A 55,591-nucleotide genomic window follows, 5' to 3' on the forward strand; every position below is an offset into this window, starting at 1 on the left:
CCCGGCCATCGCCGGGGTGGTGGCCCAGGTCAAGCGGGTGGCGGGCACCAACACGCCGGTTCTGCTGCGCGGTGAAAGCGGCACGGGCAAGGAGCTTTTCGCGCGCGCGGTGCACACACAGTCCGACCGCAGCCGTGGTCCCTTTGTGCGCGTGAACTGCGCGGCGCTCTCCGAGACCCTGCTGGAATCGGAGCTCTTCGGTCACGAGAAGGGCGCCTTCACCGGCGCCAATGTGCTCAAGAAGGGGCGGTTCGAGCTTGCCGACGGCGGCACGCTCTTTCTCGACGAGATCGGCGAGATCAGCCCGACCTTTCAGACCAAGCTGCTGCGCGTGTTGCAGGAGGGCGAATTCGAGCGGGTCGGCGGCACGCGCACGATCCGTGTGGATGTGCGCATCGTGGCCGCGACGAACCGCGATCTGGAGGATGCTGTGGCGCGCGGCGAGTTTCGTGCCGATCTCTATTTCCGGATCTGCGTCGTGCCCATCGTGCTGCCGCCGCTGCGCGACCGAAAAAGCGATATCCGCCCGCTGGCGCAGCTCTTTCTCGATCAGTTCAACGACACCAACAGCACCAATGTGCGCTTTGCGCCGGACGCGTTCGAAACCATCTGCCAATGCAACTTCCCCGGCAATGTGCGCGAGCTGGAGAACTGCGTGAACCGCGCCGCGGCGCTCTCGGATGGCGAGATCGTGCTGGGCGATGAGCTGGCCTGCCAGCAGGGGGCGTGTCTGTCGGCAGAGCTTTGGCGCCTGCAAGAGGGGGCTTCGCCCATCGGCGGGCTGGCGGTGGGTCGCGTTGTCACACCCTCGATCCGCAGGCCGGCGGCCGAGCGCCCTGTGGAGCGCGATCTGCCCGAGCCCGCCGACAGCTTTCCGCGCCGCAAGACCGCCAACACCGCGCGCGAGGAGCTGATCGCGGCGATGGAAGAGGCGGGCTGGGTGCAGGCCAAGGCGGCGCGGCTCTTGGGTATGACCCCGCGCCAGGTGGCCTATGCGCTGCAAAAGCACGGCATCGAGGTGCGCAAGATTTGAGTAAAAATGGATTTTAGCCAATCAGTTTGTCCCTCCCAGCGCGCGGTTCCGGAAACGGGGCCGCGCGTCCGGTTCGAGGGAGATCGGTCGGACCGGGCCGCACGGTTTGTCGCGGCCTTTGTTCCTTACCCGACAATCCACCCTGGCTTTGGTCGCAAATCCCTGCGTGAAGCCTGGCACAAAGCTTGCTGTTCTGAATCGAAACAGACCGATCCCAACAGCGAGGATGCCCCATGTCCGCCAATGTCATCTCACTCGACGGCCTGTCGGTCGGATCGAAAGACGCCCTGACCAAAGCCATGGAGTCCGACGGCTGTTCGTCCTCGGCCTGCGGCTCTTCCGACGCGCCCGAGGATATGGACCCGGCGACCTGGGAGAAGGTGAAAGACCATCCCTGCTATTCCGAAGAGGCGCACCATTATTTCGCCCGCATGCATGTGGCCGTGGCGCCCGCCTGCAACATCCAGTGCAACTATTGTAACCGCAAATACGACTGCGCCAACGAAAGCCGCCCCGGCGTCGTCTCTGAGCGTCTGACCCCTGAACAGGCCGCGCGCAAGGTGATCGCGGTTGCCAACGAGATCCCGCAGCTTTCCGTTCTGGGCATCGCCGGGCCGGGCGACAGCGCCTACGACTGGCGCAAGACCCGCGAGACGTTTCGGCTGGTGCAGGAGCAGCTGCCCGATATCAAGCTCTGCCTCTCGACCAACGGCCTCGCGCTGCCCGAGCATGTCGACGATCTCATGGATATGAACATCGACCATGTGACGTTGACGATCAACATGATCGACCCCGAGGTGGGGACAAAGATCTATCCGTGGATCTTCTACCAGCACAAGCGCCGCACCGGCCTTGAAGCCAGTCAGATCCTGCACGAGCGGCAGATGCAATCGCTAGACATGCTGCACGAGCGCGGCATTCTGGTGAAAGTGAACTCGGTGATGATCCCCGGCATCAACGACGCGCACCTGCTGGAGGTCAACAAGGAGGTCAAACGGCGCGGCGCCTTCCTGCACAACATCATGCCGCTGATCTCGGCTGCCGAACATGGCACTGTCTTCGGCCTCGAAGGCCAGCGCGGCCCGACCGCCGCCGAGCTGAAGAAGCTTCAGGACGCCTGCGCGGGCGGTGCCAACCTGATGAAGCACTGCCGCCAGTGCCGCGCCGATGCGGTGGGCCTTCTGGGCGAGGATCGTGGGCAGGAATTCACCATGGATCTGGTGCCCGACGAGGTGACTTACGACCCCGAAAAGCGCGACACCTACCGCGAATGGGTCGCCAAGGAGCGCGAGGACCGCCGTGCCGCCGCCGCCGTCGCCAAAGCCGAGACGGAAACCGTCGTGGCGGAAGATGCGGGCGCCATGCTCATCGCCGTCGCCACCAAGGGCGGCGGGCGCATCAACCAGCATTTCGGCCATGCCACCGAGTTCCAGATCTTCGAGGTGGATGCCGAGGGCGTGCGCTTCGTCACTCACCGGCGCTGCGACAATTACTGTGTCGGCGGCTATGGCGAAGAGGACAAGCTGGAGCTGGTGATCAAGACGCTGGAGGGGATCGACACGATCCTCTGTGCCAAGATCGGCGACTGCCCGCGCGAAGACCTCGCTGCCGCCGGGATCGAGGCGATCCAGGACTATGCCTACGACTATATCGAGACGGCTGTCTCGGCGGTCTACCGAGCCAAGCGCGGGCTGCCCGCGCAAGCCAGGGAAACCGCCTGACGACGCCCCGTAGGGTGGGCAATGCTGCCCACCCTACACAAGTTTGCCGCCAATCCTTTTCACGGAGACAGCCATGGCCCTGCAAATCATCGAGTCGACCTGCACCGTCTGCGGTGCCTGCGAGTTCGAATGCCCCAATGCCGCGATCAGCTTTACCGGCGAAACCTATATCATCGACCCGGCGCTCTGCACCGAGTGCAAGGGCAGCTACGACCGCCCGCAATGCGCCGAGGTCTGCCCGGTGCCCGAAACCTGCGTTCCGGTCTGAGCGGGTGATGGACGGCCCGGCACCGGTCGACTGGCAGGGCGCGGCGCTCGACTGTGCCGCCTGCCGGTTCCGCGCAAGGCTGGATCTGGGCCAGTGCGGACAGGGCTGGGCCTGCGCGCATGACCGCTATGCCAAACGGATCGAACGGTTCTTTCTGCTCAACCCCGATCTTGCCGACCAGTGCCTGAGCCATCCCTATTTCGAGACCCGGATGAACGCCGCTCGCGTGGCATCTGTCTTCCGGCTTCCGAGACTGCTGAGCGATGCCGACGCGGGCGTGCGCGCCATGGCGGTGCTGCGCCTGCCGCCGCGCCAGGCTGCGCGCAAGATCAAGGATCCCGACCGCCGGGTGCGCATCGCCGTGGCGCACCGTTTGTCGCGTGCCGGGCTGTTGCCGATGGCTTCCGACCGCGACGGCTATGTCCGCTCCATCGTCGCGCGGCGGGCCGAGCCGGGCATGCTGCCGGTGATGATCGGCGACGCGGATCCCGAGATCCGCCGCATCGTCGCCCGCCGCATCGGCGAGGGCTGGCTCGACCGGTTCCGCACCGATCCCGACCCGCTGGTTAGGCGCGAGGCGGCGCTGCGCCGTCCCGGCCTTTTCTTGGGGGACGAGGATCTGCGCGTGCGCCACGCGGTGGCCGAAAACGGCGGTGCCGAGGATGTGGCGAAGCTCACCGACGACCCCGAAGAGATCATCCGCGAGACCGCCTGCGCGCGGCTCGCACAGCTGAGAGAGGGCGCCTGATGTCCACCGACGACCGCGAAATCGAGGTTTACCGCGACCCGGCCTTCATGCCCGGAGACAAGGTGATCTCGAAGAAAAACGTCAAGAACGACGGCACCATGGCCGGCAAGGAGATCGGCGAGACGGTCGTGAAGAAAGGCGATGTCGGCTATGTCCGCGATATCGGTGTCTTTCTCCAGCAGTTCTACATCTATGCGGTCGATTTCGTCGACCGCGCCAGCATCGTCGGCATGCGCGAGCGCGAGCTGACCCCGGCGGAAACGCAGGCACGGCGCCGGGACGACCCCGCCGCGCTGCAATCCCACATCGTCACGCGCAGCAGCATGGAGGCCGCCGAATGAAGGTCATGATCCGCGAAACCGCCAAGGGCATGGAGGCCTACGTGCCCAAGAAGGATCTCGAAGAGATGATCGTCGAGACCGAGAAACCGGGGCTCTGGGGCGGTTGGGCAAAGCTCGCCAATGGCTGGGTCTTTGCCATGCCCGATTTCGCCGAGGCGCCCGGCCTGCCGATCACCGTCGACGCCCGTCGTCTGGCCACCGGGGAGGAGTGAGAGATGAACGATTTCGACAAGCTGGAAGCCGCGATGAACGAGGTCGCCGCAGGCCTGCGCATCGCCTATCTCGGTCCCGAGGTCTCGGCCCTGTCGGGCGGTGCGGCGCCCACCTCGCCGCAGGCGCTCTGCGCGATGATCGAGGCACAGGTGCGCGCGCCGCGCCGGGCCAGCGGCAACCTGTGGTCCGTGGCGCAATATGTTGAGAGCCGTAAGTTCCGCGCCACGCTCGATACGCTGGTGCGCGAGGCCTTTGCCGCAGGGCCCGAACGCGCCAACCCCGTGTATGACTGGCTCGCCCGTGTGCGCCCGCCGATGGTGGTGGATACCTGGTACGATGACGGGCTGTTGCAGGCCTTCGAACAGGCCGGCACCGCGCAGAGCGACTGGGGGCTGGTGCAGGGCGTCAGCCGCAACGGCGAATGGATCGACATCTTCACTCGTGCCTATGACAGCGCCGGCGCCGAGATCGCGGAGGCCAGCCCGGACTGGGAGACGCTGATCTACAAGCCGCACGGGGTGGCAAGGCCGGGATCCTCCTATCTCATGTCCGACAGCGATTATGTCGAGGTGCTGACCGAGATCGACATCCAGCGCCCGATCCCCGAAGAGGTGCAGCGCCGCCGCAGCGGGCGGCCCTTCCTCTTTGTCGGCTGCCGCTTCGACGACCAGATGCTGCGCATCTTCGCCCGTCAGATCGCCAAGCGCTCCGCCGGGGGCCATATCGCTGTCATGACCGGGCCGCTGACCCGTATGGAGCGGAGATTCCTCGACGATTCCGGAATCGCCTGGCTCGATCTGCCGGCCTCGGCGCTGGCCGAGGCGCTGAGTGTGCCCGAAGGGTAACGGGGCAGGTGGCCGCTCGCCCGCGCTGGGTGAGCAGAGGGCAGGCATCCTGTTCCGGGCGGACCGGGTAGGGGCCTTTTTCGCGTGACCTCCCGGTGGGGCAGGCCTAACGTGGCGCGCGAAAGACCCGTGACGCGGGGCCTGCCCGCGCATGCCCAACAGGAAGACCCGAAGATGACCACCGAACAGCCGCTGCCCTTCACCTGCCGCAAATCATCCGCGCGGGGGGCGCGGGGGGTCGTGGTGACCAACCACCCGCTGGGCTCCGCCGCCGGCCATGAGATGATGGCCATGGGGGGCAATGCGGTGGATGCGGCGGTGGCCGCTCTGCTGACGCTGACGGTGGTCGAGCCGATGATGGTGGGCATCGCCGGCGGCGGCGTCTCGCATCTGCGTCTGCCGGACGGGCGACATACGGTCTATGACTGCCTGTCGCAGGCCGCCGAAAGCGCGGTGCCCGACATGTTCACGCCGGTGTCTGACCGGCTGCCCGATTACATGGAGACCGCCGGGCGCAAGAATCTCGTCGGGCCTGCGGCGGTGGCGGTACCGGGCAATCTGCGCGGCTGGTGCGCGATGCATGAAGCCCACGGCGCGCTGCCCTTCGCCGATGTGATCGCGCCCGCGATCCGCCACGCGGCGGGCGGCTTCCGGGTGACGCAATACCTGTCGTCGAATATCGAGCGTCATGCGGAGGATCTGGCGAAAGATCCCGAGATTGCGCGCCATTTCCTCCCCGATGGCGCCCCCGCCAAACCCGGTCACCGGCTGGTGCAGGGCGATTATGCCGAGAGCCTGAAACTCATCGCGCGCGAAGGGGCGGAGGCGCTGCATGGCGGCGCGCTGGGGCAGGCGCTGGTCGACCGGCTGGCGGTGGACGGCGCCGAGCCCGGGCTGGTCACCATGCGCGATCTGGAGCGCTACGAGGCGCGCGAGCGTGACGCGATCTTCGGCAGCTATCGCGGTTTCGACATCGCCGGTCCGCCGCCGCCGGCCTCGTCGGGCGTGCATGTGGCGCAGATGCTCAACATGCTCGAAGCCTACGATCTGGCGGCCATGGGGTTTGACTCGTCGGATCGCCTGCACCTGCTGGCCGAGGTGATCCGCATTGGCTTCGAGGACCGCCGCGCGGCTTCGGGCGATCCGGATTTCGTCGACATTCCGGTCGAAAAGCTGATCTCCAAGGACTACGCAAAGGCCTGCCTTGGCCGTATCCGCCCGGCCGGGGGCATAAGCGCGGTGCCGCCCGGTTACGAGAGCCGGAACACCACCCATATCACCGTGGCCGATGGCGACGGCATGATCGTCTCGGCGACCCATACGATCAACGGGCTCTTCGGGGCGCGCTTCATGGTGCCGGGCACGGGGATGATCCCCAACAACTACATGTATAATTTCGACCCGCATCCGGGAAAGGCGCTGTCGATCCAGCCGGGCAAGCGGGTGCCGACCTCCATGGCGCCGATGATCGTGCTGAAGGATGGCGCGCCACGTTTCGCGCTGGGGCTGCCGGGGGCGGTGCGGATCTTCCCCAGCGCCATGCAGTCCATCGTCAACATGATCGATTTCGGCATGACCCCGCAGCAGGCGGTCGAGGCGCCGCGCATCTGGACCGAGGGTGCGCATGTGGAGCTGGAGCCGGACTATGCGCATCACAAGGCGGCGCTGGAGACGATGGGGCACGAGGTGAAGCTGGTGCCGCATATCGGCGGCGGCATGAACGCGATTGCCTTCGGGCCCGATGGCGAGATGACGGGGGCGGCGTGCTGGCGCGCCGACGGCACCGTCTCGGCGCTGGGCGGCGGGCTTGCCGGTGAGGGGGTGGCGTTCCACATCTGAACCCAACGGGATCGCGGAAACGGAGAGGCATCCATGACGCAGAAGACATTGCTGCTGACGGGGGCGAGCCGGGGCATCGGCCATGCCACCGTCAAGGCCTTTCAGGCCGCCGGCTGGCGCGTGCTGACCGTGTCGCGCACCGCCTTCGACGCGCGGTGCCTCTGGCATGCGGGGCGCACCGATCACTTTCAGGGCGATTTGTCGGACCCGGCGAGCCGCGCCGATCTGGTGGCGCGCGTGCGCGAGAGCCTCGGACAGAGCGGGCTGCACGCCATCGTCAACAATGCCGGGGTCTCGCCCAAGGGCGACGATGGCGCGCGTCTGGGAGTGGCCGAGAGTTCGGATGAGGTCTGGCAGCATGTGCTGGCGGTGAACCTTATGGGACCGGCGGCGCTGATGCGTGACCTGCTGCCCGAGCTCGAACGTGGGCAGGGCGCGGTGGTCAATGTGGGCTCGATCGTGGGCTCGCGGGTGCATCCGTTCGCGGGCGCCGCCTATGCTTGCTCCAAGGCGGCGCTGGCGGCGCTGACCCGCGAGGCGGCGGGCGAGCTGGGGCCGCGCGGCGTGCGGGTGAATATGGTGACACCGGGCGAGATCGAGACCGAGATCCTGTCGCCGGGCACCGAGGAGATGACGGATATCATCCCGCTGCGGCGGCTGGGCCAGCCCGACGAGGTGGCGCGGGTGGTGCTGTTCCTCTGCTCGGACGAGGCGTCATATGTAAACGGCGCCTCCATCGACGTGAATGGCGGGCAGCATGTGTGAGGGCGGGGGCGGGACGCGTCTCCACCCCTTGAGCGTATAATGGCAGAGACGGACCTTTCCGCTTGCGGAGGAATGCAAACGGTAGCTGCGTCATCGTCGGCCCGCGGGATGGCGAACGACATGGGGAGCCTCTCGATTTATCCCGGCCACGTCCGAAGGACCTCGACACGTTGTCCTGGCGTCACCAAATCGCCAGCCCGGTGGGGCGGGCCGGCGATGGCGCGGCGGCTTCGCCTTGATTCCGCGCCGGGGCAACGCTCGGATGTCACGTTGGGGAGGCGCTCCTCAATACCCCCGCGCCGCGTCCGCCAGATCGCCGCAGGTGCCGGTCTCCTCGAAGGCCTTCAGGTTCGCCGCGATCAGCCGTCCGCCGGTGGCCGCGTCGATCTGCGAGGCCACATGCGGGGTCACGGTAATCGCCGGATGTGTCCAGAACGGGTTGTCGGCGGGCAGCGGTTCCTGATGGAACACATCCAGCGTTGCCTGCTTGATCTGCCCGCTTTCCAGCGCCGCCAGCAGATCCGCATCCACCAGATGCGGACCGCGCGCGCAGTTGATCACGCAGGCACTGGGCGCCAGCTTGGCAAACAGATCGGCGTTCAGAATGCCGCGCGTCTGATCGGTGAGCGGCAGCAGGTTCACCAGGATCTCGCAACCGTCGAGAAACGCGTCCATCTCGCCCGTGCCGGTGAAACAGCTCACACCGTCGAGATCCTTGGGCGATTTCGACCAGCCGCGGGTGTCGAAGCCCAGCCCGGCCAGCGTCTGCGCCGCCGCGGCGCCGAGATTGCCGAGCCCCATCACGCCCACCACCCGGTTCGGCGCCACCGGCACCACGATGGCGTGCCAGTCGCTCTCCGCCTGCGCCTGCAACTGGCGCGGCATGTCGCGGTGATGGCGCAGCACATGCAGCGCCACGTATTCGCGCATCCGTTGCGTCAGATCCTTGCCGACTGTGCGGATGATCGGCACGCCCTCGGGCAGCTCGGCATCGGCCAGCACATGGTCGATGCCCGCGCCGATGGAAACGATGGCCTTGAGGTTGGGGAACCCCGCCAGATCGCCGGTGCGCGGGCGCCAGACCACGGCATAGGTGACCGCCCCGGGGTCGATCTCGTCATGCATCGAGACCACGTCCCAGCCGGGCAACAGCCCTTGCAGCATCTCCACCCACCACTGGGTCTTTTCGGCGAGGGGAAGGTAGACGGCGACGGTCATGTTGGCTCCTTGGGATCGTGTGTCATTGAGGGGATAGGATGAATTTCAAGCAACTCGAAGCGTTTTACTGGCTGAGCCAGTTCGGCAACTACCGGCAGACGGCGGAATATCTGGGCCTGACCCAGCCCGCCGTCTCGGCGCGCATCCAGTCGCTGGAGAAGGATCTCGGCAAGACCCTGATCGACCGCGAGGCACAGGCCTTTGCGCTCACCGATCAGGGGCTGGAGGTGGCGGAATTCGCGGTGCAGTTCCTGAACCTGCGCGAGGCGATGATGGGCCGCTTGCAGGATAAGCGCAAACGCCGGCTGACCGTGGGGCTTGCGGGCATGGCGGCGCTGACCTGGGGGCCGCTCCTGCGCGACGCGGTGGCGGCGGCGGACCCCGACATGCTGCTCGACATCTATTCCGCCTCCGATCTGCAACTGCGCCGCTTTGTCGAGGCGGGCACGCTGGACGCGGCCTTTACCGCCAGCGGAGACCGCGCGCCCGGCGCGGATTTCTCGGTGCGCTACGAGGTCGGCTGGGTGGCGCGGCCCGATGTGATCGCAGGCCAGAGCCTGCCGATGAGCGCCGACGATCTGCGCGCGCTGCCGCTGGTGCTCTATCCAAAGACCTCGCCGCTCTTCAATCCGGTGGCGGAGTATGTCGCCGACATGCGCGACCGCCCGGCGCCGCGCCACTATGGCAATGCGCTTGCAACGATCTGCGAACTGGTGCGGCTGGGCTATGGCGCCTCGGCGCTGGCGCTGACCGCGCTGGAGCCCGATATCGCGGCGGGCCGGGTGGTCGAGATCGCGACCACCGAGCCGCTGCCGCCGCTCAATGTGGCCTGCACCCATGTCAACCGCGCCCGGCGCAAGCAGGTGGGCGCGGTGCTGGATCTGGCGCGCGAGGCGGCGCAGAGCTGGTGCGCGGAACATGGGCGCTACGCCTCCTTTCACGAGCTGTGATCAGCCTTCGGTCTTGGCCTCGACCATCTTGGTCGCGCCGGACATGGCGCCCAGATGGGTGCCGCCGGTGATCTTGGCCTCGTTGACCAGACCGCGCTCGGTCTTCAGTTCGCCCTCGGCCAGCACGGCGTCGAGATCCTCGGGCGCGATGAAGAGCACACCGCTTTCATCGGCCAGCACCGCATAGCCCGGCAGCACCGCCGCGCCGCCGATGCTCACCGGCACGTTGAAGCCGCCGCCGGTGTTGTAAAGCCGCGTGGTGACGGGCGAGGGGCCGCGCGACCACATGGCGAAATCCTGTTCCTTGATCTCGGCGGTGTCGGTATGCGGGCCATCGACGCAGCCGCCCTCCAGACCGATCATCGCGGCCATGCGGGTGACGCCGCCGCCCCAGCAGGCGTATTTCGTATCGCCCAGCCGGTCGACGGCGAGGAAATAGCCCGGCCCGCACTGGCTCAGGCAATGGTGCAGCAGGGTGCTGTCGAGCCCCGGAATGGCCAGCGTCGCCACCGTGGCGGCCACCACCTTGCCCGGCAGCACCGGCTGAATGGCGGGGGCGGCAAAGCCGTAATGGTAGAAATGGCCGATCGTGGCGGTTTCCAGCTTGGCCAGACGGTCGAGCTTGTCCTGCGGGATCGGCGCGGGCATCGGGTTCAGCTTGTAGACAAGATTGGACATGGGTCTCTCTTAGTTTTGAGGTCCGAGGATGAGATCGGGCAGGAAGGTGACGGTCTGCGGCACATAGGTCAGCAGGATCAGCACCGCGAAGAGCGGCAGCAGCATCGGCAGCACCGCCATGGTGACCTTTTCAAAGCGCACGCGACCGACCTCGGCCACGATGTAAAGCCCGATCCCCATGGGGGGCGTCGCGATGCCGATCAGCAGGCCGAGCTGCATGATGATGCCGAAATGCACCCGGTCGATGCCATAGGCGTCGATGAGCGGCAGCAGCGTCGGCACCAGGATCAGCTTGGCGGGCACGCCCTCGACCACGCAGCCGACGAGGATCACGAAGACCAGCAGCAGCGCCAGGAAGGCGTTCTTGTTTTCGGTCAGCGAAAAGGTCCAGTCGGCGAGTTTCTGCGGTGTCTGGTCGATGGCCAGCAGCCAGCCCATGGCGATGGAAAAGGCGATGATGATCATGATCACGGCGGTCATCATGGCGGTGTCGCTGAGCGCGTTGAAAAAGCTGCGGAAGGTCAGCTCGCGATACCAGATGCCGATGGCGATGCAGTAGAGGCAGGCCAGCACACCCGCTTCGGTCGCGGTGACGAAACCGAACATGATGGAACCGAGGATAATCGCCGGGGCGATCAGCGCCAGAAACCCGTGTTTCGCGGTGCCCGCCACCTCGCGCACGGTGGCACGCGGCTGGGTGGGAAACTCCTGAAACTGCGCGCGGATGCGCACATAGATCATCAGCGCCAGCCCCACGAGGATGCCGGGCACGAGGCCGGCAAGGAACATCCGTTCGATACTCTGCTGGGCGAGGAAGGCATAGAGCACCAGCCCGATGGAGGGCGGGATCAGCGGCCCGATCACGGACGACGCCACGGTGATCGCGGCGGCGAAATCGGGCCTGTAGCCGCGCTCGCGCATCGCCTTGATCTCGATGGCGCCGAGGCCGGCGCAATCCGCCACGGCGGCGCCGGAGATGCCGGCAAAGATCATCGAGGACAGGATATTCACCTGCGCCAGCCCGGCCCTGAGATGGCCCACCAGCGCATTGGCGAAGGCAAAGATGCGTTCGGTCACGCCGGTGGCGTTCATCAGGTTGCCCGCCATGATGAAGAACGGCACGGCGGTGAGCGAGGCCTTGTTCACCCCCTCCAGCATCTGCTGCGGGATGATCTGTAGCGCGGTGGAGAAATCCGAGGTCAGGAAGGTCAGCACCGTCGCGGTGCCGATGGCGATGGAGATGGGCACGCGCAGCATGATCAGCGCGATGAAAGTGCCGAAAAGAATCCACGCCATGGGTTACAGCTCCGGGTGATGCTCGGTGACGTTCTCGGGCATCCCGGCGGCCATCTTGGCGAGGTCGAGAAGGGCGGTCAGCGCCACGAGAACGGTCGAGATGAAGAGGGGGACGGAGAGCGCCAGGCGCGGCAGCTCGAAGCCCGCGGGCAGGATCGCGCCGTCATAGACCCCGCGCGAGGTTGCGATGACGGTCGGCAGCTGCAAGAGCAGCACGCCGGTCACGACCAGCGTCGCCACATCCGAGACGATGCGTGTCGCGGCCATGCCTTTCTCGCCCAGATGCTGGGCGAGGAAATCCACCCGCACATCCTTGAGCCGGGCGTAGAGCGCGAAAAAGCCGAAGAAGCTCAGCCAGATGAAGAACACCATGGTCCAGGGCCACATCCAGTAGGGCGCCATGCTCAGCGGCCGCAGGATGATTGTGGCCGTGGTCAGCCCCAGCATGACCAGCAGGCAGATATTGGACAGCCACAGAAACGCGCCGCCCATCGACCAGTTGAACCGGTCGAGCCGGTTGAGGGCCCGCTGACGCGGACCCTCGGGGATATAGTCGAGCGGGGTCACTGGGTGGCCCGCGTCGCCGCGATGGCCTCCATGAAGCCGTCGGGCAGCTCGCCCTTGGCGTCCATGTCCTCGTAATAGGCCTGCATCTTCTCGACCAGCGGCGCGGTATCCAGCACCGTATAGGTCACGCCCTCGGCCTCCATTCGCGCGATGCTTTCATCGGCGACCGAGAACATCAGATCCTGCGACATGTCGCCGGCCTCTTCATAGGCTTTCATCAGCCCGGCGCGGGTGTCTTCGTCGAGCGCCGCCAGCGCGCTTTCGTTGACCATGAAGCCGATGGACTGCCAGTATTCGTCCATCCGCGCGATATAGGGGGCCACCTCGTTGAAACGCATGGATTCCACCAGCGCGATGGGCGAGTTCACCGCCTGCACGATGCCCTTGGAGATGCCCTGATAGACCTCGGTCCAGGGCAGGGTGATGACCTCGGCACCCAGCGTGTCCCAGGTCTCGATGGCGACCTTGTTCTCGTGCATGCGCATCTTGAGGCCTTCGTAATCCGCCGCCGTCTCGACCGGCACGTTCGAGACGGTGACCCGGAACGGGCCGCGCAGAACGCGGGTCGGGTCGCCCAGCGGGCGCACGCCCGACTGTTCGGCGGCATTGTCGAACCAGCCTTTCACGGTGTCGGAGTTCATGAAGCGCTGCCAGTGATCGTAATCATCAAAGGCGAAGGGGCCGGAGAGCCAGGCCAGCGCGGGCTCCCATTTCTTCATATAGCCGAAGCCCTCGGCATAGACCTGGATGATATTGGCCTGAAGCTGCTCAAGAACCGCGTCTTCCTTGCCGAGCTGTTCGTTGGGATAGACGGTGATTTTCAGCTCGCCGCCGGTGTATTCCTCGGTCAGCTCGGCGAATTTCTCGAACACTTGGCCTTCGGGGCTGTCCACCGGCATCTTCGTGGCCATTTTCCAGGTGGTTTCGGCCTGAACCGCCGAGCTCAGAATGAGCGCGAGACCGGTTGCGAGGCCAAGCATGGTTTTCGTCTTCATTGTGTGTCTCCTCAGTTGGGGGGGAATGGCCGGTTGCCCGGCTCTGGTTGTGGATGTCAGTCGTGCAGGCCCTTGGCGACGTGATCGCGCACGAGCCCCGCGCCGATGGCGGCGAGGCGTTTCACCAGCACATCGCCGGTCTCGGCCGAGCACAGGGTCGGGTCGCAGCCATAGGCGCCGGTCTCGGTCGCCTCCAGCGCCTCGATGGGCGCCTGGATCTTGGCGCCGTCATAGACGACGGAGGAAAATCCGCCGATCTTCATGCCCTTGATCTCGCTGCCGGTGGGGGCAGGTTTGACCAGATCGGCGCGGATCAGATCGGGATAGAAATGCAGCCCCACCGAGGTCAGCGGATCGCCCCCGTGACCGGAGCTCGCCTTGGCCTTGTCCGCGCCGATAAGGCCCGGCAGCTCGCCATAGGCCACCTGCCAGAGATACATCGACGGCACGAAGAGCCCGGCCTTCTGACGCCAGCGCAGCGCCACCTCGGTGATCGCGGGGACGTTGCCGCCATGGCCGTTGACGATCATCAGCTTGCGGATGCCGTGGCGGTTCAGGCAGCCGAACATATCGTCGAGAATGCCGCAGAGCGTGGCATGGCTGATCGAAATGCCACCATGGCTCGATTCGAAATAATCCTTGCCGCCAAAGGGGATGACGGGCGCAACGAAGGTGGCCACGCCGTCCGCGCGGGCGGCCTTTGCGATCTCCATCGCCATCAGGTCGGCGGCCATGTAATCGCCCATCGGCGCGTGGATGCCCTGATCCTCCAGCGATCCCATCGGCAGCAGCACCACCGCCTCCGAGGTGAGTTCCTGCCGCGCCTCTTCCGAGGTCAGTTCCGCCATCCGGATCTTGTCGATCATGGGCTCAGTTCCTTGTCTGTTGTGGCTCGGGTTTGCCTCAGTGAAGCGGCCCGCGCCGGGGGCGTCCAATTCAATCGGTTTGCGGGGCGATAGAGGAAATTTGCCCCGCCTGTGTCATGCCGCAGCCTGGGCGGCGGTGAAGCGGTCCATCCGGAACGGCGACGGGTCCACCAGCGGTGCCGTGCCGGTGGCAAGCTCCGCCGCCAACTGCCCCGCTGCCGGGCCGAGGCCGAAGCCGTGGCCGGAAAACCCGGTGGCCAGCACCAGCCCGGGGATTTGGGCTGCGGGTCCGATCACCGGCACCGCGTCAGGGGTCACGTCTATGATGCCGCCCCATTTTTGTGCGATCTCTGCGTCTTTGAAGACCGGAAAGGCCCGGGTCACCGCGCGCATCGCCTCCGCCAGCAGCCGCTCCTGCGGTTCGGGGTCGAGCACGCGGCAGCGCTCGAAGGGGGTTATCGCGTCATCGGCCCAGCGGCGCGGCGTCACCAACCCGTCCCAGAGGCCCTGATCGAGGGTCAGCGCGAGCTCGCCGCGATGCTCGCGCAGGCCTTTGGCAAAGCGCGGCAGCAGGCGGAAACTGTCGGGCGTGATCTGCACCTTGGCACGGCCCCGGCGCGAGATCGTATAGCCGCCGTCGAGCCGGGGCCTGATGCCGAATTCGCCATTGCCGAGCGCATGCACCGGCCCGCCCGCCAGCGGCTTGGTGCGCAGAACCGAGCCGCGCACCCGCAGTTGGGGCAGATCCACGCCGAGATTGCCGAGGAACAGCCGCGACCAGGCGCCGCCCGCCAGCACCACCGTCTTGCAGCCGATGCGCCCGCGCTCGGTGATGACGCCCGAGACCGCGCCCGCCGAGGTTTCGATCCCGCGCACGGCGCAGTTGGTGAGGATCGCGGCGCCCTTGGCCCGCGCGCCTTTGGCGAGCGCGGGGGCGGCAAGGGCGGGCTCGGCGCGCCCGTCGTCTTCTGTCAGCAGCCCGGCGCGCGCGGGCAGCGACGCGCCGGGAAAGCGCTCGGCCAGATCAGCGGCGCTCAGCCGTTTGGCGCCGATCCCGAAGCGGTCGGCATCGCGCGAAACACTCTCGATCCAGGCCATCTCGGCATCGGTATGAGCGGTGTAGACGATGCCCGTGCGCCGGAAGCCCGTATCATGGCCCAGCCGCTGCGCCAGCCTGTCCCAGAGCCGCAGGCTCTCGATCCCCAGCGGGTATTCCGCCACGTCGCGCCCCATGCGCCGGACCCAGCCCCAGTTGCGGCTCGACTGCTCGCCGCCGATCCGGCCCTTTTCAATGAGCGCCACGCGGTGGCCCTGTTCGGCGGCCCAGAAGGCGGCAGAGGTGCCGATGATGCCGCCGCCGATCACGACCAGATCGACCTCGCGGGGGAGGGTCTCATCGCCTTCCACGGTCTCGACAAAGGGGCGCATGCTACATCCCCGGCTCATAGCGCCAGTTGACCAGCAGTTCGGAAACGCTGGCCGAATTGGGCAGGGTGACGACATCGGCGATCAGCCGGGCGAGGTCTTCGGGCTGGGTGATCTCGTGGCGCGGCAGGTGGTTGTGGCGCAGGGTCATGTCGGTGGCGACAAAGCTCGGGCAGACGGCGCAGGCGCGCACACCCTGATCCCAGCCGGCGCGCCGGGCGGCATGCGAGAGCGCCACGGCGGCGTGTTTGCTCATCTGATAGCCCGCGTTCAACCCCAGCACCCGCTTGCCCGAGAGCGAGGCGAGCACGATCACCCGGCCCGCGCCCGAGCGGCAAAGCGCAGGCAGCGCCGCGCGGGTCAGCCGGAAGGGCGCCTTGACGTTGACCGAGAGCAGCGCGTCGAGCATCTCCTCCATCTCACCGTCGGGCTGCGGCGGGTCGGGCATCAGCTCCAGCGGGCCGGAGATGCCGGCGCTGTTCACCAGCGCGTCGATGCGACCGAAATGCGTCTCCGTCGCCTCGGTGAAGCGGTTCGCATCGGCGGGTTCCGTTGCATCGTAGCGCACCACAAGCGGGTCATGCGGCGCCAGCGTCTCGGGCAGCGTCGCCGGGTCGCGCAGACCCAGCGCCAGCCGGTAGCCGCGCGCCGCAAGCGCCCCGGCAATCGCGGCGCCGATGCCGCGGCTGGCGCCGGTGATCATGGCGACGGGGGCGTCGGTCATGCCGCATCCTCCGCATTGACCCGGCCTGCCTTGATACAGGCGGCGCGCCAGCCGGTGCCCACCGGATCGAGCGCCGGCACGGCGGCGGCGCAGGCGTCTTCGGCGAGTGGGCAGCGGGTGCGGAAGGCGCAGCCCGAGGGCGGGCTGGCGGGGCTCGGCAACTCGCCCTTCAGGATACGCCCGGTATCGTCGGCGGGCTTAGGGTGCAGCGAGGGCGTCGCCGCCAGCAGCGCGCGGGTATAGGGATGCGCGGGGCTGCCAAAGACCTGCTCGGCGGGGCCTTCCTCGACGATGCGGCCAAGGTACATGACGGCGATGCGGGTGCAGAGATGGCGCACCACATGCAGGTCATGGCTGATGAACAGCATGGCAAGGTCGAGATCGCGGCGCAGATCCATCAGCAGGTTCACCACCTGCGCCTGGATCGACACGTCGAGCGCCGAGACCGGCTCGTCCGCCACGATGAAATCGGGCCGGGTCGAGAGCGCCCGCGCCACCGCGATGCGCTGGCGCTGGCCGCCGGAGAACTCATGTGGGCGGCGTTGCGCGGCGGAGGCGGGCAGGCCCACCTGTTCCAGCAGCCGCGCGACCTCTGCCTTGACCTCTGAGGCCGGCACGATCTTGTGGGTTTTCAGCCCGTCGGCGATCTGCGCACCGACGGAACGGCGCGGGTCGAGCGAGCCGAAGGGATCCTGAAACACCATCTGCATCCGGCGCGAGAGCTGCCGCCGCTCGGCGCCGCCGAGCGTGCTCAGGTCGCGCCCGTCGAAGCTAACGCTGCCGGTGCTGGGCGTCTCCAGCCCCAGCATCATCCGGCCCAGCGTGGACTTGCCGCAGCCCGACTCGCCGACGATGCCGACGGTCTCGCCTTTGGCAATGCTCAGGCTGACGTCGCGCACCGCCCAGACATCGTGCTTCTGGCCCAGCAGGCCCTGGCGGGTGGGATAGTTGCGGCCCAGCCGGTCGGCGATGACCAGCGGGGCAGTGGGGGTGTCTTGGATCATGTGACCTCCTCCCAGCGGAAACAGCGGGTCAGGCGGGTGTCGCTCGGGTGGCTGCGCCGTGGCGCGCTCTGCGTACAGACCGGCTTGGCATGGGTGCAGCGTGGGGCGAACCGGCAGCCGCTTGGCATCTTGTGCGGCGAGGGCACGGCGCCCGGGATCGCCACCAGCCGCTCGGCGCCGCCCTCGGGCACCGAGGCGATGAGCGCGGCGGTGTAGGGGTGGCGGGGCCGGGCAAAGACCTCGGTCACCGGGCCTTCCTCGACCACCTCGCCGGCATACATCACCGTCACCCGGTCGGCGATCTCGGCCACCACGGCGAGGTCGTGGGTGACAAAGATCATCCCCATGCCCGGCGTGTCGCGCTTGAGCTGCGCAAAAAGCTGGAGGATCTGCGCCTGAATGGTCGGATCGAGCGCGGTGGTCGGCTCGTCGGCGATGAGCAGGCGCGGGTTGTTGGCGATGGCCACCGCGATCATCGCGCGCTGGCGCTGCCCGCCGGAAAGCTCGTGCGGATAGGCGCGGGCGCGGCGCTCGGGGTCGGGGATGCCGACATGGCGCAAGAGCTCGACCACCCGGGCCTGCATCGCGGCGCCGTCGAGCGCATGATGCACGCGGATCGCCTCGGCCACCTGATCGCCGATGCGCAGCACCGGGTTGAGGGCGGCGGCGGCATCCTGAAAGACCATGGAGATCTCGGTGCCGCGCAGGGCGCGGAACGCCTCTTCGTCGAGCTGGGCGAGGTCGATGGGCGCGCCCTCGCGCGGGGTGTAGAGCGCGGTGCCGCCGGTGACGCGCAACGTGTCCGGCAACAGCCCGGTCAGCGCCAGCCCGGTCAGAGTCTTGCCCGAGCCGCTTTCGCCGACCAGCGCCATGGTCTCGCCCGGGCGCACGCTCAGTGTCACGCGGCGCACGAGTTCCAGATCGTTGACGGCGATGGAGAGGCCTTCGATCTCCAGCAGCGGTGCCTCTTCGCTGGCGGCGGGGCGCGTGGCGGGTTTCGATGCGCTGCGGGCGCGGGGGCGCAGCCAGAGCGCGCCGCCGGCTGTCACGCTGCGCGGGTCGAGCGCCGATTGCAGCCGGTCGCAGAGCAGGTTGAAGGTCAGGATCGTGCCCGCCAGCGCCAGTGACGGCCAGACCAGCAGCAGCGGCGCCACCTCCATCGCGCCGCGCGCGGCGCGGATCATCAGCCCCCAGGACGGGGTGGGCGGCACCACGCCAAGCCCGAGGAACGACAGCCCGCTCTCGATCACCATGGCCGAGGCGACGACCAGTGAAGCCTGCACCAGCAGCGGCGGCAGCACATTGGGCAGAATGGTGCGGATCAGGATCACCAGCGGATGCGTGCCCATGGCGCGCTGCGCGGTGACGAAATCCAGCCCGCGCACCTGTTGCGTCGCGGCATAGACCACGCGGGCATAGTTGGGCGTGTAGAGGATGGTGAGCGCGAGGATCAGCGGCCAGGTACCGGCGCCGAGGATGGTGACGACCAGCAGCGCCAGCAGCAGCGGCGGCAGGCAGAGGATGATCTCGGCGGCGCGCACGGTCAGCAGCTCGACCACGCCGCGGAAATAGCCGCCGAGCAGCCCCAGCGTCGTGCCGATCACCGCGGCGGCCAGCGCCGAGCCGAAGGCGATGAAGAGCGAGGCGCGCCCGCCCCAGATCAGCCGCGCCAGCACGTCGCGGCCGAACTCGTCCTGCCCCAGCCAATGCGCGGCGGAGGGCGGGGCGAAGCGGTGCGGGATGTCCATGCCGCGCACGTCGTCGAGCGGCAACACCGGGGCGAGCAGCACCAGCGCCACGATCACCGCGGCGATGGCGCCGGGCAGGATCAGCCTGCGCGTCGCCCGGCTCATGACGTCACCAGCGAGATGCGCGGGTCGAACAGGGCGTTCACCACATCGACCACGAGGTTGAGAAAGACGAAAAGAACCGAGATTGTCATGACGATGCCGACCACCTCGGGGTAATCGCGTGCGTCCACGGCGGAGACGAGGTAGCCCGAGAGGCCGGGCCAGTTGAACACGAATTCCACCAGCACCGTGCCGCCGATCAGCGTGCCCATTTCGAGCCCCAGCACGGTCAGCACCGGGATGAGCGCATTGCGCACCACATGGCGGCGCAGGATCGGGCCGCGCGACAGGCCCTTGGCGCGGGCGGTGCGGACGTAATCGCGTTGCAGCACCTCCAGCACGGATGCGCGGCTCATGCGGATGATCACCGCCAGCAGCGCCAGCGCCACTGTGCCGGCGGGCAGGAGCAGCAGTTTCAGATGCTCCACCGGATCTTCGGAAAAGTCGACAAAGCCGCCGGCGGGCAGGATTTTCAGCTGCTGCGCAAAGATCAGGATTACCACCGAGCCGACCACGAAGACCGGGGTGGAGAGCGCGGCGGAGGCGAAGAAGGAGATCGCCGCATCCGCCTTGCCGTCGGCGCGGATCGCCGCAAAGGTGCCCAGCGGCACACCGATGCCGGTGGCGATGAGCGCCGCTGCCAGGATCACCTCGAGCGTGCGCGGCAGGCGCAGGGCGATCTGTTCGATCACCGACGCGCCGTCGCGGAACGACGCGCCGAGATCGCCGGAGAGCACTCCGGCCATGTGGCTGATATATTGCTGCCAGAGCGGCTCGTTCAGCCCCATCTTTTCGCGCAGGGCCGCCACCGCCGCCGGATCGGCGGCAATGTTTCCCGTACTCAGCAGCAGCTCGGCCGGATCGCCGGGGATGAGATGCAGCAGCAGGAACACGACGGTGACGACGACCCAGACGAGGAACAGGGCCACCAGACTTCTCAGGGCAATATATCTCAGCATGGGTCTTCGATCAGCCGAGCATCGCGTCTTCGAGCGTGATGCCGGAATGGAAGGTCAGCTGTCCGGGGATATTGGCAAAGCCCTCGACATTCGCAGCCATCCCATAGCCCTGTTCGCGCCAGCACAGGCCCATGATCGGCGCGGTTTCGATGGCGACCTTTTCGAGCTCCTTGTAGACCGCCTTGCGCTCCTCGGTATCGAAGATCGTCCGACCCTTGGCGAAAAGCTCCGAGATTTCGGGCGTTTCCAGACCGTAGCTGCGCGAATAGGCGCTTGCGAGCGAGCCGTCGATCACCGTGGCAAGACCGTCGGGATCGTTGTTGGCCGCGGCGGTGCCCATGACCGCGAGATCGTAGGTGCCTTCGTTGCCCTTCTTCACGCGGGTCGACCATTCCGGCAGGTCCAGCGTCACGTTGATGCCGATCATCGACAGATAGGCCTGGCAGACCTCGGCGGTGGACTGGTGCATGCCGTATTGCGCGGTCGACAGCATGGTGCAGTCGAACCCGTCCGCATAGCCCGCCTCTGCCAGCAGGGCCTTGGCCTTTTCGGGATCGTAGTTCCACTCGTTGGCGAACTCGGGGTTGAAGAAGGCCGAGGCATCGGGAATCGGCAGATGCTCGAGCGGCGCGCCGCGCTCGTAGAATGCCGCCGCGGCGATGTCCTCGCGTTTGATGGCATGGCCGACGGCGCGGCGTACCAGCGGGTTGTCGAAGGGCGGCTTGCTGGCGTTGAAGGTCAGGTACATGAATGGGCCGAAGGTGGTGTCGAGCTTCAGCGCCGGGTTGTCGCCGACCTGCGCCATGGCCTGCCACGGCACGTATTCCACGATGTCGACATCGCCCGCTTCGAGCGCCGCGATCCGCAGGTTCTCGTCGGCATAGACGATGGCCTCGATGCGCTCGACCTTGGGCAGACCCTCTTTGTAGTAGTCCGGGTTGGCGGTCACGGTGATCGAGACGCCGCGGTCGATCGCCTCGACCTTGAACGGTCCCGCGCCCATCAGATCGTCGCGCGCGGAGCCCTTCTTGAGGATCGGCATGTTGTAGTTTGCGAACCATTCCGGCAGCACGGCCTGCGGCTCCGAGGTTATGAGAACCACGGTCTTGTCGTCCGGCGTCTCGACCGAGGTGATCGTGGCGAGCTGGTTCTGGAGATAGGCGGCGGAATCGGGCTTTTGCACTTCGGTGATGGTCCAGGCCACATCCTCGGCGGTCACCGGGCTGCCGTCATGCCATTTCGCCTCGCGCAGGTTGAAGGTCCAGACGCCATCGTCGTCGACGTCCCAGGTCTCCGCCAGCTCGCCGCGCAGCGCGCCTTCTGCGTCGTAGCTGAGCAGGCCGCGATGGCACATCACCTTGATGGTGCCGGCGGCGGTGCCGTTCGAGGCCCAGGCATCGAAGCTGGGCGGATAGGTCGAGAGGCCAAAGCGGAGCGTGCCGTCCTCCTGCGCGCGCAGGACCTTGGGGCCGAGGAAGCTCAGGGCGCCGGCGGCGCCTGTGGTGGCCAGAAAGCCGCGTCTGTTCAGTCGCGTGGTCATTGTCTTGTCTCCTTGTCGGTTGGTGCGGGCTCTTGGCGGCCCTTTGGGTTATGGATTTGTTATCGTTCGTTATTCCGCTGCGATAGGCTGCTCGTCGGGATGGGCTGCGCGCTCTTCCGCGGGGCCGTAACCGCCGCCGCCGGGGGTGACGACCTCAAGCCATTCTCCCGCGCACAACGTGCCGTAGCCATTCTTGAAAGGGGCGCAGCCGGGGCTGGTGGCATAGCTGCCGGCGCCGCCCGGGCCGCCGCCCAGCAGCCCCCAGGAGCGCGACATGTTGCGCGACACGTCCACATGCACCATGCAATCTTCCGTGGCGCGGTAGACCCGCCGCAGCCCCATGCCGCCGCGATGCCGGCCGCTGCCGCCCGAGCCGTCCACCAGCTCGTAACGTTCGAGGATCAGAGGATACTCTCCCTCCAGCGCTTCCACCGGCAGGTTCGAGGTGTTGGTGGCGTGCACATGGATGCCGTCGAGCCCGTCCGCGTTGGGCCGGGCGCCGCCACCGCCGCCGATGGTTTCGAGATAGACCCAGTAGCTGCCCGCATCCGGCCCGCTTTGCCGGGTGCCCGAGAACACCGCCACCGAACAGGCGGAGTTGGTGCAGGCCGAGACGCGCTCGGGCACCGCCTGCGCCAGCGCGCCGAGGATCAGATCGGCGACGCGCTGACAGGTCTGCACCCGGCCATTGACCGCCGCCGGGTGCTTGCAGTTCACGATCGAGCCCTCGGGCGCGCGCACGGTAATCGGGCGGGCAAGCCCGGCATTGGGCAGCACCGTCGGGTCGATCACCGATTTCACGATGTAATAGACCGTCGCCAGCAGCGCCGTGCGGGTCATGTTGATCGGCGCGCGGATCTGCTCGGGCGCCTCGAAATCGAGCGCCAGCTCGTCGCCCGCCACAGTCACGGTCACCGCGAAGGGGATGGGCGTGTCGAAATCGAGATTGTCGAACACATCCTCGAAGCGCCAGCTGCCATCGGGCAGGGCGGCAATGCCCGCGCGCATCTTGCGTTCCGCATAGTCCAGCAGTGCTTCGCCCGAGGCCAGCACGGTCTCGACGCCGTGGCGCGCGCACAGCTCCTGAAAGCGCTGCACGCCGACGCGGTTCGCCGCCATCTGCGCGCGCAGGTCCGACAGCCGCTCGCGCGGCACCTGGCAGTTGAGTAGGATCAGCTCCTGCACGTCCTTTTGCAGCTCGCCCGCGCGGTAGAGGCGGATCGGCGGAATCCGCAGCCCTTCCTGATAGATATGCGCATGCGCCCGGTCGACGAAATCGGAATGGTGCGCGAGGTTCACCGTCCAGGCGACGAGCGCGCCGTCGACAAAGATCGGCTCGGCCAGCACGATATCGGGCAGGTGGGTGCCGCCGCCGCGATAGGCGTCGTTGCCGACGAACACGTCGCCCGGGCGCAATTCGGCCTCGTCGTGATCCCTCAGCAGCATCGGAATGAAGTCGAGGAAACTGCCCAGGTGGATCGGAATATGCTCCGCCTGGCACAGCGTGCGCCCCTGCCGGTCAAACAGCGCCGTCGAACAGTCGCGCCGCTCCTTGATATTGGTGGAATAGGAGGCACGGACGAGTGCCTCGCCGGTCTCCTCCACGATGGAGGAAAGCGCGGCGCCGATGACCTCGACCGTGATCGGGTCGAGCGCGTGAGTGGTGGCTTGAGCGGTCATCGGGGAAGCTCCAGAATGAGGTTGTCGATGGTGTCCACGCTGGCGCTTACCCCGGGCGGGATCAGCGTCGTGGTGTCCATCTGCTCGACAATGGCGGGGCCGGCAAAGCGCATGCCGGGGGCGAGCCGGTCGCGGGCGTAGAGCGTGGTCTGGGTGAAACTGCCGGTCTCGGGATACCAGACCTCGCGGCTGCCGATGATCGCGCCGGAGGCGTCCGTATCTCCGGGTGCGCGCTCGGGCAGCTCGGCCTTTTGCACCAGCCCCATGGCCTCGGCGCGGAAGGTGACGCAGAGGATGCGCTCTTCGGGCACGTCGAAGCCGTACATGCGCTTATGCGCCTCGGCGAAGCCCTCCTTCAGCGCCGCCAGCGTCACCTCTGTCACCGGGCCGTCGGGCAGGGGGATGGACAGCTCGTAATTCTGCCCGTCATAGCGCATGTCGATGCGGCGGGTGATCCGGCGCTTGTCGGCGGGGATCGTCTCGGTCTCGAACCAGCCGGCGGCCTCGGCCTCGACCCGCGCCATGGTGTCGGCGATCACATCGAGATTGCCGGCCTCCAGCGGCGTCAGTCTGGTGGCGGAGAAATCGGCTCGCAGATCGGTGAGCAGCAGCCCCATGGCGCAGAGGATGCCGGGGTTGCGCGGCACGATGACGGTGGACATGCCCAGCTCCTGCGCCAGCCGCACCGCGTGCAGCGGGCCCGCGCCGCCAAAGGCCATCAGCGCGTAATTGCGCGGGTCGTGGCCGCGCTGGACCGAGATCACCCGGATCGCCTTGGCCATGTTCGCGGTGACCACCGAAATGATGCCCTGCGCCACGTCCATACTCTGCATGCCCAGGGTTTTCGCCATCTTCTCAATGGCCTCCACGGCGAGGTTGCGGTGAACCTTCATCCGCCCGTCGAGGATCTCCACCGGGTTCAGCACCTGAAGCACGATATTGGCATCGGTCACCGTGGGTTCGGTCGCGCCGCGCCCGTAGCAGACCGGGCCGGGATCGGCGCCCGCGCTTTCCGGCCCGACCTTGAGCAGCCCGCCGCTGTCGATGGAGGCGATGGAGCCCCCGCCGGCGCCCACGGTATGGATGTCGAGCATCGGCGCCTTGATCGGGTAGCCATGCACCACGCTTTCATTGGTCTGCGTGGTCTCGCCCCCCGCCATCAGCGCCACATCCGAGGAGGTGCCACCCATGTCGAAGGTGATGATGTCGTCAAAGCCCGCCCGCGCGCCGATGGCCTGCGCTGCCACCACGCCGGTGGAGGGGCCGGAGAGCACCGCGCGCACCGGCGTTTCGGCGGCCACCTCAAAGCGCACCACGCCGCCGTTCGACTGCGTCAGATGCGGCGCGACGGGCAGGCCCAGCTCTTCCAGCCGGGGCGTCAGCCGCGAGATATAGCGGTGCATGATCGGCCCGAGATAGGCGTTGACCGTGGCGGTCGAGAGCCGTTCGAACTCGCGGAATTCCGGCGCGATCTCGTGGCTGGCGCAGAGGAAGGCGCCGGGCATCTCCTCGGCCACGATGCGCCTGGCGGCCTGCTCATGCGCGGGGTTCACAAAAGCATAGAGAAAGCAGATCGCTACCGCCTCGACCCCCGCCGCCTTCATCGCGCGGGCGGCCTCGCGCACCGCGTCCTCGTCGAGCGGCACCGAGACCTCGCCGGAGCGCAGCATGCGCTCGGGCAGCTCGAAGCGCAGGGCGCGGGGGACCAGCGTGCGGGGCTTTTCGGCAAAGAGATCATAGAGATCGGGGCGTTTCTGGCGGCCGATCTCCAGCAGGTCGCGAAAGCCGCCGGTGGTCAGCAGCCCGACCTTGGCGCCGCGATGGGTGATGAGCGCATTGGTCGCCACCGTGGTGCCATGGCCGAGATAGGCGATGGCCGCCGCCGGGTCGTCTCCGCCGCCGGCACGCTCGCGCATGCCTTCCTCGACGCCCTGGGCGATGCCGCGCGACGGGTCGTCGGGGGTGGAAGAGACCTTCCACACCGCGATCTCGCCGCTGGCTTCGTTGAACATGCAGACATCGGTGAAGGTGCCGCCCGAATCGACCCCGACGCGCCAGGTGCCGTTCGGCCCGAAACCCTGCGATCCATCCATCATCGGCGCTGTGTCCTTTTAGCGTCTACTTCATGTATACAATAAAGAGACGACGATTCTGTCGAGTCCGCGTTGATCGAAAAGATGGTATGTTGCGGCAAAAGATATTGAGGCGGTGAATGAATAATCTCTCTGACGCGAATCCCATTCCGGCTGGTGCAATGGGGGCGGAGAAACCGCCCTCGGCGCGCGAACGGGCCTATCAGGGCATCCGCGCGCATATCCTGACCGGTGCCGTTTCGCCCGGAGGCTTCATCGAGGAGGCGGTGGCGTGCGAGGTCACCGGCGTGTCGCGCTCGCCGGTGCGCGAGGCCCTGAACCGGTTGGCCGCCGAGGGCTATCTGGAGCTGCATCCGCGCCGGGGCGCGATGGTTCGCCCGGTCTCCGCCGCCGAGCTGCGCGACCTGTACGAGGTGCGGCTGATGGTGGAAACCCACGCGGTGCGGCGCATCTGCCGCGACCGCCGCCCGCTGCCCGCCGCGCTGACCGAGCTTTGCGAGCTGCACGAGGCGACCTCGGCGGCGGATCTGCTGGCCTGCGCCGAGATCAACCGGCTGTTCCACCAGACGCTGGTCGCCGCAGCGGGCAACACCGTGCTGGTGCAGGTCTTCGACGGGTTGCAGGCGCCGCTCTTGCGGGTGGCGATGCTGTCGCTGCAACAGGGAGTTGGCAAGACCGATATCATCGAGGCGGAGCATCGCGAGATGATCGACGCGCTCACCGCCCATGACGAGGCGCGGGCGCTGGACGTGGTGCTGCGCCATCTCAACCTTATGCCGCGCCTCACGGCGGCGTTGCCCGGCTGAGGCAGGCGGCGAGAGCGGGGATGTCGCGGCGAAACGCATGGCGCGGATACGGGCTCCGGTTGGTCAACGGCGGCGCTGGTGGCGCCACCTTGTCCGCGAAGTGAGGCAAGTTCACTGGCTTGCGTCCAATTCAAAAGTTTTTTGGCGCGTGAGAAATTTCTTATCTGCCCTGTCTCACCGGAGATTTGCGCCGGCGGCACCGGTGGCTCGCGGCGTGGACTGCCCAGCGATCGGGCAGGGCGCGCGCCGGATCACTGGGCCAGGCTTGCGAATAGCCCCAGCAGGATCGGCGCGGGCAGTGAGATCAGCACCCGCAGCAGGGTGAAGCGGCGGCCCATCAGCGGCACCTCGTAGCTGAGCGTACGCACCATCGAGACCAGCGACCAGGAGGTGACATAGGCCACCAGCGCCCCCGCGCCGGCACCGGCCTTGAGCGCCGAGGCGCCGATGGCGAAGGCGACAAACGGCCCGCCCGGCGTCAGCACACCAAAGCCGGTGGCGAGCAGGATGCCCGACAGCCCCGATTGCGCGCTGAGCCAGCGCTGCACGAACGCTTCCGGCAGGAGGGCCGCGAGGAACCCCGCGCCGATCAGCCCGACCGCCAGACGCGGCAGCATGAAGAGAAAGGTCTCGCCGGCGCGGCGGTAAAGCTCGGGCCGCGCCTCGGGCGCCGTGCGGTGCAGGTGGCGGACCGCCCAGAAGGCCGCGCCCCAGATCAGGATCGTGCCGATCAGGATATTCATGACGCGCGCCGTCTGGCCCGATGTCGCACCGCAGCACGCAGCGCAAGCCCCAGAACGATGGGCACCGGCAGGCTCAGGAGCACCCGCAGCAACACCAGATCGGCGGGCAGGAAGGTCAGCTCCCAGACAATCGTGCGGTTCAGCCCCAGCAGGATCCAGCCGGTGACCATCGCCACCCCCGCCGCCAGATCGGCGCCGGCGGTCATCAGCCCGGCGGTCAGCGGAAAGGTCACCGCAGGCCCGCCCGGGATCACCGCACCGGCGGTGGCGGCGATGGCGAGCCCGCGAATGCCGCTTTCCGGGCCCACATGGTGCAGCACCTTGTCCTTAGGCAACACCAACGCCAGTGCCGTGGCCAGTAGCACGCCCGCCGCGATCTTCGGCATCAGCAGCGCCGCGAGCCCGAGATCGGAAAGCAGGATCTCGCGGAACGTGTCCCAGCCATGGGTAACCAGCACGCCGGTGCCGCTGGCCAGCGCGATGGCGAGCACGAAATAAAAGCCGCTGTCGAAGAGGCGGCGCCTGGGTCTGGGATCGTCTGTCATGAGGCCGGGTTGAGACTGTCGGTTGCGCGCAGCCTAGCGCCCGTGCGGGTTGGCGCGCCAGCGCGGAATCGTTCGGATCTTTGTGCCGGAAACATCGGGATGCGTTTGCCCACAGGTTAAGCGGTTGACGGCAAAGGTAGCGGCCGCGGCCGCGTCATCAAGCTGCAACGGCTTCGACGCAAAGACTTCGCCGAACGGTCATGGCGCCGAGTCATTCGCGCGAGAGGCAGGGGGATGCTTGGCGCGCCGGTCGCGACAGGAATCGTCTCGGCGCCGGGCGAGAGGCGGAACTTCTCGCAACTGTCACCGCCCCGTCATGCCCCTGTCATCCGCCAGCGCCAGTTGGTGGAAACATCCGAATGAATTTTGTGGAACGGGCGATGGCGAAATCGGGAAACTGGGAACGGGCGCGCGAGTGGATCACGCGCAGCATCGAGAGCCAGGCGCTCGCCGAGGGCGACCGGCTGCCGACCGAGGGCGATATCCAGCGTCTCGCGGGCGTCGGGCGGCATTCGGTGCGCCGCGCCGTCGCCACGCTTGCCGCCGAGGGCGTGCTGAGCGTGGAGCAGGGGCGCGGTACCTTCGTGCGGGCCAAGCCGCCGATCCTCTACCGCATCGGCGCCCGCACCCGGTATCGCGAAAACCTCATCGTCCAGGGCGTGCTGCCCTCCGGCGACCCCATTGCGGCCGAGATCGTGCCCGCGCCGCATGAAGTCGCCCAGGCGCTGGCGCTGGAGCCCACCGCGCCTGTGCACCGCGTGCTGCGCCGGGGCCGCGCCGACGGGCGCCCGATCAGCCTGTCGCGCGCCTATCACGACGCTTCCCGCTTTCCCGATCTCGGCGCGCGCCGGCAGGCGGGCGTTTCGGTGACCGAGATCTACCGAGATCATGGCATCGGCGAATACCACCGGTTGGAAACCTCGCTCTATGCCCGCCTGCCTGAAGGCTGGGAGGCACGCGAGCTGGAGCAATCCGCCGATCAGCCGGTGATCGTGATGTGCAAGACCGATGTGGACGACGCGCGCCACCCCATCGGCTTTTCCGAGGCGATCTGGTCCGCCGGACGGGTGCGTTTTTCGCTGGAGACGGAACATGAGTGAGATTGCTGTTACCGACGCGTCAGAGCGGCTGAGCGTGCTGGCGCGCATGGTGCCCGAGCGTATTTCGGAAGAAGCCGAAATGCTCTTGCCGGAGCTGGGAGAGATCGAGGTGATCCAGAGCCGCAGCGGGCTGGTGATGCTGCCGATGCGCGACACGGTGACGGGGACAGATTTCCATCTCGGCGAGGTGCTCGTGAGCGAGGCGCATATCCGGCTGCCCGGCGGCATCGAGGGCTACGGCATGGTCACCGGCCACGATCTGGAACGTGCCATGGCGATGGCGGTGATCGACGCGGCTCTGTCGGCGGGTGTCGCTGTCGCGCGTCTTACGCGGGTCATCGCCGAAGAGGCCGCGCGCCAGGCCGAGCAGGACCGCGAGACCCTACGGGCCATCGAGGCCACTCGCGTCGATATGGAGACCTTCTGATGCAGACCGCCCCGCACCCCGATGCGCGCGAGCAGCGCGACAATGCCAGTTTCCACGCGCTGATGAGGGCGCTGTCGCGCCCCGGCACCGTGCAAAAGCTGCCCGAACCGGGCGCTGTGCTCATCGCCGCCGCGCTGCTCGACCGCGAATGTCGCGCCTATACCGACGATGCGGCGCTGGAGGTGCCTCTGCGCCAGACCGGCGCGGCGCTCGTTCCCTTGACCGAGGCCGACCACCTGTTTGTGACACTGGGCAGCGCCGCTGCCGTTACCGCGCTCGGGGCGGCAGAGGTCGGCTCTTTCCTCTATCCCGATGGCGGGGCCACGGTGATCGCTCCGGCGCGGATCGGCGAGGGGGCGCAGCTGACCCTGACCGGGCCGGGCATCGACGGCCGCCTGAGCTTGCAGCTCGGCGACCTGCATCCGTCGCTCTGGGAGGCGCGGCGCCGGCTCTGCCGTTACCCCGAGGGGATCGACCTGTTTTTCATCGACGGCGCCCGGGTGATCGGGCTGCCGCGCTCCACCGCCGTGCAGGAGGGCTGAGCCATGGCCTATGTCGCAACACGAGGCGGCGAGCGCGCCATCGAACAGGCGGAACGGCTTTACCGTGCGCAGATGGGGGAAGTAACGCCCGCGCGCGTGGCCGAGATCGAGCGCGCCCTGCCCAGCCTCATCGACCGGGTGATGGGCGAGGCCTCGCTTTACGCCCCCGACCTTGCCGCGCTCGCGCTGGCGCAATCGGGCGGCGATCTTTACGAGGCGCTTCTGTTGCTGCGGGCCTGGCGGAGCACTCAGCCGCGCTTGCAGATCGCGGCGCCGGTGACGCAGGATCGCATGCTGACGCACCGCCGTATCTCGGCAGCCTTCAAGGACATTCCCGGCGGTCAGATCCTCGGGCCGACGCTGGATTACAGCCACCGGCTGCTGGCGACCGAGGTGGTGCAGGGAGAGACCTTCACGCCTGTGCCGGTGGAGAAGGCGGCAAATCCCGCGCCGGCCTGTCACCCGTCGCTGGCCGCATGGCAGCAGGCGCAGGGGCTGGTGGCGGCGCCGTCGCTGGCGCCGGTCGACCGCGACTCCATTCCCGACCTGACGAAAGAGCCGCTGCTCTTCCCGGCCAAGCGTGCCCATACGCTGCAAAGCCTCGCGCGCGCCGACACCGGTGGCGTGCTGGCTCTGGGTTATTCCGCCATGCGCGGCTACGGCAACGCGCATCCCACGGTGAACGAGCTGCGGCTCAGCGAGGCCGAGGTGATCGTCCGCCACCCCAACGGCACCGAGTTCAGCGCCGGGCGGGTCAAGACCAGCCAGGCCGAGGTGGTGACCACCAAGGGGCAGGGTACGCTGCGGCTGGGGTTCTGCGCGACGCTGGGCTGGAACGAGGTCAAGACCATCGCGGGCGCCACGCTCGACCTGAACGCGCCCGGCGCGCCCAAGGGCTCGCCGGTGAACGAGGAGTTCTTTCTCTACCATACCGAGCCCGTCGAAAGCTCGGGCTTCTGCATACATTTCAAGCTGCCGCATTACGTGACCTTCCAGTCTTCGCTGGACGCGCTTCGCGACGCGAAGGCACAGCGCAACAAGACGGAGGAACCGGCATGAGTCTCGACACGCTCACACGGCCCTGGAAGGCGTTTTCCTACGGATTTCTGGACGCTTCGGCAAAACGCGAAATGCGCCGCAAGATCCTCAAGGCCATCGCGGTGCCGGGCTGCCAGATGCCCTATGCCAGCCGCGAGGTGCCGATCGCACGCGGTTGGGGCACTGGCGGCTTGCAGGCGACGCTGACGCTGGTCAATCCGGGCTCGGTCGTCAAGGTGATCGACCAGGGCGCCGACGACAGCGTCAACGCCGCCTCGATCCGGCGCTTTATTGCGCGGGTCTCGGGCGCGGCCACCACGCTCGACACGGTGCAGGCGACGATCATCCAGTCGCGCCACCGGGTCCCCGAGGAAAAGCTGCGTGCCGATCAGGTGCTGGTCTTGCAGGTGCCCAATCCCGAGCCGCTGCGCCCGGTGGAACCGAACATGTCCGTTGCGCGTCAGATGCACGCGGATGCCGACTACGGACGCATGTGGTTGCAGCTTTACGAGCAGATCGTGCGCTCCGGCCGGGTGATGCAGGGCGCGTCTTACCCCTCGCTGGTCAATGGGCGCCATGTGATGACGCCCTCGCCGATCCCGCGCTGGGATGTGCCCAAGCTGAACATGGCGAAGCATCTCACGATCCTCTCGGCAGGGCGTGAGAAGCGGCTCTTCGCGGTGCCGCCCTTTACCCGGGTCGAACCGCTGGTCTTCGACGACGTGCCCTATCGCGTCGAGGATCATGCGGGGCTGACCTGTCATCGCTCAGGCGCCAGAGGGGTCTTTATGAACGAAATTCCGCAGGAGGACGGCACGTCGCTGCACGAGGTGTCCGATAGTCAGCTGGGCGTGAAGCTGCTGAACGGCGAGGCGCCGGGCGAGATGTGGTATCGAGATGGGGTGTTTCGGCCATGAGTAAGGTGATGGAGCGCGCGGCGCCGCGTCTGGTGCGGGCACAGCCGCTGCTGCGCATGGCGGATGTGTCGAAACGCTATGGCGATGTGGTGGCGCTGGAGCATGTCTCGGCCGAGGTCTATCCGGGCGAGGTGCTGGGCATCGTCGGCGAGAGCGGTTCGGGCAAGTCGACCCTGCTGCGGATGATGAATCTCGAGGAGCTGCCGGACGAGGGGCGCTATTCGCTGGATCTGCCGGGGGTGCCGGAGCATCTCTTTGCCATGGACGGCTATGCGCGGCGCATGCTGCGGGCACGTCACATTGGCATCGTCTATCAGAACCCGCATCTCGGGCTGCTGATGAAGAACTCGTCGTCGGGCAATGTCGCCGAGCGGCTGCTGGTGGCCGGCGAGCGGCGGTTTTCGGTGCTTCGGGAAAAGGCGAAACAGTCGCTGGAGGCCTCGGAATTCCCGCTGGAGCGCATGGATGCACCGCCCATTGAGCTCTCCGGAGGCATGCAGCAGCGGGTGCAGCTCGCCAAGGCCATCGCGCTGGAGCCGGCGGTGCTGCTGCTCGACGAGCCGACCACCGGGCTGGATGTGAGTGTGCAGGCGCTGGTGCTGGACACGCTGAAGCGGCTGCAACGGGAGCGGCGGATCACCATGGTGATCGTCAGCCACGATCTGGGCGTGATCCGCACCATGGCCGACCGCGTGATGGTGATGCGCCGGGGGCGGGTGGTCGAGGCCGGGCTGGTCGATCAGGTCTTTCAGGACCCGCAGGCGGCCTACACGCAGGCGCTTGTCCATGCCAAGCTTTAAGGGGATGGGGATGATCGGGACGGAAACCATCAGGTGGGCAAATTCCTTCGAAGGAATTTGCAAGAGTTTTCGAAAACTCTTGCGGCGCCCGGTCGGAAGGACAGACGCACACGGGGAGTGCCGGGCATGACACAGCCGATCCTGCGGGTGGAAAACCTCGCCAAGAGCTTTCGCATGCATCATCTGGACCGCAGCCTGCATGCCTTCGAGGGGCTGAGCTTTACCCTTGCTCCGGGCGAGTTCGTGCTGCTCTCCGGCGCCAACGGGGTGGGAAAATCCACCCTTCTGCGCACGCTCTACCGCTCGTATCTGCCGGTGGCGGGGCGTATCCTCTATGATGCGCCCGAGGGCGAGATCGACCTTGCGCGCGCGGCGGATGTGGATATCGCCCTGCTGCGCGCCCGCGAGATCGGTTTCGTGACCCAGTTCCTCACCGCACGGCCCCGGGTCGCTGCGGAGGATCTGGTGGCCGAGCCGCTGCGCCGCGCCGGGCAGGATGCCGACAGCGCGCTTGCCGAGGCGCGGCGCTGGCTGGCGGAGTTCGGCGTCAAGCCGGAGCTCTGGCGCGCCTATCCCACCACCTTCTCGGGAGGCGAGCAGCAGAAGGTGAACCTCGCCCGCGCACTGATCCTGCCGCAGCGCCTGTTGCTGCTGGACGAGCCCACCGCGTCGCTCGACGCCGGTGCGCGCAGCGCGCTGGTGCGGCGTCTGGAAGCCCTGAAACAGCAGGGCGTGGCGATGATCGGAGTGTTCCACCATCCCGGCGATGTCGCCGCGCTGATCGACCGGGATATCCGGCTTGACCCAAAGGAGATGGCCCATGTGGCTGAGTGACTTCCGCATCGTCCTGCCCGACCGGGTGATCCCCAACGGCGCGCTCTGCATCGAAGACGGGGTTATTTCGGAGATCTCCGAAATGCCCGTCGCGGGCGCCGCGCTGGAGGGGCAGGGGCTCTTGCTGATGCCGGGCTTTGTCGACATGCATGGCGACATGATCGAGCGCGAGGTCGAGCCGCGCCCGAATGTGAAGATGCCGATGGAGCTGGGGCTGCGCGATCTCGACCGCAAGCTCAAGGTTTCCGGCGTGACAACCGGTTACGCGGCGGTCAGCTTCAATCCAAAATCCGCCTATGGCCATATGCGCAGCTACGACCATTCGCAGGCGATGCTGCGCGCGCTCAAGGGCATGCGCGGGGCGCTGAAGGTGGATCACAAGGTGCATGCGCGGTTCGAGGTCACCTTTCCCGGCGCGCTCGAGGTCGTCGAGGAGCTGATCGCGGACGGCACGGTGGATCTGGTTTCGCTCACCGATCACACGCCGGGGCAGGGGCAGTATCGCGATCTGGAACGGCTCAAGGCGCGCACCGTCGTCGAGCGCGGGCTCTCCGTCGAAGAAGCGGCGCAGGCGGTGCAGGCGCGCATCGACGAGCGCCGGCAGGCGACCGGCGATCTGGCCGCGACGCTGGAGGCGATCTCGGGCACCTGCCGCCGCCATGGCATCGCTCTGGCCAGCCATGACGACGACACCGCCGAAAAGGTCGCGCTGATGGTCTCGCTCGGTGCCGCGATCAGCGAGTTTCCGGTGACGGAAGAGGCGGCGCAGGCGGCCCGCGCGGCCGGGTTGATGACCGCGATGGGCGCGCCCAACGCGCTGCGGGGCGAGAGCTATTCCGGCAATCTCTCGGCGCGCGCGGCGCATAAGGCGGGGCTGCTCGATATTCTGGCCGCCGATTACCATCCCTCGGCGATCCTGCCGGCGGTGCTGGTGCTGGCGGCACAGGATCCCGACGGGCTGTCCGGCGCCACGCGGCTCGCCTCCGCCAACCCGGCGCGCGCGCTGGGGCTGGGCGACCGGGGCGAGATCGCGCCCGGCAAGCGTGCCGACCTGGTGATCGCCGACGATCAGGGGGTGGGCCATGTGCGCATGACCTTCAGCGCCGGGCGCAAGGTGTTCTCGGACGGGTCGCTGAGGATCGTGGTGGGGTGAGGCGTGGCGGTGGGTTGGAAACCCACCCTATGGCGGCTCTCGGGAAGGTTCGGCGCGAAACGCCCTAGCTGACCTTGTGCAGTTGCAGGATCAGATCGAGCACTAGCGCCGCCGGATCGACATTGACCGCGCGGGCGTGGCGGGCGCGGTCGCCGGCCTGTTGCGCGACCTGCGCCCAGGCGCGGCCTTTGGCGGCATCGGGGGAAAGCCGGGCGAGCATCGCCGCCTCGCCGGGCGCGGCCTCGGGCATCGGTGGCTGGCCGGTCACGCCGGTGCGTGCCAGCCGGCCAAGCGCGATATCCATCAGCGTCAGCGTCAGGTCAAGCCGCGGCTCGTTGGCCTTGCCGGCGGTGCTTTCGCCGAGGGCGATGGCGCGCGGGCGGTCGAGCCGGGGCAGGGTGTCGAGCAACGCCACCAGATCGGCGTAGAGCCGCAGCCCGTCATGGTTGAGCAGCCGCATCGCCGCGCCGACCGAGCCCGCCGAGAGCGCCGCCAGCGCCTGCGCGTCCTGCGGGCCGACCTGCGCGCCGGCCTGATCCAGCGCGGATTTCATGTCCTCGGGCGAGAGCGGCGCCAGCCGCAGCTCGCGGCAGCGCGAGCGGATCGTCGGCAGCAGCCGCGAGGGCTGATGCGCGACCATCAGCAGGGTGGTGCGCGCCGGCGGTTCTTCGAGCAGCTTCAGGATCGCGTTGGCGGCGCTGACGTTCAGCTCGTCCATGCAATCGACGATCACCACCCGGCGCCCGCCTTCGGCAGAGGAGAGCGTGAAGAAGCCCTTGAGCTTGCGCACCTCGTCGACGGTGAGCTGGGTCTTGAGCCGCTTTGCCTTGTCGTCCCAGGCGCGGCGCAGCAGGAAAAGCCCGGGCTCGGAGAGCGCGGCCATGCGCCGGGCGACCGGATGGTCGGGGGCGATATCCAGGCTTTCGGGCGGTGGCGGTGCGCCGAAGAGCCCGTCGCCGGTATCCTCCGGCGTGGCCAGCAGGAACCGCGCGATGCGCCAGGCCAGCGTCGCCTTGCCGAGCCCCTTCGGCCCGGTCAGCAGCCAGCCGTGATGAAGCCGGCCATAATTATAGGCATCGAGGAAATCCCGCTCGGCCCGGGCCTGCCCGAAAAGCTGCTCGGTCTCGCGCGGATGCGGCGCGCCCTCGACGCGGTCGGGCTGGGGAATCTCGCTGTCGCTCATGCCCGCGCTTTTAGCGCGGCAAGCACATCCTCCGCCACCGCTTCCGGTGCGCGGTTGCCGTCGATCACCGCAAAGCGCGTGGCGAATTCCTCTGCCAGCGCCAGAAAGCCAGCGCGCATCTTTTCCTGAAGCCCGATTCCGAAATCCTCGAAACGTTCCTCGGCCGTGGCGCGCGCCTTGGCGCGCGACAGGGCCGCCGCCGGGTCCATGTCGATGAGGATGGTCAGATCCGGCTCCACCCCGATCATCAGATCGTGCAGCGTGTCGACCGCGCGGCGCAGGTCGCCACGCGACAGGCCCTGATACATGCGGGTGGAATCGGCAAAGCGGTCGCAGATCACCGTGGCGCCGCGGGCGAGGGCGGGCTGGATCGTGCGTTCCAGATGATCGCGACGGGCGGCGGTGAAGAGCAGCAGCTCGGTCTCCGCCGACCAGCGCTCGGGATCGCCCTGAAGCACCAGCGCGCGGATCTCCTCGGCACCCGGAGAGCCGCCGGGCTCGCGGGTCAGCAGCACCTCGCGCCCGTCTGCGCGGAGCGCCTCGGCCAGGAGCCGCGCCTGGGTGGATTTCCCCGACCCGTCGATCCCCTCGAAGCTGACGAACAGCCCCTTTCCTGCGCTCACATTGCCTCTCCGGCAGGCTCGTTGAGGCGGCTCAGCAGCTTCTGGCTGACCACCATCATGCGCTTGGCAAAGCCGCCGCCGGCCACCGCATGGGCGGCAAAGAGCGGCACCCGATGCTCGGGCAGGCCTTCGGGGCGGATGATCAGCTCGGCCAGTTTCTGGCCCTCGGCAATCGGCGCCTTGAGCGGGCCGGTATAGACCACCTCGGCATCGAGCCGCGTGCCCGGCGTCACCGGCACCAGCAGCGTAACATCCTCGTGCGAGACGAGGCCAACGCTGTCCTCGGCGCCCATCCAGACCTCGGCGCTGGCAATCTCGGTTTCCTTGGTGACCAGCTTGCGCTCGGCGAACTGGCGGAAGGCCCAGTTGACGATGGCCTCGCTCTCTTCGGCACGGGCGCGCTCGCTCTCCATTCCGGTGATGGCAAAGACCACGCGCCGCTCGCCCTGCTTGGCCGAGCCCACGAGCCCGTAGCCCGCTTCGGAGGTGTGGCCGGTCTTCAGCCCGTCAGCGCCGATATCGAGGCGCAGCAGCGGGTTGCGGTTGTTGACGTTCTGCGGCGCGCGCCCGTCAAACTCAAAGCGGCGCTCGGCGAAGATCGGATAGAAATCCGGGAAATCGTCGATGATATGGGTGGCCAGAAGCGTCAGATCGCGCATCGACATGTGATGCCCGGGCGCCGGCCAGCCGCTGGCATTGGCGAAAGTCGAGTTGGTCATGCCCAGTTGTTGCGCGCGGCGGGTCATCAGCTCGGCAAAGCCGGCCTCGGTGCCGTCGGGCGACAGCGCCTCGGCGATCACCGCGCAGGCATCGTTGCCCGACAGCACGATGATGCCGCGCAACAGGTCTTCGACCCGCACCCGATCGGTGGTGTCGAGGAACATGGTCGAGCCGCCATAGGACATGGCATGCGACGAGACCGGCAGCCGCTCGTCGAGCCCGAGGCGCCCGTCGCGGATCGCCTCGAAGGCCATGTAGAGCGTCATGAGCTTCGACATGGAGGCGGGAGGCAGGGCCTCGTCGGCATTCTTGGCCATCAGCACGGTGCCGGTGGTGTAGTCGAGCACAAAGGCCGCGCGGGCGCGGGTGTCGAAGGCGCTGGCCTGGCTGGCCAGCAGCGCCACGGCGGAGGCGGCGGCCAGCAGGCGGCGCAGGGAAGGGGAAAGGATCATCGCGGCGGCTCCTCGTCCTTGTCCGCCCGAGGGCCGGGCGGGCCGGGGGCGGTCAGTTGGTGACGGCATAGGCGTCGGAAAAGCCCGCCGCCTTGATTTTCTTCAACAGCGCCGCGCGTTCCGATGCGCTCTGCGCCGGTCCGACGATGACGCGCCAGAAGGTTTTACCAGAACTCGACTGTTTGAGAACGGTCGGCACCATGCCGTCCTGCCGCATCGACGTCGCCGTGTTGTTGGCGTTCTGCTCGATGCTGAAGATGCCGATCTGGATGAAGGGCTTTTCGAGCGAGGAGGCGGGCTTGGCCGGCGGTGTCGGCGCGGTCTGCGGCGGGGTGGCCGAGGCGGTCTCCTGCGGCAGGGTTTCGGGCGCCGCGTCGATCGCGGCAGCTGCGGCGCCGGCGACCGGGTCGAGCGTGCCTTCGGTCACGTCGGGTGCCTCGGGCATGGCGCCGGTGTCGGGTTGCTCGGCAGCGGGCACCGGATCGGCGGGCACCTCCTCGCGGCGCAGAGCGATCACGTCGAGATTGGTGGGTGCGCCGGCCAGCATGCCAAGCGCGGCTGCGGCGTCGGAGGAGACCTGAAGCCGCGGCCCCGGGTTCTCGCGTTCGCGGCGGAACAGCGCACCGATGACGAACTGGCCGTTCTGCTGGTTCCGGATGATGGCGCGTTCGGGGTCCTTGACATCGGGGTGGGCGACCCAGACGCCGCCCAGCGAGGGGCGCCCGTCCCAGAGACCGGCTTCGGTGGCGTGGAAGATCTCGGGTGCCTCGATGTCGCGCTCTACGGTGCGCCCGGCGCGGCTTACGGCCTGGCCCTCTGCCGTTGCGCCCTTGTCCTTGGGTTGCAGGAAAGCGGGCATCTGGCTTTCATCGCAACCGCTCAGCACCGCAGCGCCGGCCAGCAGCAATACCGCCATGCGCGCCGTGCCGCGCTGCTTTGCAAACTCATCACCCATGTCGTGCCCCTTGCCTGTTCACCGGGGCCCAGGGCCCCTGCATCTGCTCTGTCCCCGGTCTTGGTCGTCGGGGTTGTCGTGCGCCGGGTCTGCCAGCCCGGCCTTTGCCGCGAAGAGTAGCGTTTCGCCGGTATCAAGAAAAGCCCGCATTGCCGCCATCGGCGTTTTTCCGGCGCCTCTCCGCTTTCAGAATCGCGTGAGCGGGGCTAGAGCAGGCGAACCGGAGGTTTGGCAGAGTGGTCGAATGCGGCGGTCTTGAAAACCGTTGGGCGTGAGAGCGTCCCGTGGGTTCGAATCCCACAGCCTCCGCCACCGGTATTGCGCATCGGCATCAAAGTGTTTTTCCGGGAGGGTCTTCACGATCTTCCGTCGGTTTGCGCTTGGCTTTCCTGACGGTGGCTGAGATCCGAGCGCGGAATCAAGTTGCGCACAGTCTTTCCTGTTCGTGCCGGACGAGCGGGGCGGGAATCTTCACTATGGGCGCGACGGTCGTATCGGCTGGTTGTGTGCCATCGTGGCTTGCGCATAGCAAGAGCGGTCAGCCAACGGTTTTTGCCGCCAGCTTTGCGGACGGCCCAGCGGATCACGCCTGTCGTGCCCGATCCTGTCCGTGGCACGAGGCGCCAACGGTAAGCAGTGGGCTGATATTGTTGTCATCGATTTGCCCATCGTTCGGTTCCCATGGAACCGTCTGTGCGCATGAAAGGCGACTGGTTGGCGGGATCCACCGCATCAGTTCACCCGCTCACCGGGGGGACGGGAACGGAGAATGCTCCCCATAATCATGACCTACGCTTTCCGCCAAAGCACATATGCAACAAAGGCCGCATTGGCACCTGCAACAAGTCCGCCGTCTTGTCGTCGTCGAAACCGGCGACAAGGACGGAGCCCAATCCCATTTCGACCGCCTGAAGCGATAGATTCTGGGCAATCGCGCCGCTTTCGACATAGGCGTAACGCTCACCGCGATGTCCGATCGGTGGTTGATCGAAGAAGGCGGCGTTCAGCTTCTCCAGATCGGCGCATAGGGTAACGACTAGCGGAGCGTTTTCCAGCCACGGCTGATCTTCGAACGCGGCTTCTCGCAGGTCTCGGCGCAGGTCGCGGGCGGTTCTGAGTGCGGCCTCGCCGGTTTCGGCATCGACTTCGTAGACCCCGGCGGCCATCCCGGTCACGCGCGCAACCGTCAGGAAGAGCCGGATCGGGTAGAGCGCATGTGCGGAGGGGGCCGCGCGCTTGCCGCTGGGATCGCGATATCCCTGCGCCGCGGCGATGAGGCGGTCGACCGCCGCTCGGGGCAGCGGCGTATCGGAGAATTCTCGCACGGAGCGTCGTTGCGCGAGTAAATTGGAGATATCGCTGTTTGGCTCAGCGGTCATGTTTTCGCCTCCAGCGCGATGTCGGCTGTGGTCTGGTCCAGAGCCGCGGTCAGGTTCTGGAAAAATGTATCCGACAGTTTCTGCACGGTCGATTGCAGCATCCTGCTGCCCAGTTGCGCGATCTTGCCGCCAATCCGGGCTTGCACATGATACGTCAGACGGGTGCCGTCGCCCTCGCACAGGAGGTCCAGCCGAGCCTCGCCTCGTGCAAAACCCGCTACGCCGCCCTTGCCTTCGCCCTCAAGCAGATACTGTTGGAGCGGCGAGATTTCCTCGATCCGGACGGTGCCGTGGAACCGGGCCTTGATCGGACCGATCCGAAGGACGACGGAGGCGGCAAAGCGGCCGTCCTCCTGTTTTTCCACGCAGTCGCATCCCGGAATGCAGCGTGCCAGGATGTCCTCGGAATTCAGCGCCTGCCAGACCTCTGTCGGGGTGGCGTTCAGGTGATATGTGCCGTCGAAATCCATCGCTTAGGCGACCCTGCGGCTTTGCGGGCGTTCGAAATCCGCATCGTGGGCGGCGCCGACAAGCTGCGTCACATCGTCGATGCCGTTTTGCACCATCCAGGCCTCAAGCTCCCGAAGCGCACGGGGGAGCGCCATCGGATCGACATAGGACACGGTTCCGAACGCCACGGCAGCAGCGCCCGCAGCCATGAATTCGATCACGTCGCGATAGGTGGCCACGCCGCCCATGCCGAAGATCGGCAGGCTGATCGCCCGGTAAAGCGTCCAGACCATATAGACCGCCATCGGCTTGATCGCGGGCCCCGAGAGCGCGCCGACGCCGTTGCCGATCATCGGTTTCAGTGTGTCGGCGTCGATGCACATGGCGCGCGGCGCGTTGACCAGCGCCACAGCGTCCGCGCCGGCCGCCTCGATCGCCTGTGCAACCGGAACGAGCGAAGAATAGTCCGGCGCCAGCTTCGCAATGAGCGGCAGGTCGGTCTGCTGGCGCGCACGGGACACGAGCCTAAAGGCGGCCTCGGGATCGTAGCCGAAATCGAGCCCGCCTTGCTTTAGATTGGGGCAGGACAGGTTGAGTTCCAGCCCGGCGAACGCGTCAAGTTCCGTACAGCGCCGCACCACCTCGGCGTATTCGTCCTCGGTCCGCCCGATCACGCTCTGGATTACCGGCAGGTTGAGGGCCTTGAGGCGCGGGGCGTCTTCCGTTTCGAACTGCTCCCAGGGGATCGAGGGAATGCCAACCGAGCTGTGCAGCCCGGCGGGCACTTCCAGCACGCGCTGCGGCGGGTTGCCGGGCCACTGATGCGGGCGGATCGTCTTGGGGACCAGCGCGCCCATGGTTTCGACCGGGAAGAACTGACTGAAACGGCCGTGGTGACCATAGGTTCCCGAGCCCACGGTCAGCGGATTCTTCATCTCGATGCCGGCGATGGTGATGCTGAGGTCAGGCATTGGCAACCTCCCAGGTGTCGAAGACCGGACCGTGATGGCAAACCTCGCGATAGCCGCGGGTGTCTCCGTCGCGGTCGAGATTTACCTCGATGATGCAGCCGTGGCAGTCGCCGAAGCCGCAGGCCATATGCTGTTCCATCGCCGATTGCGCCGGGATGCCGCGCGCGCGCGCAAGCTGGTCGACCTGCCGGATCAGCCGGTTGGAGCCGCAGACATAGAGCGCGTCGAATGCGGTGCTTTCCGCCATGCGCAACAGGTGGTCGGTGACCAGCGCCACATCGTCCGGCGTGTCGTCGGCATGGGTAAAGACCTGCCCGCCGTGGCTGGCAAAGATCTCGGCTCCGACAAGGTTGTCTCGGCTGCGTGCGCTGAGGAACGCATGGGATGTGACGCCGCGCGCGGCGGCGAGATCGGCCAGCATTGGCAGCGCGGCGATGCCGATACCGCGACCGACCAGTGCAATGGTCTTTGCGTCTTCGGGCAGCTCGAAGCCCTTGCCGAGAGGCCCGATCAGATCGCAGGCCGTGCCCGGTTGCAGCGTTTCCTTCATCAACCGGGTGCCGTTTCCGAGGATCTTGTAGGCAACCTGAAGGCGCGTCTTTTCCGGGTTCACGCGATAGACGCTGAACGGGCGGCGCAGAAACGGCGCAAGGCTGTCGCGAATGCGGATGTTGACGAACTGGCCCGGCTCCAGCGCCGCGGCGACAGAGGGCGCCTCGACCTCCAGAAGCCAGTATTCCCCCGTCAAATGTACGTTCGACACCACGGGCGCATCGATCTGTTCCATGCAGTCCTCTTCGTTTTTATCAAAATTGGATACAAATATACATAAATCCATAAACTGCGCAACGCATGAAATGAAAAAACCCGGCGCCCTGGGGCGCCGGGTTTGGAAAACACGCGGGAAATTCTGCGCGGTCAGGCGAGTTTGGCGATGGTCTCCACGTTCTGGCGCACATGGGCGCGCACCTTCCGCTCAAGGTCTTCGGGATCGCCTGCCTTCACCGCGTCCACCAGGCTTTGATGCTCAAGGCCTGTGATTTCCAGCTCCTTCGATTCTGCGTAGTAGCTGCGGAAATAGGGGCGCAGCATAAGCCGGAGGCGCTGGCTCTGCTGGATCAGCAGCGGCCGCTTGCTACAGGCGGTGAGGTAGTTGTGGAAATCGTCATGCGCCGAGATCCACGCCGTCAAATCCTGGCTCACATTCTGCATCCGCCAGTGCAGGTGTTCGAGTTCGCTGATCTCGGTCGCGCTCATACGTGGCAGCGCCAACCGCGCCGCCAGCGCCTCGAGCACGGCGCGCATTTCAATGATCTCCACCACCTCTTCCGAGGAATACTGCGCCACCGAGGCACCGCGGTTTGCAATGATCGTGACGGCGCCGTCGCCCTCAAGCTGACGCAGGGCGTCGCGCACCGGCATCCGGCTGATGCCGAGGTTTTCGGCAAGCGCTTCGGTCGGCACGCGCATGCCCGGTTCCAGCTCACCCGAAAGGATGGCATCGAGTATGTAGTGATAGGCGCGCTCTACGGGCGACATTTTATTGTTGATAAATCGCTGTGTCATGCCTTCCCGCCTTTCACAGTCCGGCCTCCTTCTCTAACCGCGGGCATCTTGACCGGCCTCGCGCGTCTCGCCCACACATTCGCAAATCAGTTCATAGTAGACCTTTGCGATGCCGACGAGGTCCTCCACCAGAACATTTTCCTCGTCAGAGTGGAATTGTGCAACCTCGCCGGGCCCGAGCATAACCGCAGCCGCCCCTTCGCGCGCAAAGAAACCGGCGTCGAGGGCGAAATTGCAGGCGAAACTTTCCGCCCTGCGGTAGCCGGAGCGGTCAAAGGCCGAGCGCAGTTTGGCAAAGAACGGGCCGGTCTCGTCCAGCTCGTTGGGATACATGATCGGCCCCGGCTCGAAACTCAACGACCACGGCGCGTCGATCCCGATCCGCGATGTCAGCGCCTCAAAAGCCTGTTCCGGCACCTCGCCGGGAAGGACGCGGCGGTCGTAGGTGATGATAGCGGTGTCGGGCACGGTGTGCGTGGCATTGGGCAGGGTCTTCAGCGCGGTCGGCGTTAGCGTTGCCGGGCCAAAGGTGGGATGATCCGCGACGTCGAGATCGAAGTCCTCCAGCGCCTCCAGAACCCGGCGCGCGCCGGAAAGCGCATTGATACCGTTCCAGGGTGCGGAGGAATGCGATGCCTTGCCGTGCACCTGGATATCGAAATCGATGCGGCCCTTGTTGCCGGTGGCGATGCGTCCGTCGGTGCCGATGCAGATCACCGCGTGGTCGGGCGTCCTGGCGATATCGGCCATGGCGGCGCGCACCGCATCGTGACGCCCGGTCTCGCCCGCAGTGGTCAGCACCACGGTCAGCCGCCCGTCGAGCCTGTCCTCCTCGATGGCCTGGGCCAGGGCGCCCAGCACGGCGGTGAGCGCGGTCTTTTGCTCGGCCACGCCGCGGCCGCGCACTGCGGGGCCGCGGTCGGTCTCGATGTTGCGCGGCGCGAACGGGTCGGTCATGCGGTTGGCGGGGTGGGTCATCGCATAGGCCACAAACAGCAGCGACGCCCGACCGTCGACGGGGCCGGCCTCGGCGATGAGGTTGCCATGCGCATCAAAGCGAATCTCGGCCCCGGCCTCGCGAAAGCGCGGCGCGGCGCAGTCTCGGATGAAGGCATGCACCGCCGGATCCGCCTCTTGCAGGTCGGTCTGCTCGCTCGGGAACTGAACGAATTCATGCAGAAGCGGGACGAGCTTCTCAGCCGTCAGATGGCTGTGTGCTTGTTTTTTCATCATTTTATGGGCCTCCAGATGTTTTTCGATTTCGTCGCTTGCATCTCATATTGGATACAATAATACTTGAATACACTTTAGCAAATCAAGATGCGCGCCCTCTGGCAAGTCAAAAACCCACTGGCGCGACGACAACCGGGAGAAACGAATGAGTATTGGAAACCTGATCAGAGCCGGTGCGGTCGCACTTGCCGCATCGACGCTCGTCGCGGGGGCGGCTTCGGCGCAGCAAACCGTTTTTCGGCTGAGCCACACCACCGCCGAAACCATGGAGCAGGGCTCTCACTCATGGGCAGTGATCTTCAAGGAGATGGTCGAGGGACAGACCGGCGGTGACATCGAGGTGCGCATTCTGGGCGCCAATGCCGCCGGTGCGGAGCGTGAACAGATCGAAAAGGCGCAGGCCGGCATCAACCAGATCACGCTCAACAGCGAAATCCTGATGCCGAGCTTTTTCCCGCAGGCGCGGGTTCTCGGCATTCCCTTCCTGTTCAAATCCGATGCGGTCGCCTGGGAGGTTCTGGACGGGCCGTTCGGGCAGCGGTTTGCACAGGCCTGGCGCGATGCAACCGGCTTGCGCATGCTGGGTATCTTCAATGCCGGGTTCCGCAGCTTCTTCAACAGCGATCATCCGGTGCACGGCCCGGGCGACCTTGCCGGCCTGAAGATCCGCACCGGCGAAAACGACGCGCATATCGCCATGGTGCGCGAGCTTGGCGGCAGCCCGGTGCCGATTTCCTGGTCGGAAGTCTACACATCGCTACAGCAGGGCGTGGTCGACGGCATGGAAAACCCGCCCGGCCTTGCCTACGCGATGAAGTTCCACGAGCATCTGAAATATCTGACGCTCGACCGGCACCTCTTCAGCATTCACGCCGCGATGATCAACGAGGCGACCTATCAGTCGCTCAGCGACGACCAGAAGGCCATCGTGAATGAGGCGGCGAAGACGGCGACTTTGGTGGCGCGGGCCACCGTGCTGCTGGATGAACGCCACGCTTTGGGAGATCTGGAGGAGGCCGGCATCGAAATCTACGATCCGACACCCGCGGAATACGCGCAGTTTCGCGAGCTGGGCCGCCCCGCGGTCGAAGCCATGGTTCGGGCCGAGATCGGCGACGATTGGGTCGATGCCCTGATGGCGGCGATTGCCGAGGCAGAAGCTGCGGTCGGCCAGCCCTGATCCCCATCCCGCATTCAGAAAAGGAGACCCTGGAATGTTCCCAAAGTTCGATGCTGGCGTTCTGCTGCTGACAAAGGCCGCCGTTGTGGCGCTGCTCTTCGTCATGTTTGGCGCCACGCTTGCCGGGGTCTTCTTCCGCTACGCGCTCGACGATGCGCTGACCTGGTCGGAGGAGGTTGCACGCTACAGTATGGTGTGGCTTTCGTTTCTGGGCGGCGGTCTCGTGTTCCGTGAGGGCGGCCATGTGGCGGTCGACCTGCTGCTTACCCATTTGCCCTCCCGCCGTCTGCGTCTTGCCGTCACGCTGCTTGCCCAGGTCTTGGTGATGGCCGTGCTTGCCGTCGTTCTCTGGCAGGGAGTGATCCTGATGGCGCGCGGTCAGTACATGACCACGGCTGCGCTGCGCCTGCCGATGTATGTGCCCTATGCCGCGCTGCCGGTCGGCGCCGGGTTGATGATCTACCATTTGCTGGTGACAGGGCGCGGCCTGATTGCCTCCGATACCGATGATGCCAATGCTCCGGGCTGATCCGAGGACCCATCTGTAATGCTCGCAACGACTCTTTTCCTGTCCATGCTGATGCTGCTTCTCATGGGCGTCCCAATTGCCTTTGCGGTGGCCGGTGCGGCCTTGCTTGCCATGGTGCTGCTGCTGCCTTCGATGCCGCTGGTGCTCGTGCCGATGAGCATGTTCAACGGCATGGATTCCTTCCCGATGATGGCGATCCCCTTCTTCGTGCTGGCCGGCGAGCTGATGAACCGCGGCGGCATCTCCATGCAGCTTGTGCGTTTCTCGCAGTCGTTGGTCGGGCATGTGCGCGGCGGGCTCGGCCATACCAATGTGGTGGCCAATGCCATCATGTCCTCGATCTCCGGCTCGGCGCTGGCGAATATCGCCGCCGTGGGTCGGGTGATGATCCCGGCCATGCGGGAAGAGGGCTATGACCGCTCCTTCGCGGCCAGCATCACCATCGGTGCCTCGTTGCTGGGGCCGATCATTCCGCCGAGCATCACAATGGTCATCTTCGCGGTGACGGCCAATCAGTCGGTTGGGGCGCTGTTTTTGGCGGGCATCCTGCCCGGCGCGATCATTTGCGCCGGCATGATGGCGCTGGTCTATGTCCGCTCGCGACGGCGGCAATACGGGACGATCACCGCCTTTTCGCTCCGCCGGGTCGGTCAAGAATTCCACCGGTCGTTTCTGGCGCTGCTAATGCCGGTGATCATTCTCGGCGGTATTTTCGGGGGCATCATGACGCCCACCGAGGCGGCAGCGGTCGCCGCTTTCTATGCCTTGGTTGTCAGTATGCTGATCTATCGCTCGATCAGTTTGAAAGAGATCTGGCAGGTGGCGCTTTCGACGACGAAGACAACCAGTTTTATCATGCTGGTGATCGGGGCCGCGCGGGTCTTTTCGGACGTGATGCTGTCCGAAGGCGTTCCGGAGCAGATCGCCGGCGCGATGTTAAGCCTCTCCGAAAACCCCGTTATCCTGCTTCTGCTCATCAATTTGCTGCTGTTGATCGTCGGTTTCGTGATGGACACGACCGCCGCGATCATCATCCTGGTGCCGGTGCTGATGCCCGTGGCCACCCAAATTGGCATCGATCCGGTCAGCTTCGGTGTGCTGATGAGCATCAACCTTGTCATCGGCATGGCCACGCCGCCGGTCGGCGTGGCGCTGTTTCTGGGCAGCGAGGTCTCGGGCCTGCGGGTCGAGCAACTGGCCGGTCCGGTGGCGCTTGTCATCCTGGTTCATATCGCCACGCTTTTGCTGGTGAGCTTCGTGCCCGCCGTCAGCCTGTGGCTGCCAGAGTTCTTCGGATACTGAGAAGACCATGAAACCATATCCTTTCGAATACACCCGCGTCTCTTCGCTGGAGGAAGCGGTCACCCTGCTGCAACGGGAAGACGAGCCGCGCATCATCGCCGGCGGCCAGAGCCTGGTGCCGATCCTTGCGATGCGCCTCGCGGCCCCCTCGCGGCTGATCGATATCGGCGGGCTATCGGCCCTGCGCGGGATCGAACGACGCGGCGACGTGCTTCGCATCGGCGCGCTTGCCCGGCACGCGGAGGTCATGGCGAGCGCCGAGGTGGCCGAGGCAGTGCCGCTTCTCGCCCGCGCGATTTCCCATGTCGCCCATCCGGCGGTGCGCAACCGCGGCACCTTCGGCGGCAGTGTCTGCCTGGCCGATCCGGCGGCGGAGCTTCCGGCCGTGTGTACCGCGCTTGGCGCGACGTTCGAGGTTTTTGGCAGCGACGGCCTGCGGACCATTCCGGCCCGCGAATTCTTTCTCGATATTTACGAAACCGCGCTCGCGCCAGACGAGATCCTGGTCGCCGCCCAACTGCCCGTCGCATGCCCAAAGGAGCGCTTCGGCTTTGAAGAAATCGCCCGCAGACACGGCGATTTCGCTATCGTGGGGTTGGCGGTGCGGGCACGGATGGAGGGCACTCTCTTTGCGGAGCTCGACCTCTGTTTCTTCGGTGCCTCGCCGCGCCCGGTTCTGGCGCAGAACGCGGCGCGGGCCGTAATCGGACAAGAGCTGACGGATGAAACGCAACAGGCTGCTGTCTCTGCCCTTACGGCGGATTTGGATCCGCAAGAGGATGCCCAGGCGGATGCGGAGATGCGGCTGCATCTGGCCGGGGTGTTGTTGAAACGGCGGCTGGCCGAAATCGCAGGCAAGGAGAGACAACAATGAGCGAACCCAGGCAAAGCGTCTCCCTGACGGTGAACGAAGAGCGCCATGACGTGACGGTGCCGAACCGCAAGCATCTGGCCGATATCCTGCGCGAGGATCTGGGTTTCACCGGCGTGCATGTGGGCTGCGAACACGGTGTTTGCGGCGCCTGTACGGTCCGCATCGACGGGGCGATCACCCGTAGCTGCCTTGTTTTCGGCGTACAGGCCGACGGAGCGGAAATCGAAACGATCGAATATCTGTCCGCACAGTCGGAAACCCGCGATCTGGTCGATACCTTCGTCGCGGAAAATGCCCTGCAATGCGGCTTTTGCACGCCGGGTATGGTGATTTCGGCCGCCGCCTTGCTGGCGGAAACGCCCGACCCCACGCGGGAGGAAGTGCGCGCCTATCTCTCTGGCAACTACTGCCGTTGCACCGGATATCAGGCCATTGTGGATGCGGTTATGATGACAGCGGCCGGACGCCGCGCCGCAAAGGGAGAGCGCGCATGAGCAAGCAGATTCTGCGCGCGCCCATTGGCCAGTCGGCCCCCCGCGAACGCGCCCGCCGCTTCGCGACGGGCCGGGGGCGCTACACCGACGATGCCGCGTCGCTACGCGGGCTGCATGCGGCCTTCGTACGCTCGCCCATCGCGCGGGGCGACATCCTCGAGATCGACTGTGATGCCGCACGGGATATGGATGGGGTCGTTGCCGTTCTGACCCACGCCGATATCGCCGGGCGCTACCGCCCCTGGCGGGCCGGTAATGCGCTATTGCCCGAGATGAAAGCGCCTGAGCAGCACGCGCTGCCGCCGTCCCGCGTGAACTATGTGGGCGAGCCGTTGGCGATGGTGGTTGCCACCAGTCGCGCCCTTGCCGAAGACGCGGCAGAGCAGGTCTTCGCCGACATCGACCCGCTTGACGCCGTCGCCGATATCGAGACCGCGCTCGCCCCGGATTCGCCGTTGATCCATGAAGACTGCGGCAGCAATCTTTGTGTATCGCTGACCTCTGGCAACGGCAAATTTGGCGCCGACTTCGAAGATGCGGATCTTGTGATCGAAGATACGTTGGATTTCGGTCGCCATACGGCATGCCCGCTGGAAACGCGGTCCATGCTCGCCGAATACGACCCGGGAAGCGAAGTGCTGACCCTGCGCATCTCGCACCAGTGCCCGCATCAGTTGCAGGCGGAGCTGGCGAAGATCCTTGGGCTTGGCCAGCATCGGCTGCGGGTGATCTCCGAGGATGTCGGCGGGGCCTATGGACTCAAACAGCAGCTCTATCAGGAGGATGTCCTGGTCTGTCTTGCCGCGATGCAAACCGGTCGCCCGGTGCGCTTCGTCGCCGACCGGCTGGAAGCGTTTGCCAGCGACAACCACGCGCGCGAACATCGCGTGTCGGCCCGTATCGCGGTGAGGAAGGATGGCCGGATCACCGGGTTCGAACTTGACGACCTCTTTCCCATAGGGGCCTATCCACAATACCCGCGCACATCGCTGGGCGAGGGCAACCATGTTCTGCGCATGTCGGCGGCGGGTTATGACATTGCCGATTTCCGCTCGCGGCTTCGGCTGCTGTTCCAGAACAAAGCGCTGATCGGGCACTACCGCTCGGTCGGGCACCCGGTCGCCTGCGCGATCACCGAGCATATGGTCGACCGCGCGGCAGCGGCGCTGGGTCTTGCCCCCGAGACGATACGGCTGCGGAACTTTCTTTCCGATGACAGTTACCCGCGCGAGACACCGACCGGTGTGCATTTGCACTACCTGTCGCAGCATGCCTGCCTCGATCGCCTGCTTGCGGACATGGATATCGCTGCGCTGCGGAGCGAACAGGCGAAACTGCGCGGGCAGGGCATTTGCCGCGGCATCGGCATCGCCAGTTTCGTGGAGCTGACCGGAACCGGCAACGGCTTTTACGGTCCCGGTGGCATCGACGTGAGCGGCCAGGACGGCTGTACGCTCAAGATGGAGCCTTCGGGCCATGTGCGCTGCATGCCAAGCGTCACCGATCAGGGTCAGGGCACCGATACCGGCATCGCGCAGATCGTCGCGTCGGTGTTGGGGCTGGAGGTGGCGGATATCCGCGTGCTGAGCGGCGACAGCGAGATCACGCCACATGGCGGCGGGGCGTGGGCCTCTCGCGGAATATCCACCGGGGGCGAGGCCGCCTGGCAGGCCGCGCAAACCCTGCGGGAGCAACTGCTCTTGGTTGCGGGACACCTGCATCAGCGCGACCCGGCAACGCTAGAGCTGACCGAAGGTCATGTCGTCGATGCGAGCGGCGCACAGATCACAACCATTTCCGAGGTCGCGCACATCTGTTATTTCCGCCACGATCTGCTGCCCGATGATATGCCGACCGAACTGATGGTCACCCGACATGCGGTTCCCAGGGCGCAGCTTTTCCAGGCCACCAATGGCATCCAGGCCGCTTACGTCGAGGTCGATACCGACACCGGGTTCACCCGGCTGCTGGGGCATTGGGTGGTGCATGATGGCGGCACGCTCATCAATCCCAAGCTTGTCGAGGAACAAATCCGTGGCGGTGTGGTGCAAGGGCTGGGCGCGGCCCTTCTGGAAGAGATCCGATACGACGAAGACGGGCAGTTGCTGACGGCGACAATGGCGGATTATCTGGTGCCGATGGCCTCCGATGTGCCGGATATCCAGGTCTCGCATGTGACCTCGGGCACCGCAGAGGGCGCGCTTGGCGCCAAGGGCGTCGGAGAAGCCGGCGTCGCCGGTGCCTCCGGCGCGGTCCTGAATGCGGTGAACGATGCGCTTGGGCCTTTCGGGGCGACGGTTCGGCAGATGCCGATCTCACCGCGCACGGTGCTTACGGCACTTCGCGCCGCAGCGGCTTCTGCGACAACACCGCCGTTTGAGGACGCGCCGTGAGCAAGATCGTCGTTCTGATAGCGACCGGAGGAACAATTGCCTCGACAGAGGATGCGACCGAGGGGGCGGTGAACGCCACCCTGTCCGGTGGCGATTTGCTGGCGCGCCTGCACGACAGGCCTGAGGGTGTTTCGATCCGTGAAGAGGCGTTTGGCACTCTGGGCAGCTATGCGCTCGATCTGGAGACGGTCCATCGTCTTTGCCGGCGCATCGCCGTAGCGCTTGAACAGCCCGAGGTGGCCGGTGTCGTGGTGACCCATGGCACCGACACCATGGAAGAAAGCGCCTATCTCTCCGACATTCTCGTAGCGTCCGAAAAGCCGGTCGTTTTCACTGGCGCGCAAAGACATGCCGGTGAACCGGACACGGATGGTCCGAGAAACATCGGCGATGCCATTCGATGCGCGGCAAGCGAGGCCCTGAAGGGCTGTGGCACCGTTATCCTGTTCGAAGGCGATATCCATGCGGCGCGAGACGTGAGCAAGACCCACACATCGCGGGTCGATGCCTTCCGGTCGGCCGGTCTCGGCAAGCTGGGGGAAGTCGATGGTGGGGAGGTCTATCTTTATCGCCGGCCGATCCAAGGGGTACACATCGCTACGAAACGGCTGGAAAGCCGGATCGCGCTGATGCTGTTGGGCCTTGGAAGCTCTCCCGAATATCTGGATTTCTGTCTTCAGAACGGGACCAAGGCTGTGGTCCTCGCCGCCTTCGGCCGTGGAAATGCGCCACGCGGCTTTGCCGATGCGGTGCGGCGGCTGAGCACGCACAACATCCCCGTCATCGTGGCATCGCGCTGTCCCGAAGGGCGCACCTTGCCGGTATACGGGCGGGATTCGGGCGGCAGCTCTCTCGCCGCTGCGGGCGCATATTTCTCCGGGAGCCTGTCGCCAATCAAGGCACGTCTGTTGATGAGTGCTCTGCTGGGTGCTGGCGTGACGTCTGCCGAGTTGGCGACAAAATTTCGCGAAGCGGTGGGAACCCAGGTGTGAGATGCTACTGCGTTGTCAGAGCGTATTTCGTTGGTCGGGTGTCGTTTCTCGGAGTATTCGGTAGATCAGGAGCTTTTTCGTGGCGCGTGGCCCCGTTCGGTTTCGGTTTGAGTCGTGCGGCGGCGCTCTGATGCTGCAACCGGCGTTTCCGGGCCTGTCAGGAGAAGGCTCGCGCGAGGCAGTGGGCTTGGGTCGCAATCTTTGATGACCGGGCGCAGCCTCTCGGCCGGTGCAAACGTCCAGAAGAACCGAGCCGCCGCTCTCTTCGGGGGGCGTCAGCCCGTCGCGGCATCAGGTGTTCGTTCGGCGACCGGTTCGAATTCCTCTGGCGGTACCTCATTTCGGGCTTTCAGCAGGCGGATCTGCGCGCGGCGCTTCGGCAACGCAACGTCGCCACCCAAGCCCTGCCGCAATCGGTGCGCTCGGCTGGGGCCGATGCACGGGGTCCGATCCGGCAACGACGAGGGCAGGGACCGTCAATCTCGCCCTTGGCTACTGACCCTCATCCCGATCGATGCCCGGCGACGCCGAGACAACAACATGGTTTGGATTTTCTGTACCATAGCATAAGATCATATCGTTTTTTTAAACGTATTTCCTCCGCTAGCCTACGTGCAAACGCATAGGAGGCTGCATGTCGGAAGGATCGGGAACTGTTATTCGAGGGCTTGGTTGGGCGCTTGTCGCGGTCACGGTCTGGTCGGGCTCGCTGGTAATGCTGCGGTTCGGCGTGACGACGAGCCTCAATGCCTACGATCTGACCATGCTGCGCTTCGCCGTCGCCGCGCTGATCCTCGCGCCGGTGGCGCTGCGGCGCGGCAGCGGCAGCGACCGGTTGGGCTGGGCTGGCCTCCTGGGCATGGTGCTCAGCTTTGGCGCGCCTTACGTGCTGCTGATCGCCCTCGCCATGCAGACCGCGCCGGCTGTGGCGGCTGGGGCGCTCAACCCCGGCGTGATGGCCATCGTTTCGGTGCTGCTGGGGCGGCTGGTCCTCGGCAGCCGTGTAGAGGGGATTCGCTGGGCCGGGCTGGCGGCGACCGGCGCCGGGATCTTTGTCGTCGTCGCTGGTGCGGGGGATGCGTTGACGCCGGGCCATGCCATTTTGGCCGTCACGGGGGTTTTCTGGGCCGTCTACGCGCTGATCGTCCGCCGCGCCGCCGTTCCGGCACTCAATGCCACGGCGCTGGTCGCAACCGGCTCGGCGCTGCTGTTTCTGCCGATTTATGTATTGGGCCTGCCCAAGCAGGTGTTCGCGGCGCCGCTGGCAGATATCGCCGTACAGGCCGGGTTTCAGGGCGTTTTTGTGAGCATCGTCGCCATCTATGCCTTCAACCGCTCCGCAGAGCTGCTCGGGGCGGTCGCTGCCGCGACCCTGCCGGCGCTGATCCCTGTGCTGACGCTCGGCTTCGGCACCGTTCTGCTCGGCGAGCCGGTCAGCGGCGTGGAGCTGGGCGCGGCGGCGCTTATTACCCTCGGGCTGGTGCTGATCCTGGCGGGCGCTCCGGCGGCGCGCTGGCTGTCGCGGCGCCGCACGCCGAAGGCGTGCTGCATGCCGGGCGGCGCGGCGAGCGGTGGCAACTAACGCCGCCAGCCCATCCAGGGCCGACTGCCGCAGCGGCGCCCTTGCGGCCGTTCATTTGTCGCAGCGCAGGCGGAAGAAGGTGCCGGTGCCTGCCGTCGCCGCGATCTCGGCAACGTCACAGCCACGGCGGCGCGCGATGCCCGCGATCACGCCGCGCTCACGGCCGGGAGCAAGAGCCGTGGCATCCGGCGCGTAGGCCATGCCGTCGTAGCGGCGCTCTCCCTGGCTGAACTGCGGTGCAGAGAGGAAATAGATCCAGCGCTTGTCGAACGCGCGTTCGCGCACCTGAAAGGGCGCTTCCGCCTCCAACTCACAGATGCGTTTCGGCGCTTGGCAGCCGGCCTGTGCCGGCGCCGCCAAGACCAGCGCCAGCGCGGCCGCTCCGAAGAGGCGCCAGTGGCTCAAGCGAGTTTCACCAGCGCGTGGCGCTTCTTGCCCGCCGAGAGCTTCACCGGCGAGGCCAGTGCGCCCGCATCCAGCATCAGACCGGCATCGGTGAGCGGTGCGTCGTCGATCCGCGCGCCGTTTTCGGCGATGAGGCGCTTGGCCTCCTTGCCGGATTTTGCCAGACCCGCCCGCACGATGACCTGCACGATGGAGATGCCGGTGCCGATCTCTTCCGCCGTGAGTTCCAGCGTCGGAAGGTCGTCGCCCACGCCGCCCTTTTCGAAGACCTCTCGCGCGGTGGCTTCCGCCGCCGCCGCCGCATCGGCGCCGTGGCAGAGCGTGGTCACCGCGTTGGCCAGCGCGATCTTGGCCGCGTTGATCTCGGAGCCAGCCAGCGCGCCGAGGCGTTCGCACTCGTCAATCGGCATCTCTGTATAGAGCTTCAGGAAGCGGCCCACATCTGCATCGGTGGTGTTGCGCCAGAACTGCCAGAACTCGTAAGGCGAGCGCATATCGGCATTCAGCCAGACCGCGCCGTCCTGCGATTTGCCCATCTTCTTGCCGTCAGAGGTGGTCAGCAGCGGCGAGGTGAGGCCAAAGATCTCAGTATCGAGCACCCGCCGGGTGAGATCGATCCCGTTGACGATATTGCCCCACTGGTCCGAGCCGCCCATCTGCAACAGGCAGCCGTAGCGGCGGTTCAGTTCGAGGAAATCATAGGCCTGGAGGATCATGTAGTTGAATTCCAGGAAGCTCAGCGACTGCTCACGATCCAGCCGCGATTTCACCGATTCAAACGACAGCATCCGGTTGACCGAGAAATGCCGCCCGATATCGCGCAGGAAGTCCAGATAGTTGAGCCCGTCGAGCCATTCGGCGTTATTGAGCATCAGCGCCGGGTTCCCGGGCCGCTCGTAATCGACATATTTGGCAAAGACCTGCTTGATGCCGTCGATATTGTCGTCGATCTGTTCCGGCGTCAGCAGCGGGCGCTCGTCGGCGCGAAAGCTCGGATCCCCCACCTTGGTGGTGCCGCCGCCCATGAGGGTGATCGGCTGGTGACCGGTCTTTTGCAGCCAGCGCAGCATCATGATCTGGATGAGCGAGCCCACATGCAGCGATTTCGCCGTGGCGTCGAACCCGATATAGCCCGGCACCACCCCCTTGGTCAGCGCCTCGTCAAGGCCCTGATAATCGGTGCAATCGGCAAGAAAGCCACGCTCGATCATGACTTGCATGAAATCCGATTTGGGATGGTAGGTCATGGGAGATCCCTCTTATAGTTCAGGGGTTCCTATAAGGGTGGGGCGCGAAGAGGTGAAGGGTAAGTTGACGGAAGCGCCGGTCTGGGCGCTGGGGGCGATGTCGGGCACGTCGCTCGACGGGGTGGACGCGGCATTGGTTCTGACCGACGGCCACAGAATTTTCGAATTCGGAGACAGTGGTTACCGGCCTTACACGCCGGACGAGCGCGCGGTGCTGAAAGCGGCGCTGGGGCGCTGGCAGGAAGACGACGTCTCCGAGGCCTTGGAGGTGGTGCAGCGCGCGCATGAGGAGCTGCTGGCGCAGTTTCCCCAGGCGGAGCTCGTGGGGTTTCACGGCCAGACGCTGGCGCATGAGCCGCAGGGGCGGGGCACGCATCAGCTCGGCGATGGCGACGCGCTGGCCGAGCGGCTGGGGCGTGACGTGGTCTGGGATTTCCGCTCGGCGGATGTGGCGCTTGGCGGCGAGGGCGCGCCGCTGGCGCCGTTCTTCCATTTCGCCTGTGCGCAGTGGATGAAGGCGCGCGAACCGGTGGCGTTT

The 55,591-nt window shown here is 66.4% G+C and carries 55 protein-coding genes, 1 tRNA gene and 1 pseudogene (2 of these 57 only partly in view); 29 read left to right on the top strand and 28 right to left on the bottom strand.

From position 1 onward, the window contains the following. The 9 genes and pseudogenes from nifA to I6N89_RS11665 all read left to right on the top strand — a co-directional run. A protein-coding gene (nifA, locus tag I6N89_RS11625; protein ID WP_207018616.1) for a nif-specific transcriptional activator NifA crosses the window boundary here: on the top strand, positions 1-1,033 show its 3' portion. It extends 644 nt beyond the left edge of the window; the window shows 1,033 of its 1,677 coding nt (coding positions 645-1,677); its start codon lies off the left edge, out of view; the stop codon is at positions 1,031-1,033. A 233-nt stretch (positions 1,034-1,266) separates the two neighbouring features. Continuing rightward, positions 1,267-2,754 (top strand): nitrogenase cofactor biosynthesis protein NifB, encoded by a 1,488-nt coding sequence (nifB, locus tag I6N89_RS11630; protein ID WP_207018617.1) that lies wholly within the window; start codon positions 1,267-1,269, stop codon positions 2,752-2,754. A 73-nt stretch (positions 2,755-2,827) separates the two neighbouring features. Beyond that, a pseudogene (locus tag I6N89_RS11635) lies at positions 2,828-3,019 on the top strand (4Fe-4S binding protein); the annotation flags it as partial. A 10-nt stretch (positions 3,020-3,029) separates the two neighbouring features. Next, a complete protein-coding gene (locus I6N89_RS11640) occupies positions 3,030-3,770 on the top strand; it encodes a 4Fe4S-binding leucine-rich repeat protein (RefSeq protein WP_236016569.1) in 741 nt (246 codons plus the stop codon). Further along, positions 3,770-4,111 (top strand): nitrogen fixation protein NifZ, encoded by a 342-nt coding sequence (locus I6N89_RS11645; protein WP_207018620.1) that lies wholly within the window; start codon positions 3,770-3,772, stop codon positions 4,109-4,111. Before I6N89_RS11640 ends, I6N89_RS11645 begins: the two co-directional genes overlap by 1 nt. Continuing rightward, positions 4,108-4,323, top strand: coding sequence for a putative nitrogen fixation protein NifT (gene nifT, locus I6N89_RS11650; RefSeq protein ID WP_207018621.1), 216 nt, complete (start codon positions 4,108-4,110; stop codon positions 4,321-4,323). The genes I6N89_RS11645 and nifT overlap by 4 nt, the downstream gene beginning before the upstream one ends. A gap of 3 nt (positions 4,324-4,326) precedes the next feature. Next, positions 4,327-5,169, top strand: coding sequence for an SIR2 family NAD-dependent protein deacylase (locus I6N89_RS11655; RefSeq protein WP_207018622.1), 843 nt, complete (start codon positions 4,327-4,329; stop codon positions 5,167-5,169). Between the two features lie 174 nt (positions 5,170-5,343). Continuing rightward, the gene (ggt, locus tag I6N89_RS11660; protein ID WP_207018623.1) at positions 5,344-7,008 is read left to right on the top strand and encodes a gamma-glutamyltransferase; all 1,665 of its coding nucleotides are present in this window, start codon (positions 5,344-5,346) and stop codon (positions 7,006-7,008) included. Positions 7,009-7,041: 33 nt separating this feature from the next. Continuing rightward, positions 7,042-7,773: an SDR family NAD(P)-dependent oxidoreductase gene (locus I6N89_RS11665; protein ID WP_207018624.1), complete on the top strand. Its 732-nt coding sequence runs from the start codon at positions 7,042-7,044 to the stop codon at positions 7,771-7,773. Positions 7,774-8,058: 285 nt separating this feature from the next. On the opposite strand, the gene I6N89_RS11670 is transcribed toward I6N89_RS11665, so the two are convergent. Continuing rightward, the gene (locus I6N89_RS11670; RefSeq protein ID WP_207018625.1) at positions 8,059-8,991 is read right to left on the bottom strand and encodes a 2-hydroxyacid dehydrogenase; all 933 of its coding nucleotides are present in this window, start codon (positions 8,989-8,991) and stop codon (positions 8,059-8,061) included. A 38-nt stretch (positions 8,992-9,029) separates the two neighbouring features. Here I6N89_RS11670 and I6N89_RS11675 point away from each other — a divergent pair, with 38 nt between their 5' ends. Then, positions 9,030-9,941, top strand: coding sequence for a LysR family transcriptional regulator (locus I6N89_RS11675; protein WP_207018626.1), 912 nt, complete (start codon positions 9,030-9,032; stop codon positions 9,939-9,941). Here I6N89_RS11675 and I6N89_RS11680 read toward each other — a convergent pair whose 3' ends face one another. The 13 genes from I6N89_RS11680 to I6N89_RS11740 all read right to left on the bottom strand — a co-directional run bounded on the left by I6N89_RS11680 (position 9,942) and on the right by I6N89_RS11740 (position 25,621). Continuing rightward, complete coding sequence (locus I6N89_RS11680) at positions 9,942-10,619, bottom strand: RraA family protein (RefSeq protein WP_207018627.1); 678 nt, start codon at positions 10,617-10,619, stop codon at positions 9,942-9,944. Positions 10,620-10,628: 9 nt separating this feature from the next. Further along, positions 10,629-11,915 (bottom strand): TRAP transporter large permease, encoded by a 1,287-nt coding sequence (locus I6N89_RS11685; protein ID WP_207018628.1) that lies wholly within the window; start codon positions 11,913-11,915, stop codon positions 10,629-10,631. A 3-nt stretch (positions 11,916-11,918) separates the two neighbouring features. Beyond that, positions 11,919-12,482 (bottom strand): TRAP transporter small permease, encoded by a 564-nt coding sequence (locus I6N89_RS11690; RefSeq protein WP_207018629.1) that lies wholly within the window; start codon positions 12,480-12,482, stop codon positions 11,919-11,921. Next, a complete protein-coding gene (locus tag I6N89_RS11695) occupies positions 12,479-13,477 on the bottom strand; it encodes a TRAP transporter substrate-binding protein (protein WP_207018630.1) in 999 nt (332 codons plus the stop codon). The genes I6N89_RS11690 and I6N89_RS11695 overlap by 4 nt, the downstream gene beginning before the upstream one ends. A 56-nt stretch (positions 13,478-13,533) precedes the next feature. Next, positions 13,534-14,343: a creatininase family protein gene (locus tag I6N89_RS11700; protein WP_207018631.1), complete on the bottom strand. Its 810-nt coding sequence runs from the start codon at positions 14,341-14,343 to the stop codon at positions 13,534-13,536. 114 nt (positions 14,344-14,457) lie between these two features. Then, positions 14,458-15,771 (bottom strand): NAD(P)/FAD-dependent oxidoreductase, encoded by a 1,314-nt coding sequence (locus I6N89_RS11705; protein ID WP_207018632.1) that lies wholly within the window; start codon positions 15,769-15,771, stop codon positions 14,458-14,460. 1 nt (position 15,772) lies between these two features. After that, positions 15,773-16,492, bottom strand: coding sequence for an SDR family NAD(P)-dependent oxidoreductase (locus tag I6N89_RS11710; protein WP_207018633.1), 720 nt, complete (start codon positions 16,490-16,492; stop codon positions 15,773-15,775). Then, positions 16,489-17,496 carry an ABC transporter ATP-binding protein gene (locus I6N89_RS11715; protein ID WP_207018634.1) on the bottom strand — a complete coding sequence of 336 codons (1,008 nt, stop codon included), beginning with the start codon at positions 17,494-17,496 and terminating at the stop codon, positions 16,489-16,491. Before I6N89_RS11715 ends, I6N89_RS11710 begins: the two co-directional genes overlap by 4 nt. Then, on the bottom strand, positions 17,493-19,349 hold the full coding sequence (locus I6N89_RS11720; RefSeq protein WP_207018635.1) for a dipeptide/oligopeptide/nickel ABC transporter permease/ATP-binding protein: 1,857 nt from the start codon (positions 19,347-19,349) through the stop codon (positions 17,493-17,495). Before I6N89_RS11720 ends, I6N89_RS11715 begins: the two co-directional genes overlap by 4 nt. Continuing rightward, positions 19,346-20,305 carry an ABC transporter permease gene (locus tag I6N89_RS11725; RefSeq protein ID WP_207018636.1) on the bottom strand — a complete coding sequence of 320 codons (960 nt, stop codon included), beginning with the start codon at positions 20,303-20,305 and terminating at the stop codon, positions 19,346-19,348. The genes I6N89_RS11720 and I6N89_RS11725 overlap by 4 nt, the downstream gene beginning before the upstream one ends. A 10-nt stretch (positions 20,306-20,315) precedes the next feature. After that, entirely contained in the window at positions 20,316-21,845 is a 1,530-nt protein-coding gene (locus I6N89_RS11730; protein ID WP_207018637.1) for an ABC transporter substrate-binding protein, read from the bottom strand. Between the two features lie 69 nt (positions 21,846-21,914). Next, entirely contained in the window at positions 21,915-23,525 is a 1,611-nt protein-coding gene (locus I6N89_RS11735) for a hydantoinase B/oxoprolinase family protein (protein ID WP_207018638.1), read from the bottom strand. Then, on the bottom strand, positions 23,522-25,621 hold the full coding sequence (locus I6N89_RS11740) for a hydantoinase/oxoprolinase family protein (protein WP_207018639.1): 2,100 nt from the start codon (positions 25,619-25,621) through the stop codon (positions 23,522-23,524). Before I6N89_RS11740 ends, I6N89_RS11735 begins: the two co-directional genes overlap by 4 nt. Positions 25,622-25,737: 116 nt before the next feature. On the opposite strand from I6N89_RS11740, the gene I6N89_RS11745 reads away from it, so the two are divergent. Continuing rightward, positions 25,738-26,424 (top strand): GntR family transcriptional regulator, encoded by a 687-nt coding sequence (locus I6N89_RS11745; protein ID WP_207018640.1) that lies wholly within the window; start codon positions 25,738-25,740, stop codon positions 26,422-26,424. A gap of 251 nt (positions 26,425-26,675) precedes the next feature. Here I6N89_RS11745 and I6N89_RS11750 read toward each other — a convergent pair whose 3' ends face one another. After that, positions 26,676-27,167: a permease gene (locus I6N89_RS11750; RefSeq protein WP_207018641.1), complete on the bottom strand. Its 492-nt coding sequence runs from the start codon at positions 27,165-27,167 to the stop codon at positions 26,676-26,678. Beyond that, entirely contained in the window at positions 27,164-27,712 is a 549-nt protein-coding gene (locus tag I6N89_RS11755) for a permease (RefSeq protein WP_207018642.1), read from the bottom strand. Before I6N89_RS11755 ends, I6N89_RS11750 begins: the two co-directional genes overlap by 4 nt. A 359-nt stretch (positions 27,713-28,071) precedes the next feature. Here I6N89_RS11755 and I6N89_RS11760 point away from each other — a divergent pair, with 359 nt between their 5' ends. From I6N89_RS11760 to I6N89_RS11795, 8 genes are all read left to right on the top strand, one after another. Continuing rightward, positions 28,072-28,812, top strand: a complete 741-nt coding sequence (locus I6N89_RS11760) for a GntR family transcriptional regulator (protein ID WP_236016570.1) — start codon at positions 28,072-28,074, stop codon at positions 28,810-28,812. Then, positions 28,805-29,239 carry a phosphonate C-P lyase system protein PhnG gene (gene phnG, locus I6N89_RS11765; RefSeq protein ID WP_207018643.1) on the top strand — a complete coding sequence of 145 codons (435 nt, stop codon included), beginning with the start codon at positions 28,805-28,807 and terminating at the stop codon, positions 29,237-29,239. The genes I6N89_RS11760 and phnG overlap by 8 nt, the downstream gene beginning before the upstream one ends. Then, the gene (gene phnH, locus I6N89_RS11770) at positions 29,239-29,781 is read left to right on the top strand and encodes a phosphonate C-P lyase system protein PhnH (protein WP_207018644.1); all 543 of its coding nucleotides are present in this window, start codon (positions 29,239-29,241) and stop codon (positions 29,779-29,781) included. Before phnG ends, phnH begins: the two co-directional genes overlap by 1 nt. Before the next feature lie 3 nt (positions 29,782-29,784). Then, entirely contained in the window at positions 29,785-30,840 is a 1,056-nt protein-coding gene (locus I6N89_RS11775) for a carbon-phosphorus lyase complex subunit PhnI (protein ID WP_207018645.1), read from the top strand. Continuing rightward, positions 30,837-31,736: an alpha-D-ribose 1-methylphosphonate 5-phosphate C-P-lyase PhnJ gene (locus I6N89_RS11780; protein ID WP_207018646.1), complete on the top strand. Its 900-nt coding sequence runs from the start codon at positions 30,837-30,839 to the stop codon at positions 31,734-31,736. Before I6N89_RS11775 ends, I6N89_RS11780 begins: the two co-directional genes overlap by 4 nt. Then, a complete protein-coding gene (locus tag I6N89_RS11785; RefSeq protein WP_207018647.1) occupies positions 31,733-32,536 on the top strand; it encodes an ATP-binding cassette domain-containing protein in 804 nt (267 codons plus the stop codon). The genes I6N89_RS11780 and I6N89_RS11785 overlap by 4 nt, the downstream gene beginning before the upstream one ends. 126 nt (positions 32,537-32,662) lie before the next feature. Further along, positions 32,663-33,370, top strand: coding sequence for a phosphonate C-P lyase system protein PhnL (locus I6N89_RS11790; protein ID WP_207018648.1), 708 nt, complete (start codon positions 32,663-32,665; stop codon positions 33,368-33,370). Next, a complete protein-coding gene (locus I6N89_RS11795) occupies positions 33,357-34,523 on the top strand; it encodes an alpha-D-ribose 1-methylphosphonate 5-triphosphate diphosphatase (protein WP_207018649.1) in 1,167 nt (388 codons plus the stop codon). The genes I6N89_RS11790 and I6N89_RS11795 overlap by 14 nt, the downstream gene beginning before the upstream one ends. A 64-nt stretch (positions 34,524-34,587) precedes the next feature. On the opposite strand, the gene I6N89_RS11800 is transcribed toward I6N89_RS11795, so the two are convergent. From I6N89_RS11800 to I6N89_RS11815, 4 genes are read right to left on the bottom strand one after another with little or no spacing between them, the layout of a single operon-like run. Next, positions 34,588-35,706 (bottom strand): DNA polymerase III subunit delta', encoded by a 1,119-nt coding sequence (locus I6N89_RS11800; protein ID WP_207018650.1) that lies wholly within the window; start codon positions 35,704-35,706, stop codon positions 34,588-34,590. After that, on the bottom strand, positions 35,703-36,329 hold the full coding sequence (gene tmk, locus I6N89_RS11805) for a dTMP kinase (protein WP_207018651.1): 627 nt from the start codon (positions 36,327-36,329) through the stop codon (positions 35,703-35,705). The genes I6N89_RS11800 and tmk overlap by 4 nt, the downstream gene beginning before the upstream one ends. Further along, entirely contained in the window at positions 36,326-37,501 is a 1,176-nt protein-coding gene (locus I6N89_RS11810; RefSeq protein ID WP_207018652.1) for a D-alanyl-D-alanine carboxypeptidase family protein, read from the bottom strand. Before I6N89_RS11810 ends, tmk begins: the two co-directional genes overlap by 4 nt. Before the next feature lie 52 nt (positions 37,502-37,553). Beyond that, positions 37,554-38,456, bottom strand: a complete 903-nt coding sequence (locus I6N89_RS11815; RefSeq protein ID WP_207018653.1) for an SPOR domain-containing protein — start codon at positions 38,454-38,456, stop codon at positions 37,554-37,556. 222 nt (positions 38,457-38,678) lie between these two features. Here I6N89_RS11815 and I6N89_RS11820 point away from each other — a divergent pair. Next, a tRNA-Ser gene (locus tag I6N89_RS11820) sits at positions 38,679-38,768 on the top strand. A gap of 470 nt (positions 38,769-39,238) precedes the next feature. Here I6N89_RS11820 and I6N89_RS11825 read toward each other — a convergent pair. The 6 genes from I6N89_RS11825 to I6N89_RS11850 form a co-directional block, all read right to left on the bottom strand. After that, positions 39,239-39,835, bottom strand: a complete 597-nt coding sequence (locus tag I6N89_RS11825; protein ID WP_207018654.1) for a SagB/ThcOx family dehydrogenase — start codon at positions 39,833-39,835, stop codon at positions 39,239-39,241. Next, the gene (locus tag I6N89_RS11830; protein WP_207018655.1) at positions 39,832-40,305 is read right to left on the bottom strand and encodes a CoxG family protein; all 474 of its coding nucleotides are present in this window, start codon (positions 40,303-40,305) and stop codon (positions 39,832-39,834) included. Before I6N89_RS11830 ends, I6N89_RS11825 begins: the two co-directional genes overlap by 4 nt. A 3-nt stretch (positions 40,306-40,308) precedes the next feature. Beyond that, on the bottom strand, positions 40,309-41,256 hold the full coding sequence (locus tag I6N89_RS11835) for a dihydroorotate dehydrogenase (protein WP_207018656.1): 948 nt from the start codon (positions 41,254-41,256) through the stop codon (positions 40,309-40,311). After that, on the bottom strand, positions 41,249-42,043 hold the full coding sequence (locus tag I6N89_RS11840; RefSeq protein ID WP_207018657.1) for a dihydroorotate dehydrogenase electron transfer subunit: 795 nt from the start codon (positions 42,041-42,043) through the stop codon (positions 41,249-41,251). Before I6N89_RS11840 ends, I6N89_RS11835 begins: the two co-directional genes overlap by 8 nt. Positions 42,044-42,174: 131 nt before the next feature. Beyond that, entirely contained in the window at positions 42,175-42,822 is a 648-nt protein-coding gene (locus tag I6N89_RS11845; RefSeq protein ID WP_207018658.1) for a GntR family transcriptional regulator, read from the bottom strand. A 33-nt stretch (positions 42,823-42,855) separates the two neighbouring features. Next, entirely contained in the window at positions 42,856-44,055 is a 1,200-nt protein-coding gene (locus tag I6N89_RS11850; RefSeq protein WP_207018659.1) for a M20 family metallopeptidase, read from the bottom strand. 145 nt (positions 44,056-44,200) lie between these two features. Between I6N89_RS11850 and I6N89_RS11855 the strand changes: the two genes are divergently transcribed. The 8 genes from I6N89_RS11855 (at position 44,201) to I6N89_RS11890 (ending at position 53,401) form a co-directional block, all read left to right on the top strand. Then, positions 44,201-45,235, top strand: a complete 1,035-nt coding sequence (locus tag I6N89_RS11855) for a TRAP transporter substrate-binding protein (protein WP_207018660.1) — start codon at positions 44,201-44,203, stop codon at positions 45,233-45,235. Positions 45,236-45,269: 34 nt separating this feature from the next. After that, positions 45,270-45,764, top strand: a complete 495-nt coding sequence (locus I6N89_RS11860; RefSeq protein WP_207018661.1) for a TRAP transporter small permease — start codon at positions 45,270-45,272, stop codon at positions 45,762-45,764. An 18-nt stretch (positions 45,765-45,782) separates the two neighbouring features. Next, a complete protein-coding gene (locus I6N89_RS11865; RefSeq protein ID WP_207018662.1) occupies positions 45,783-47,066 on the top strand; it encodes a TRAP transporter large permease in 1,284 nt (427 codons plus the stop codon). A 7-nt stretch (positions 47,067-47,073) separates the two neighbouring features. Further along, positions 47,074-47,940, top strand: a complete 867-nt coding sequence (locus I6N89_RS11870) for an FAD binding domain-containing protein (protein ID WP_207018663.1) — start codon at positions 47,074-47,076, stop codon at positions 47,938-47,940. Continuing rightward, on the top strand, positions 47,937-48,434 hold the full coding sequence (locus tag I6N89_RS11875; protein ID WP_207018664.1) for a (2Fe-2S)-binding protein: 498 nt from the start codon (positions 47,937-47,939) through the stop codon (positions 48,432-48,434). Before I6N89_RS11870 ends, I6N89_RS11875 begins: the two co-directional genes overlap by 4 nt. Then, positions 48,431-50,827, top strand: a complete 2,397-nt coding sequence (locus I6N89_RS11880) for a xanthine dehydrogenase family protein molybdopterin-binding subunit (protein WP_207018665.1) — start codon at positions 48,431-48,433, stop codon at positions 50,825-50,827. The genes I6N89_RS11875 and I6N89_RS11880 overlap by 4 nt, the downstream gene beginning before the upstream one ends. Then, positions 50,824-51,819, top strand: a complete 996-nt coding sequence (locus I6N89_RS11885; protein ID WP_207018666.1) for an asparaginase — start codon at positions 50,824-50,826, stop codon at positions 51,817-51,819. Before I6N89_RS11880 ends, I6N89_RS11885 begins: the two co-directional genes overlap by 4 nt. A gap of 634 nt (positions 51,820-52,453) precedes the next feature. Continuing rightward, on the top strand, positions 52,454-53,401 hold the full coding sequence (locus I6N89_RS11890; RefSeq protein WP_207018667.1) for a DMT family transporter: 948 nt from the start codon (positions 52,454-52,456) through the stop codon (positions 53,399-53,401). Between the two features lie 51 nt (positions 53,402-53,452). Here the strand turns inward: I6N89_RS11890 and I6N89_RS11895 are convergent, their stop codons facing one another. Both I6N89_RS11895 and tyrS read right to left on the bottom strand, forming a co-directional pair. Further along, positions 53,453-53,806 (bottom strand): hypothetical protein, encoded by a 354-nt coding sequence (locus I6N89_RS11895; RefSeq protein WP_207018668.1) that lies wholly within the window; start codon positions 53,804-53,806, stop codon positions 53,453-53,455. Further along, entirely contained in the window at positions 53,803-55,053 is a 1,251-nt protein-coding gene (tyrS, locus tag I6N89_RS11900) for a tyrosine--tRNA ligase (RefSeq protein ID WP_207018669.1), read from the bottom strand. Before tyrS ends, I6N89_RS11895 begins: the two co-directional genes overlap by 4 nt. A gap of 97 nt (positions 55,054-55,150) precedes the next feature. Here tyrS and I6N89_RS11905 point away from each other — a divergent pair, with 97 nt between their 5' ends. Then, positions 55,151-55,591, top strand: the 5' portion of a protein-coding gene (locus I6N89_RS11905; protein ID WP_419247620.1) for an anhydro-N-acetylmuramic acid kinase. The gene runs 615 nt beyond the window's last position; 441 of the gene's 1,056 nt are visible here — the first part of the coding sequence; the start codon lies at positions 55,151-55,153; its stop codon lies off the right edge, out of view.

The sequence above is a fragment of the Salipiger abyssi genome, assembly GCF_017311415.1.
GTDB classification, from domain to species: domain Bacteria; phylum Pseudomonadota; class Alphaproteobacteria; order Rhodobacterales; family Rhodobacteraceae; genus Salipiger; species Salipiger abyssi_A.

Bases quoted from the DNA above. Each gene is read 5' to 3' on its own strand.
- I6N89_RS11865 (WP_207018662.1), top strand. From the start codon at position 45,783: ATGCTCGCAACGACTCTTTTCCTGTCCATGCTGATGCTGCTTCTCATG.
- I6N89_RS11725 (WP_207018636.1), bottom strand. From the start codon at position 20,305: ATGCTGAGATATATTGCCCTGAGAAGTCTGGTGGCCCTGTTCCTCGTC.
- I6N89_RS11745 (WP_207018640.1), top strand. From the start codon at position 25,738: ATGAATAATCTCTCTGACGCGAATCCCATTCCGGCTGGTGCAATGGGG.
- I6N89_RS11705 (WP_207018632.1), bottom strand. From the start codon at position 15,771: ATGCGCCCCTTTGTCGAGACCGTGGAAGGCGATGAGACCCTCCCCCGC.
- I6N89_RS11640 (WP_236016569.1), top strand. From the start codon at position 3,030: ATGGACGGCCCGGCACCGGTCGACTGGCAGGGCGCGGCGCTCGACTGT.
- phnG (WP_207018643.1), top strand. From the start codon at position 28,805: ATGAGTGAGATTGCTGTTACCGACGCGTCAGAGCGGCTGAGCGTGCTG.
- I6N89_RS11695 (WP_207018630.1), bottom strand. From the start codon at position 13,477: ATGAAGACGAAAACCATGCTTGGCCTCGCAACCGGTCTCGCGCTCATT.
- ggt (WP_207018623.1), top strand. From the start codon at position 5,344: ATGACCACCGAACAGCCGCTGCCCTTCACCTGCCGCAAATCATCCGCG.
- I6N89_RS11680 (WP_207018627.1), bottom strand. From the start codon at position 10,619: ATGTCCAATCTTGTCTACAAGCTGAACCCGATGCCCGCGCCGATCCCG.
- I6N89_RS11670 (WP_207018625.1), bottom strand. From the start codon at position 8,991: ATGACCGTCGCCGTCTACCTTCCCCTCGCCGAAAAGACCCAGTGGTGG.
- I6N89_RS11750 (WP_207018641.1), bottom strand. From the start codon at position 27,167: ATGAATATCCTGATCGGCACGATCCTGATCTGGGGCGCGGCCTTCTGG.
- I6N89_RS11795 (WP_207018649.1), top strand. From the start codon at position 33,357: ATGTGGCTGAGTGACTTCCGCATCGTCCTGCCCGACCGGGTGATCCCC.
- I6N89_RS11760 (WP_236016570.1), top strand. From the start codon at position 28,072: ATGAATTTTGTGGAACGGGCGATGGCGAAATCGGGAAACTGGGAACGG.
- I6N89_RS11715 (WP_207018634.1), bottom strand. From the start codon at position 17,496: ATGATCCAAGACACCCCCACTGCCCCGCTGGTCATCGCCGACCGGCTG.
- I6N89_RS11665 (WP_207018624.1), top strand. From the start codon at position 7,042: ATGACGCAGAAGACATTGCTGCTGACGGGGGCGAGCCGGGGCATCGGC.
- I6N89_RS11790 (WP_207018648.1), top strand. From the start codon at position 32,663: ATGACACAGCCGATCCTGCGGGTGGAAAACCTCGCCAAGAGCTTTCGC.
- phnH (WP_207018644.1), top strand. From the start codon at position 29,239: ATGCAGACCGCCCCGCACCCCGATGCGCGCGAGCAGCGCGACAATGCC.
- I6N89_RS11775 (WP_207018645.1), top strand. From the start codon at position 29,785: ATGGCCTATGTCGCAACACGAGGCGGCGAGCGCGCCATCGAACAGGCG.
- I6N89_RS11830 (WP_207018655.1), bottom strand. From the start codon at position 40,305: ATGGATTTCGACGGCACATATCACCTGAACGCCACCCCGACAGAGGTC.
- I6N89_RS11755 (WP_207018642.1), bottom strand. From the start codon at position 27,712: ATGACAGACGATCCCAGACCCAGGCGCCGCCTCTTCGACAGCGGCTTT.
- I6N89_RS11800 (WP_207018650.1), bottom strand. From the start codon at position 35,706: ATGAGCGACAGCGAGATTCCCCAGCCCGACCGCGTCGAGGGCGCGCCG.
- I6N89_RS11710 (WP_207018633.1), bottom strand. From the start codon at position 16,492: ATGACCGACGCCCCCGTCGCCATGATCACCGGCGCCAGCCGCGGCATC.
- I6N89_RS11780 (WP_207018646.1), top strand. From the start codon at position 30,837: ATGAGTCTCGACACGCTCACACGGCCCTGGAAGGCGTTTTCCTACGGA.
- I6N89_RS11845 (WP_207018658.1), bottom strand. From the start codon at position 42,822: ATGACACAGCGATTTATCAACAATAAAATGTCGCCCGTAGAGCGCGCC.
- I6N89_RS11855 (WP_207018660.1), top strand. From the start codon at position 44,201: ATGAGTATTGGAAACCTGATCAGAGCCGGTGCGGTCGCACTTGCCGCA.
- I6N89_RS11875 (WP_207018664.1), top strand. From the start codon at position 47,937: ATGAGCGAACCCAGGCAAAGCGTCTCCCTGACGGTGAACGAAGAGCGC.
- I6N89_RS11675 (WP_207018626.1), top strand. From the start codon at position 9,030: ATGAATTTCAAGCAACTCGAAGCGTTTTACTGGCTGAGCCAGTTCGGC.
- I6N89_RS11810 (WP_207018652.1), bottom strand. From the start codon at position 37,501: ATGATCCTTTCCCCTTCCCTGCGCCGCCTGCTGGCCGCCGCCTCCGCC.
- nifB (WP_207018617.1), top strand. From the start codon at position 1,267: ATGTCCGCCAATGTCATCTCACTCGACGGCCTGTCGGTCGGATCGAAA.
- I6N89_RS11850 (WP_207018659.1), bottom strand. From the start codon at position 44,055: ATGATGAAAAAACAAGCACACAGCCATCTGACGGCTGAGAAGCTCGTC.
- I6N89_RS11840 (WP_207018657.1), bottom strand. From the start codon at position 42,043: ATGGAACAGATCGATGCGCCCGTGGTGTCGAACGTACATTTGACGGGG.
- I6N89_RS11870 (WP_207018663.1), top strand. From the start codon at position 47,074: ATGAAACCATATCCTTTCGAATACACCCGCGTCTCTTCGCTGGAGGAA.
- I6N89_RS11645 (WP_207018620.1), top strand. From the start codon at position 3,770: ATGTCCACCGACGACCGCGAAATCGAGGTTTACCGCGACCCGGCCTTC.
- I6N89_RS11815 (WP_207018653.1), bottom strand. From the start codon at position 38,456: ATGGGTGATGAGTTTGCAAAGCAGCGCGGCACGGCGCGCATGGCGGTA.
- I6N89_RS11730 (WP_207018637.1), bottom strand. From the start codon at position 21,845: ATGACCACGCGACTGAACAGACGCGGCTTTCTGGCCACCACAGGCGCC.
- I6N89_RS11860 (WP_207018661.1), top strand. From the start codon at position 45,270: ATGTTCCCAAAGTTCGATGCTGGCGTTCTGCTGCTGACAAAGGCCGCC.
- I6N89_RS11825 (WP_207018654.1), bottom strand. From the start codon at position 39,835: ATGACCGCTGAGCCAAACAGCGATATCTCCAATTTACTCGCGCAACGA.
- I6N89_RS11740 (WP_207018639.1), bottom strand. From the start codon at position 25,621: ATGATGGATGGATCGCAGGGTTTCGGGCCGAACGGCACCTGGCGCGTC.
- I6N89_RS11735 (WP_207018638.1), bottom strand. From the start codon at position 23,525: ATGACCGCTCAAGCCACCACTCACGCGCTCGACCCGATCACGGTCGAG.
- I6N89_RS11685 (WP_207018628.1), bottom strand. From the start codon at position 11,915: ATGGCGTGGATTCTTTTCGGCACTTTCATCGCGCTGATCATGCTGCGC.
- I6N89_RS11835 (WP_207018656.1), bottom strand. From the start codon at position 41,256: ATGCCTGACCTCAGCATCACCATCGCCGGCATCGAGATGAAGAATCCG.
- I6N89_RS11655 (WP_207018622.1), top strand. From the start codon at position 4,327: ATGAACGATTTCGACAAGCTGGAAGCCGCGATGAACGAGGTCGCCGCA.
- I6N89_RS11720 (WP_207018635.1), bottom strand. From the start codon at position 19,349: ATGAGCCGGGCGACGCGCAGGCTGATCCTGCCCGGCGCCATCGCCGCG.
- I6N89_RS11880 (WP_207018665.1), top strand. From the start codon at position 48,431: ATGAGCAAGCAGATTCTGCGCGCGCCCATTGGCCAGTCGGCCCCCCGC.
- I6N89_RS11785 (WP_207018647.1), top strand. From the start codon at position 31,733: ATGAGTAAGGTGATGGAGCGCGCGGCGCCGCGTCTGGTGCGGGCACAG.
- I6N89_RS11890 (WP_207018667.1), top strand. From the start codon at position 52,454: ATGTCGGAAGGATCGGGAACTGTTATTCGAGGGCTTGGTTGGGCGCTT.
- I6N89_RS11700 (WP_207018631.1), bottom strand. From the start codon at position 14,343: ATGATCGACAAGATCCGGATGGCGGAACTGACCTCGGAAGAGGCGCGG.
- tyrS (WP_207018669.1), bottom strand. From the start codon at position 55,053: ATGACCTACCATCCCAAATCGGATTTCATGCAAGTCATGATCGAGCGT.
- nifT (WP_207018621.1), top strand. From the start codon at position 4,108: ATGAAGGTCATGATCCGCGAAACCGCCAAGGGCATGGAGGCCTACGTG.